Origin of the sequence: Achromobacter piechaudii NBRC 102461 (genome assembly GCF_001571245.1) — a bacterium.
In the GTDB taxonomy this organism is placed as follows: domain Bacteria; phylum Pseudomonadota; class Gammaproteobacteria; order Burkholderiales; family Burkholderiaceae_B; genus Achromobacter; species Achromobacter piechaudii.
On the sequence record NZ_BCTK01000013.1, the window covers coordinates 56490 to 112577 of the forward strand.

A 56088-nucleotide genomic window follows, 5' to 3' on the forward strand; every position below is an offset into this window, starting at 1 on the left:
GGGATGTCGGCAAGCGTCGCCGCGATCAGCCCCGCCGTGCAGGATTCGGCGGTCACCAGCTTCAGATCGTTGTCCTGCATGAATGTCGCAACTCGTTCGATAGCGTTCATCAGTGCACTCCAGGATGTGGCGATGGCTCAAACAATGTACGGATCAGTGGCGAATTTGCAGACTGGGTCGCACGCCCCAAGCAACTGCCGTTCCCGTTTCAGACGCGGGCACGGCAGTTGCTCCGTTGTCGGCATCCCGGGGCGCTTGCCCCGACAACTCCAGGAGCTTGCCATGAGCACCCCCTCGACTCCCCAGCAGAATCCGACCTCTCCACAGCCCGGCCAAGGGCTGCCCGATCAATCTCCGGCTGAGAACCCCGATCGCCGCGCGCCGGGACAGGAACGCGACAAGGATGGGCGTTGGCCGCCTGACGCGCTGCCCAATCCGATGCCGGACGTGGACCCGCAGCAGACGCCGGGCATTGACCGCCTGGGCGATGCCAACGCCGCTGACCAGCATTGGCTGCGCAGCACGCGCGGCCTGTAAGGGCTCAAAGGTCCTGGGACAGCCGCAAAGGCGCCCCAGGATCCATCCCCCGGCAAGGTCAGGCGGGCGCAGCCGCTGGCGCGTCCCCCATTGGATTTCGCCCTCGCGCGTCTGGCGCCGGCGCCGCGTCCCGAGGCATATGCAGGATCTGCTCCGGCAGCGCCAGCGCGATATCCGCCGCTTGCAGTTGCCGCATGATGCCCAGGTTGATGGCCTGTTGGATATCCATGTAGTGGTTGTAATCGGCCGTCAACACGTAGTAGACCGCCTCGAACTCCAGCGCACCCTCGCCGAAGCGGGCCAGGTGCGCGCGGTCAAAGCGCGTGTCGGTCTGGCTTTCGATCTGCGAACGGATGATGCCGGGCACGGCCGCCACTTTCTCCACGTCGGTCTTGTAAGTGATGCGAACCGCAAACACGATGCGCCGTTGTTGCATGCGTTTGTAGTTTTGGATGGTCTGCTTGAGCAGTTCGGTATTCGAGCAGACGATCTGCTCGCCGCCCAGGCTGCGGATGCGCGTGGTCTTCAGGCCCACATGCTCGATGCTGCCCGCCACCGATCCGAACACGATGAAGTCGCCGGCTTCGAAGGGCTTGTCCAGCCCGATGGAAATCGAGGCGAACAGGTCGCTCAGGATGGTTTGGACGGCCAAGGCGACCGCCACGCCGCCAATTCCCAGGCTGGCCACCAGCGCCGTGATGTTCACGCCCAGGTTGTCCAGCATCGCCAGCAGGGCGATCACCCACACCAGCGCGCGCAGCAGGAAACTGAGCAACGTGGCGGTGACCGTGGCGCGGTGCGACAGGGCGCGGCTCAAACCGACGTCCACCGCGCGATCCAGCCACAGCGCCAGTTGCAGCGCGATCAGCACAAACCACAGGTGCTGCGCGCCGCCCTCGCTGAAGGGGAAGGGCGCGCCCGCCACGTCGACGCCGATCATCAACGTGAAGATGGCCAGCAGAAACCAGCTGGTGCGCTGCATGACGCGGATCGCGCCTGCCGCCATGCCGTGGCCAGGCAGCGCGGCGCGGCGTTCCAGGCGCGCGCGCACGACGCGGAACGCGAAGATCAGCATCAGGTAGAGGGTGGCCGCGACCGCTGCGGCGATCAGCCATAACGCGACGGGGTGGTCCGCAAGCGCGTTCGTGCCGGAAATCCACTGACTCAACATACCGCCTCCGCAAGTTTGGACCTGCGCAGCGCAGCAAATGTTGTGCCGCACCCAAAGCGGCGTGGGGCTATTGGCTGAACCCGGACAGCAGCATGGCGTTGAGCCTGGCCTGGTTGAAGGGCTTTTCGCAACGCGGAAAGCCACGATAGGCCGGGTCCAGCGCCTCGACGCCAAAACCGGTCAGCAGGACCACGTGCACGCCCTGCGCGACCAGCGCATCGATCAGCGGATAAGACAGCGTGCCATGCAAATTGATGTCCACCACCGCGCAATTGAATTGCCCTGCGTTGGCGCTTGCAAATCGCATTGCCTCGTCCAGCCACCCGATCATGCCGACGATCGTTGCGCCGTCTTCGCGCAACGCTTCCGCCAGGGTTTCGGCGATGACGTATTCGTCTTCCACGACCAGCAGACGGCACGCCGCCAAGGGCGTAGCGTCAGCCATGGTGGGCCTTTTGCTGCGAGGCCGTCGCAAGGCTGCCCGATGAACGCAGCGGAACCTCGATACGGCAACGCAGCCCGTCCGCCTGGAAGTCCAGCGATGTCTGCGCTTGCAGCGTGAAGGTCAGCGCTTGTTCGATAAGCTCGCGTCCATAGCCCTTGCGGCTGGTGTCGGGCGGCGTCGGCAGGCCCGATTCCTGCCAATCAACCACCAGGATCTGTCCGTCTTCCCGCGTCAGGGTGTGCCATTGCACTTGCAGTTTGCCGTTGTCGTGCTTCAAGGCGCCATGTTTGAGCGCATTGGTGCCCAGTTCGTGCAGCGCCAAGGCCAGCGACTGGCTGCATTCCGCGCTGACGAACGTCTGCTCGCCGTGCACCGACACGTGCTGCCCATGCCCGACGGCGTCCAGTTCGCGGCGAACGATCTCGCCAAAATCCACGGCTTCGTGCGACACGTCGCTCAACAGGCCCTGCACCCGGCTCAAAGCCGACAATCGGCTGTCCAGGCGCTCGAAGGGCTCGCCGCGCCCCAGCGTCCGATACGCGATGCTCTGCACCAGCGCCAGCAGATTGCGCGTGCGGTGTTGCAGTTCGGCGATCAGGATGCGATGGCGTTGCTCGGCCTGCGTGATCTGGGTGATGTCGATGAAAGTGACGACGACGCCGTCCACGCGGTTGTTCGCGTCGCGGTATGGCGCCAGCCGCAGCAGGTAGTGATTCGCGTCGCCTTCGCCTTCGATGCGGCGTTCGATCACTTCCCGGTCTCGGAAGACCTGCTTGATGTCTTGCGCGAAGGACGGCAGCGGGATGCGGCTCGCCAGATCGGTGATGGGCCGGCCGCGATCGCTGGGCAGGATCCGGAACACGTCGCACACCGGCGGCGTGAAGCTGCGGATCACCAGATTGCCATCCAGGAACAGCGTCGCGAACGCGGTGCTGGCGAACAGGTTGTGCAGGTCGCTGTTGCTGCGATCCAGCTCATCCACCTTGCCTTGCAGCTCGGCGTTGACGGTGTGCAGTTCTTCGTTGAGCGAGACCAGCTCTTCCTTGGAGGCCTCAAGCTCTTCATTGGACGACTGCAATTCTTCGTTGACCGATACAAGCTCTTCGTTGGAGGACTTCAATTCCTCAAGCGCCGTCTCGTATTCCTCGATGGTCGATTGCAGCCGGTCGCGCGTTTCGCGCAGCTCGCTTTCAATCTGTTCGGCGGCGCCGATATGCGAGGCGTGCAGATAGGCATTGGCCTCTTCGCGGCTGACGGGCGGGCCATCGTCGGCGAACAGCACCAGAAACAGCGGCTCGCCTTCGTGGTTTTCCAGCAGCGGGTCGACGGTCAGGCGCAGCAGTTGCACGCGGCCATCGTCGCCTTCGATGGCGACGTTATGCCGCGTGGCCGACGCGCCGGTGGACATGGCGTCATTGAGCAGGGCGCGCAGGTCCAGGCGCAAGTCCTTGCGCGCCAGGGCCAGGATCTGGCGAGTCGGCACGCCCGCCGCCGCTTCCAGGTACTTGCCCGTGCGCGCCGAGTAATACACCACGTCGCCGTCCTTGTTGACGAGCACGTGCGGCGGCGCATGCTGGAGCAGCACCTGCGTATCGATCGATTGGCGCAAGCCCGTACCGCTGGCTGGCAGTCGGCGTTGCAGGAAGTCCTGCGGACCTTCCCTGCCGGGCGGCGGCAGGTTGAAGTGCGGGCGCGGACGCACCGCGATGTCGCTGCGGCGCTGGAAAATGCGGTGCTGTTTGTCCAGGGCGCCGAACATGTCGGAGAACTGCGTGGTGTTTTCCGACATGCCCAGGAACAGATAGCCGCCATTGCGCAGCGCGTAATGGAACGTCGGGAACACCTGCTTCTGTATGTCGCCGCCAAAATAGATCAGCAGGTTGCGGCAGGACACCAGATCGATGCGCGAAAAGGGCGGATCGCGCAAGACGCTATGCGGCGAAAAGATGCACAGTTCGCGGATCTGCTTGCTGACCAGATAGCTTTCGCCGTCGGCGATGAAGAAGCGCTCGCGCCGTTCCGGGCTGACGCTGTCGAGCAAGGTGCCGGGGTAGCGCGCCGTGCGCGCAATGTTCAGGGCTCGCTCGTCGATGTCGGTGGCGAACAGCTGCACGCGCGGCGGCATTTCCATTTTGTCCATCTGTTCGCGCAGCAGGATCGCCAGCGAGTAGACCTCTTCGCCGGTGGCGCAGCCAGGCACCCAGACCCGGACCGTATCGCCCACGCTGCGCCCCTCCAGCAGCTTGGGCACGACCAATTGAGCAAGCGCTTCAAAGGCGTCCGGGTCGCGGAAGAAGTCGGTGACGCTGATCAACAGGTCGCGGAACAGCGCGCCGGCTTCCTGAGGCGTGTCGCGCAGGAACGCTAGATAGGCTGGCAGTGTTTCGGTCTGGTTCACCTTCATGCGGCGATGCACGCGGCGCAGGAAGGTCTTGCTTTTGTAGCCGCTGAAGTCGTGGCCGGTGCGCGTCAGCAGCAGGCCGTAGATTTCCGACTTGGTCTGTTCGATTTCCGCCGGCAGGTCCTGGGCATCGTCGTCGGCGGTCAGCAGGTCCAGCGGAGAAGGGGGCGCCGCGTCCAGCAAATGCAGGCGCGTGCCCATTTCAGCGACGGGCAACGCAAAGTCGATGATGCCCGCGCTGATGGCGCTTCGGGGCATTTCGGTATAGGCCGGGCCATTGCCGTTGGGCGCCTGGGCCATGGTGATGCCGCCATATTCCTTGATGGCTTTCAAGCCCAGGGTGCCGTCGGTGTCGCTGCCCGACAGCACGATTCCGACCGCGCGCTGGCCATAGTCTTTGGCCAGCGAGGTCAGGAACTGATCGATCGGCCGGCGGCCATGGCGCTGGCCGGACGTCGCGGCCAGCTTGATGTGGCCCTGGCTGACGGAGACGTCCGCGTCGGAGGCCAGCACGTAGATCTGGTTAGTCTCGATCGGCATGTCGTCTTGCACCGCGTGCACGGGCAGCGAGGTATGGCGGCCGATGACGTCGGGCAGGTGGCTTTCGCGGCCGGGGCCCAGATGCGTCACGACGATGAACGACATGTCCGGATTTTTGGGTATCCCGGCAAAAAATCCTTCCAGGGCCTCCACGCCGCCGGCGGATGCACCGATACCTACAACAAAAGCGGCGCTGGACAGGGCCATGTCGTTCCAAAAAGGGGGAAAGCAGGATGATATTCGACGACGGTAGCACGGGGGATCATCGAGTGTCCCGTTTGGAAATCTCTCCATACCTATGAGCCGTGAATCGACGGGTTTGGCGTCGTCTCGCCCACGCGCGTTTCAGGCATGCAGCTTGCTGCCCCGATCAAGCCACACTTTCAAAAGGAGTGCGCGATGAAGCCCAAAGACAGCAAGCCCAACCCCTCGGACGACGACACGCCGCGCGAAGCGCAAGCCAGCCACCGCGACACGCAGAACCGCAGCAAGAAGGAAGGCCACGTTTCGCAGATCGGCACCGGGCAAGACCAACAGAGCCAGCGCAATCGTGGCGCGGGCGCGCGCAGCAAACCCTGAGCGGAGGTCGCCATGACACACACACGGCACGCTTTGCATGGAGCATGCAGGCCGCTTCTGGCCGTCGCCCTGGTCGCTGGCCTGGCCTGGACCCCGCTGACCGTCGCCCAGTCGGCGGGTGGCCCGGCCGGTCCGGCGGGCCAGGGCGGGCCGCCGCCAGCCGGCACCCCGGCGCCTGCGGGGTCCGCGCCCGATGGCGGCGCGCCGGCTCCGTCCAGGGGCGACCCTTCCCGTCCCCCGCCCACCATTCCGCAGGCCGCGCCCGGCGAGACCCCGTCCCAGCCCATTCAGGGCCAGGGCACCGTCAAGGGCTCGTCGGCCAATCCCGCGCCCGATGGCCGCATTCCCGGAGGCAAGGCCGGTTCAGGCGGGCACAAGACCAACGAATACGGCCGCTAGGCCGCGTCGGGGCGCTCATCATGCAGAACCGGGACATAGTCGTGGTTGCGGTCTCCACGGGCGGGCTGACCGCCCTGGAGGTACTGCTGGGCGATCTGCCTCCCGCTTTGCACGCGTCGATCTTCGTTGCGATGCACGTGGACGGTTATCGCAGCGTCCTGCCGACCCTGCTTCAGTCCCGCACCCGCTGGCGCGTGCAGCACGCGCGCGATGCGGAGCCGTTCGCGCCGGGCGTCGTCTACATCGCGCCGCCCGACCGGCACCTGATTCTTCAGCATGACGCGACCGTGCTGACGCGAGGCCCCAAGGAAAACTTCACGCGGCCGGCGGCCGACCCGTTGTTCCGCTCCGCAGCCGTGCACTACGGGCCGCGCGTCGTCGGCATCGTACTGACCGGCCGGCTGGATGACGGGGCGGCCGGGCTGAAAGCGGTGCAGGCCTGCGGCGGTTTCGCCATCGTGCAGGATCCAGGCGATAGCGTGGCCCGGGACATGCCGGCCAACGCGCTCGCGGCCGTGCCGACGGCCATGGTGCTGCCGTTGCGGCAGATCGGCATGGCGATGGCGGCTGCGGTAAATACTGCGGTGACGCCGCGCGCGCCCGGCGCTGCGCCGTCGGAAATGCTGCGCACCGAATCTCGCATGACGGAAACCGGTCAGTCATCGGCAGCGGTGCTGGAGCGCATTGGACGGCCGGTCGGGCTGACGTGCCCGGATTGCGGCGGGGCGATCTGGCGCGTCGATACGGGCGCGCCGGTTCGATATCGTTGCCATACCGGCCACGCCTTTTCCTGCGCATCGCTGCATGCGGTGCACGCCGAGCGCGTCGACAAGGCCATCTGGTCGGCGGCGCGCCTGCTGCGCGAGCGCATCCTGTTGGCGGGCGAGGAAATCGCCATCGGCGGCGGGTCGGCCGAAGCGACCGGGCGGCTGCGCGCGGCAGTCAGCCAGTGGGAGTCCGCGTACCAGCAGTTGCGCAGCCTGGCCGCGATGCCGGACGGCCCGCTGGGCGAGTCCGGCGTGGAGTAGCGTCGGGCTCAGGCGGGTATGGCAATTGCTGCCCTTGCAGGCCCATCCCGGGACTACCGCAAGGAGATCAGCGATGACCGCCGTGAACAACGAAATGGAAGCCTGCATCGACAATTGCCTGGCCTGCTATCGGCGCTGCCTTCAGACAGCGGCCAACCATTGCCTGGAAGCGGGCGGCGAACATGTCGAGCCCGAGCACTTCCGCCTGATGATGGCCTGCTCCGAAATCTGCCGGACCAGCGCCCACACCATGCTGATCGGTATCGAGCAGCATGCCAGCGTGTGCGGCGCCTGCGCGCAGATCTGCGCCGCTTGCGCGGACAGCTGCGATGCAATCGGCGGCATGCAGGACTGTGCGGCCGCATGCCGGCGCTGCGCCGAAAGCTGCCAGAAGATGGCGGGCTGAGGGCTGCGCGCGATCTAGGTGATGCGTGACGGGGGCGGGCCTGCGGGCTACGCCGGAACGTATGGCGAACGCCGAACCGGCGTCATGCTCCATGCGCCAAAGGCCGCCCGCGTGCGGCCCCTTCGAGCCGCACGCCCGGCAGCCGTTCGCTACGCCAGCGTCTGCGACGCCAGCCACAGGGTCAGCAGCAGCGACCCCGCCACCGCCCAGAAGACGATGGCCAGCAGAATGCCGAGCGACAGCCGGAATTCGAAGATCGGGCGGGGAAGCGGCAGGGGTGCAGCACCGCTCATCGCCATGCCGGCGGCGTTCAGCGGCATGGCGGTCGTGGTGGCGTTCAAAGGCATGACGGATGCGCCACGCAGCGGCCGGTTGGCGGCTTGCGGGAGCGGCGACAAGGTGGGGGAGTCCATGATTGATCCTGTATCCAAGGACGTGTGTTGAAGATCCCGCCCACGCCGTGCGGGTCTGATAGCTACTGCGGCGCAGGCCGCGGACCCATACAGCAAGTGCCGTGCCCAAATCCGCCAGCCCATGCCAAGGCCAGCCTTTGCGATCGGCGGCAGCCTTCCGCGACTTGCCCCGGCCCTGCACGGATACGCCCGAAAGGTGCGCCAGCGTCCCGTCTACACGGCGCCGCCCGGGGCGGGGGCGATCCATGCCGAACAGCCCCCTGGCGCGCTGGCGCCGCTGACATACATCGCGCCCGAGCCGAACAGCGCCAATAAGGTAGTCGGCGGCGCATCCGCCAATACTCACACCGCGCCGGAAGCATCGGACCACACGACGCGCGCGGCCGTGCCGTCCAGCGCTGTCAACAGCCCGGCCGGGCCAGCGCCGGGGCGCAGCACCACGACGGAGGTGTCCTGGGCCGGGCGGGATACGGGGTACAGGTTCAGCGCCGCCGCCGTGGTGACGACGACGGCCAGGACGGCGGTCAGCGCCCCGCCGCCCGTAGCGGGCGGGGGTGGACCCGGGCGGCGTAACAGCCATCCCGCCAGTAGCGGCACTACCCCGAAGAGCCCCAGCCACGCCAGTTCCCAGGGCAGGGGGTCCGCCACGTCCATGCGCAGCCGGTGCAGGCCAACCAGCCAGTGCGACAGCACGGCATCGGTCACATGCCACGCGCCGAATCCCAGCAGGAAAGCGGCCAGCAGCAGCTTGCGGGGCGGCACGGCCGAACCACGCGACCGGTAAAGACCCCAGAGGCCCACCCCGGCCACGACATACATAAGGGCATGAAAGGCACCGTCGGCGACCACCTGGACGCGCAGGTCGGCCAGGGCAGGCGCGGTCAAACCGGAAAGAAGGTGATGCCATTGCAAAATCTGATGCAGCAGGATGCCGTCGAAAAAGCCGCCCATGCCGAGCCCAAGCAGAAAACCTGCCCAGGGACGGCGGCGCGGCAGGGCGGTGATCATCGTGAGTCGGGCCCCGAGCGCTTGGGCAGGACCGACGGCGTGTCGTCCGCTGGCTTGAAGACGCCGCCTTCGGTGTCGGGTTCGGGCGTCGGGTTGCCATCCAGGGGCTGGCCGCCCGTCGCGCGCGAGGGGGCGTCTGCCTTGCTTTTGGCGTTGGCCTTCTGAATGCCTTCCTGCACGCGGTTGGCAATGTCCACCTGATCTTCCGTGGAGGGTTCCACCGCGCCGCTGTCGGCGGTGGGCGGCTTGCTGACCTTGTCGATGGGGGAGGGTGTCATGGGTGGCTCCTGGGTTTCGGATTCAACGATGGATACCGCGTCGTCCGGGTAAGCGTTGCGGGCCGCGTCCACGGCGGCCTCGCAGGTGGGGTAGGCGCGCGGGTCCTGCTGCACGCCCAACAGGGCGATGCCGCGAAAGCTCCACATGCCATCCGGCCGTTGAAAGGCTTCGACGATCATTCTTCAGACTCCTCGGGAGGGCTGCCGCATGGCGATGCTCCTGAGCTGGGGTTCGATGGTCCTGCGACCAAGCAATTGGCGTGCCCACGCCGCCCGCGCGCGGGCTCCGGCTGCCTGCCTTTTCGGCACGCCAATTGCGGCACTCCAACCGCTTATTCAAAGCCTTATTCCTTCCTTGGAGTTTCCCCATGAGCAGCACTGTCGACTTTCGTGCCGGCGACGAGCCGGCGGGCGCACGCGCCTACCCTGACGATGCCCTGCCGGGCAACTGCTGGTTGGCGCGCGACACCCCCGCGATCCTTTGCTTTTCCCATCTGCGCTGGAACTTCGTGTTTCAGCGCCCGCAACATCTGATGACGCGCTTCGCGCGCTCGCAGGCGGTGTACTACGTCGAAGAGCCCGTCTGGGTGGACGGCGCGCGACATGGCTGGCTGGATGAAAACCGCTGCGACGGCGTCACGGTGCTGACGCCGCATCTTGCGCGCGAGAACTGGATGGAAAGCCATCGCCGGCTGTTGCAGGAAAAGCTGCGGGCCGATGGCGTGACGCGTCCCGTGCTTTGGTACTACACCCCTATGAGCCTGCCCTGGTCGGAACAGATCGAGGCCAGCCTGGTGGTCTACGACTGCATGGATGAGCTGTCGGCGTTTCGTGGCGCGCCGGCTGAATTGGTGCATCTGGAAAGACGCCTGCTGGCGCGTGCCGATGTGGTGTTCTGCGGCGGGCACAGTCTGTATGAATCCAAGCGGAGGTTGCACCCGAACGTGCATGCCTTTCCCAGCAGCGTCGACTGCGCCCATTTCGGGCAGGCGCGCTTTCTCCAGGACACGCCGCAAGACCAGCAGGAGATCCCGCGTCCCCGCCTGGGCTTTCACGGCGTGCTGGACGAACGCTTCGACACGCGCCTGGTGGCCGAGGCCGCGGCGTTGGCGCCGGACTGGCATTTCGTATTCATCGGCCCCGTCGTCAAGATCGACCCGTCCGAACTGCCGCAAGCCCCCAACATCCACTATCTGGGGCCTCGCGCTTACGACCGGCTGCCCGCTTATCTGGCAGGCTGGGACGTCGCCTTGATGCCCTTCGCGTTGAACGAGTCCACACGCTACATCAGCCCGACGAAGACGCCGGAGTACCTGGCGGCGGGGCGGCCGGTGGTGTCCACGCCTATTGCCGACGTGGTGCGCGCGTATGGCGGGTCCGACGCGGTGTTCATCGCGCAGGACGCGCCCGCATTCGTCGACGCCATCGCCGCCGCCTTGCAGGCCGCGCAGTCGCCGGACAGCCTGTTGGCCAAGGCCGACCTCGCGCTGCGGGGGATGTCGTGGGACACCAGTTGGGACGGCATGTGCCGCGTGATGAATCGTGCCTATGCAAGCAGCGCGGCGCGCCGTGCGGCCACGCCGGAACCGCCGCGCACCGCCCGCCCGGCGGTTTCCGTGCGGCATTACGACTACCTGATCGTAGGCGCCGGCTTCGCGGGCAGCGTGCTGGCGGAGCGCCTGGCGCGCGGCAGCGGCAAGCGCGTCATGGTGATCGACAAACGCCCGCACGTAGGCGGCAATGCCTACGACTATTTCAACGACGCGGGCCTGCTGCTGCATCGCTATGGTCCGCACATCTTTCACACCAATTCGGCCAAGGTGCTGCAATACCTGTCGCGCTTCACCGCCTGGCGCAACTATGAACACCGGGTGCTGGCGGAAACCCCGCGCGGCCGGGTGCCGATGCCGATCAACCTGACCACGCTTGAACGGCTGTACGGCCGGCCTTTTTCGGCCGAAGAGGCCGAGCGGTATTTGAAGTCCGTCGCCGAGCCGCTAGTCCACGTGGAGACGTCGGAAGACTTCGTGCTGTCGCAGGTGGGCCGCGAGCTGTACGAGACCTTCTTTCGCGGCTACACGCGCAAGCAGTGGGGCCTGGATCCGTCGCAGCTGGACCGCTCGGTCGCCGCGCGCGTGCCCACGCGCCTGTCCACCGACGATCGCTATTTCACCGACCGCCATCAATGCATGCCGTTGCATGGCTACACGCGCATGTTCCAACGCATGCTCGATCACCCCAATATCTCGCTGGCGCTGGGCCTGGACTTCCAGGATGCGCGCGACGCGTTCTCCTACGATGGCCTGATCTACACCGGGCCCATCGACGAATACTTCGGCTACCGCTTCGGCGCCTTGCCTTATCGTTCGCTGAAGTTCCGCCACGAAACGCTGGACGAAGAGTGGCACCAGCCGGTGGGCGTGGTGAACTATCCGTCGCAGGACGTGCCGCATACGCGCATCACCGAATACAAGCACCTGACGGGCCAGCGGCACGCGCGCACGGCGATCAGCTATGAATATCCATCGGCCCAGGGCGACCCGTACTACCCGATACCGCGACCCGAGAACGCCGCGTTGTTCCAGCAGTACCAGGCGCTCGCGGACGCGACGCCCGGCGTGCATTTCGTGGGCCGGCTGGCGACCTATCGCTACTACAACATGGACCAGGTGGTGGCGCAGGCGCTGGCGACCTACGAGTCCATCGCCGCGAAGAATGCCGAGGTGCACACCGCGCTTGTCGCCTGAGCCTGGGGGCGACCGATGCATTTTCAAAGTTTCTTCCTGGCGGGTTTCGAATGTTCATGCCACCGCTTTCCCGACGGACGCCAGCTGGATCTGCTGGCGTCCACCGGTCATGCCGAGTGGACCCGGTCGGACTACGCGGCCGCGATGGCGCTGGGCCTGCGCACTGCGCGCGATGGCGTGCGCTGGCACCTGACCCACCCCGCGCCGTACGCCTACGACTGGTCCAGTGTGCTGCCCATGTTGCGGGCCGCCCGCGAGACCGGCATGCAGGTCATCTGGGATCTATGCCACTTTGGCTGGCCGCCCTGGATCGACATCTGGTCCAGCCGTTTTCCCGAGGCGTTTGCGCGCCATGCCGCTGCCGTGGCTCGATTGGTGGCGGCGGAATCGGAATTGCCGGCGATGTATTGCCCCATCAACGAGATCTCGTACTGGAGCTGGGCAGGGGGCGACATGGCGCATTTCAGTCCGAACGCCACCGGGCGGGGAGGGGAACTGAAACGGCAACTGGTGCGGGCCTTCGTGCATGCCGCGGACGCGATCCTTGAAGTCGATCCCGGCGCGCGCTTCCTGTCCGCCGAACCGATGATCGCGGTGCATCCATGGCTATTGGATGACGAGGGGCCGTCGGCCGAGGCCAACGCCTCGCAGTTCGAAGCCGTGGACATGATCACCGGCCGCGTTCAGCCGGAGCTGGGGGGCGCCGAGCGCTATCTGGATATCGTGGGTGTCAATTACTACCCGCATAACCAGTGGCTGCATTGCGGCCCGCAACTGCGGCACGACGACGCACGCTACGCGCCACTGAGCGATCTTCTGCAAGCGCAGGGTCAGCGCTATGGTCGCCCGATACTGATCGCGGAGACCGGCGCGGAAGGCGCGGCGCGCGCGCCCTGGCTGCGCTACGTGGCGGACCAGGCAATGCGGGCGCGGACGGCCGGCGTGAACATGGCCGGCATCTGCCTGTATCCGGTCACCGATTACCCCGGTTGGGAAGATGGCCGCTACTGTTCGACCGGCCTGTTCAGCGCGCCCTCGGACACGGGCCAACGCGCGCTCTACGCGCCCCTGGCGGTTGAGCTGCGGCATCAGGCGTCGCGGTTTGGCGATGGTCCGGCCGGCCTGCTGAACGCGCCGTCCGTGCTGGCGATAGAGGGCTGAACCATGTCATCCGACCCACAAGGCTTGCCTGCCCGGCCGCTCGCGTTCGTCTGGCGTTACGTCGCGCAGCGGCGGCTGGCGTTCGGCCTGCTGGCTACTGTGGTGGTGCTGGCCGGCGCCTGTTCCGTCGCGGTGCAATACGCGATGAAGCTGATCGTCGACGCGATGGCGGCGGGGCAGGTCGAGACGGACAAGGTGTGGTGGCCGCTGGGCGTGTTCCTGGCGTTGATCGCGATAGAAGCGGCGCTGTGGCGAGCAGGCGGCTGGCTGGGATGCCGCAACATCGTCGCGGCCTGCGCGGCGTTGCGGGTGGAATTGTTCGAGTACCTGAGCCATCACTCCACCCGTTACTTCCGCCAGCATCATTCGGGCGCGCTGGCCAATCGCATCACGGCCACCGCCACGGCCGCCGGCGCGATCTATGGCGCGGCGGTATGGAGCATCATTCCGCCTTGCGTGGACTTCATCGGCGCCATCGTGGTGCTGTCCACGGTGGACTGGCGCATGGCGTCCGGCCTGCTGTGCTTCGTGATCGTGCTGGGGGCGGTCATCATTGCGTTCGGCGCGCGCGGGCGCGGCCTGCACCAGCAGTACGGCGAGCAGGCCGCCCACGTGGGCGGAGAAATCGTCGACGCCATCTCGAACATCTGGGCCGTGCAGGCGTTCGCGGCGCAGGCGCGGGAACGTGCGCGGCTGGAACGCGCGCTGGGCGAGGAAGCGCGCGCGCAGCGCCGCAGCTGGATGTACGTGGAAAAAGCGCGCGTGATCCACGACGCCTGCCTGTGGCTGGCGGCCAGCGCAATGCTGCTGTGGGTGCTGCATTCCTGGCAACAGGGGCAGGCCACCCCCGGCGATGTGGTGGTGGTCAGCGCGTTGACCTTTCGCATCCTGCACGGCTCGCGCGACCTGGCCCTGGCGCTGGTGGGCACCGCCCAGCAGTTTGGTGTGATCGGCGAAATGCTGCGCGTGATGGCGCGCCCGGCCGCGGTGCCGGACCTGCCGGCCGCGAGGCCGCTGCGGCGCGTATCCGCATCCCTCGAATTCGACAACGTGCACTACTGCTATCCCGGCGGCAATCGCGCGCTGCGCGGCGTGACGCTGTCGATACCGGCCGGGCAGAAGGTCGGTCTGGTCGGCGCGTCGGGCGCCGGAAAATCCACGCTGCTGTCGCTGCTGCAACACGCCGACGAACCGGATAGCGGCCGCATCCTGATCGGCGGCCAGCCCATCCGGCACGCCACGCTGCAAAGCCTGAGAGCCGCCATATCCGTGGTGCCGCAAGACATCAGCCTGTTTCGCCGCAGCGTCATGGAGAACATCCGCTATGGCCGCCCGGAAGCGACGGAACAAGAGGTGTTGCAAGCCGCCGCCCAGGCGCATTGCGCGGAGTTTATCGCCAAGATGCCGCAGGGCTACGACACCGTGGTGGGCGAGCGCGGCGCGATGCTGTCGGGCGGCGAGCGCCAGCGCATCGGGATCGCGCGCGCGTTCCTGAAAGACGCGCCCGTGCTGCTGCTGGACGAGGCCACGTCCGCGTTGGACAGCCATTCCGAAATGCTCATTCAGCGCGCGCTGGCCGACCTGATGCAGAGCCGCACGGTGGTGGCCGCCGCGCATCGCCTGTCTTCGTTGGCGCGTTACGACCGCATCGTGGTGCTGGAAAACGGCGCGGTCGTGGAAGACGGCACGCTGGAAGAACTGTTGCAGGCGCGGGGACCATTTCGCGCGCTGTGGGACTTGCAGGCAGGCGGCAAGGGAGCGATGCCGGACGAGAACGCGCAAGCGCCCGCGCGGGACGGCCCGCGCGCTGCGCACGACCGCGAACTCAAGCAGGCTTAAACGTTTTCGGCATGGCGGTTGCGGCGGTCAAGCCAGCCGGGCCAATAGGGGAACGGCGCAATCGGAGATCACCATGTTTGCTCACAACAAACGCCTGCAATACACCGTGCGAGTCGCGCAGACCAATCCGGGCCTGGCCAACCTGCTGCTGGAGCAGTTCGGCGGACCACAAGGAGAATTGGCGGCGGCGTGTAGATATTTCACTCAGGCCCTGGCCGAAGATGATCCGGGCCGCAAGGACATGCTGCTGGACATTGCTACGGAAGAACTAAGCCATCTGGAAGTGATCGGCACGCTGGTGGCCATGTTGAACAAGGGCGCCAAGGGCGCGCTGGCCGAAGCCACCGAATCCGAAGCCGAAATCTACCGCCGGCTGAACGGGCCGGGCAATGATTCGCACGTGACCCAAGTGCTTTATGGCGGCGGGCCGGCACTGATCAATTCGGGTGGACAGCTGTGGAACGCGGGCTATATCGACACCATCGGCGATCCGTCGGCGGACCTGCGCTCGAACATCGCCGCCGAGGCCCGCGCCAAGATCATCTACGAACGGCTGATCAACGCCACCGATGACCCCGGCGTGCAGGAAGCCTTGGGGTTCCTGATGACGCGCGAGGTTTCGCATCAGCGGTCCTTTGAAAAGGCGCTGTATTCCATGGAGCCCAACTTCCCGCCCGGAAAGCTGCCCGGCGATCCGCGCTTTGCCAACGTGTACTTCAACATGTCGCAAGGCGATGGCGATATGCGCGGCTCGTGGAACAGCGACGAGAACTTCACCTACGTCACGGCTGGACAAGAGCAGCGCGCCATCGACGGCGACGGCAGGGCCAGCGTGGGGCTCACCGAAGACGAGACGCTTGCGCTGCAAGCCATGGTCTCGCGCACGGCATCCGACCCTTCGGCTGACCCCGCCACCGGCGCGGAGCTGGGCGAAGGGCGCGCGATGGGGGACGAGTTGGCGTAATGGCCAAAATGGATGAGGTCGCCAGACGACCCGGGCGGTGGGCACGATTTTTGCTCTACGCCCATATCCCGTCCCGGGTTGTCTACACCATTGAGAGCCAAACCATGCTTCCCATTCGCAAAGCGGTATTCCCCGTTGCCGGTCTGGGCACGCGTTTTCTGCCGGCCACCAAGGCCATGCCCAAGGAAATGCTACCTATCGTTGATCGACCCTTGATCCAATACGCCGTCGAAGAAGCCGTTGCGGCGGGCATCACGGAGCTTATCTTCATCACCGGGCGGAACAAGCGGGCTATCGAAGACCACTTCGACCGCATGCCGGAATTGGAACGCGACCTGGAATTGAAGAACAAGGTGGCGTTGCTGGACAGCGTGCGCAACGTGATCCCGGACTCGGTCAAGTGCGTGTACACCCGGCAGCCGGCCGCATTGGGGTTGGGCCATGCCGTGTTGTGCGCCTCGGCCCTGGTGGGCGATGAGCCCTTCGCCGTGCTGCTGGCCGACGATCTGATCGACGCCGATGCGCCGGTCATCGGCGAGATGACCAAAGTGGCCCGCGAATTCGAAGGCAGCGTGCTGGCCGTGCAACATGTGCCGCGCAACCAGACCAACCAGTACGGCATCGTGTCCGGCGAGTCCGTGTCGCAAGGGGTCGTGCAGGTGTCGGGGATGGTGGAAAAGCCGCATCCCGACGTCGCGCCCAGCGACCTGGCCGTGGTGGGACGCTACATTCTTGAACCCGGGATTTTCGATGCGCTTCGGGCGACGCAGCCCGGCGTGGGTGGCGAAATCCAGCTGACCGACGCCATCGCCTCGCTGTTGAAGCAACGCAAGGTGTTCGGCTACGAGTACGACGGCGTGCGCTATGACTGCGGCAGCAAGGAAGGCTTCTACCGCGCGACGATGGAGATCGGCCGCAAGTACCACGGCATGGAATAAATCGGGTGCAGCGGGTGCAACGCAGCCCGGACAGCGCCGGGCTGGATGCCGCCATCTATTCGAACTGCCCGCCCGGGCCGCTGTAGGCGTCAGCGTCGTTGGCGCTGGCCTCGGGCGGCGTGGCGGGCGGCTGGCGCTTGTGCGCCGTGGCGTCATATTGCTTGAGCACCGTCTGCCGCGCGCCATCGGGCACGGAGCGCCCTTCCAGAAAATCGTCGATCTCGTCGTAGGAGACGCCCAGCGCCTGCTCGTCGGGCAAGCCGGGCCGCAGCGATTCCAGATCCGCGGTAGGCAACTTGGTGATCAGGCGCGCGGGAGCGCCCAGGACCACGCCCAGCGCGCGCACGCGGCGCTTGGTCAGACCGCGCAGCGGCAGCAGGTCGGCCGCGCCGTCGCCGTGTTTGGTGAAAAATCCCATCAATGCCTCGGCCGCCTGATCGGTGCCGATCACCAGGCAATCCATCGCGCCGGCAATCGCGTACTGAGCCACCATGCGTTGGCGCGCCTTGATGTTGCCCACCACGAAGTCCTCGGCGGACTTATCGGAAAACAGCAGTCCGGCAGCTTCCAGCGCGTCGCGCTGCGCGTCCACGGCGGGTTGGATATCGACCTGCATGACGTGGTCGGCCTGAATGAAATCCAGCGCTCGGGCGGCATCGGCCTCGTCATGCTGCTGGCCATAAGGCAGCCGCACGGCGACGAAAAATGCGCGCTTGCCGGCCAGGCGCAAGCGCTCGGCGGCCAGTTGCGCCATGCGCGCCGCCACCGTCGAATCAACGCCGCCGCTGATGCCCAGCACGTAGCCGGCCTTGCCGGATGCAACCAGATAATCCGCCAGGAACGTTACCCGGCTTTCGACTTCGAGCGCGGCGTCAAAGCCTTCTGCTACACCAAGTTCTTTTGCAATTGAGGTTTGCCGATCTTGCGTGTCAGGGGCGGTGATGTGTAAAGCCATAATCAGATCTCCCTCTACGGTTCGCGGCTGCGGCGAACGGGTGTTCGCCCTGCACTTTGGGTAGTGCGTAGCAATTTCCGGACCTGGCTTGCAGGGAGTCTGTCGGTGAAGCAGCGTGGAAGCCCACGCGGGTCAATGCAAAACGTGTACGTCCTGGTCGCTGGCGGGCGGATGGCACCGACCCAGCCAACTCTCGACTTCAGTCTTCCAGCCGGCTTCCCAGGCGGCGACTTTGGCACGCCATAGGCCGATGGGCTCGCCGGTGTGGCCCGGCATCTGTTGCGCCCTAAGGTAAGGGCAATCGAACAGGCTCCATCCGTTCCGGGCGGCCTGTGCGCCCTGGTCATGGATGTCTTTATCCATTTCGAACCCCTGATCTGTATGAGCGCCGAGTATGGGCGCAGACCCGTAAGCCTGCAATAGTGTGCCAGCACTAGACGGCATAGCGTGGCGAGACCTTCGGCCGGTTGGCTTGGGCACGCTACGTGCTGTAAGAGGGCGTCAGGCATCCCCGCCCCGTCGGCGGATCGGAGCTGAAATGAACACCCCTGATCCATCCCAACCGTCTTCGGACGAAGCCCGGGCCAACGCTGCGCGCCTGTCCACTACCGGCCGTGGCCCGTGGCGGCAGTTCGCAAGCTTCATCGGAGCACTCGTGGCGATTTTGCTAGTGGTGTGGGCAGTAGCTATCTGGCTGCGGTAGCGGCCGACTCTTACGTGAGGTGGACGTATGGAAGTGACCGACGAGTGGTTGCTGCGATGGCAGACCGCGGGCGGCGGCTATAACCAGAAACAGCTGGCGCTGCTGGGCGTGCCCTGGCCGCCCAAGTGCGGCTGGAAGCGCGAGGTATTGTCCAAGGAAATTCCAGACGATGTGGCTCGCGCATTCCAGGTGCTGGCGGGTCACCGGCAGGAGGAATGAGCGAACGGCCGGTCGCGCGGCCGTTCGCTCGCCGTCACGCAGTGGTGCGCAGCCGGCGCACGACGTCCAGCAGATTGTCCAGCGATACCGGCTTGCTGATGTGCGCCGAATAGCCGGCTTGCAGGGCCTCGTTCATGTCTTCCTTCGACCCGAAGCCCGTCAGCGCGATCGCCGGCATGGCGCTGTCCGGATATTTTTCCCGTATGGCTCGGATCAGCTCATAGCCGTCCATGTCGGCCATGCCGATATCGGACAGCAGCAGGTCGAAGCTTGCCGTCTCGAACGCTTGCAGCGCGTCTTGTCCGCTGCCCACCGCCGTGACGGATGCCTCTTCCATTTCCAGCAACTCGCGCATGATGTGCAGGATGTCTTCGGAGTCGTCCACGATCAGCACCTTGAGACCCTTGAGCGGACTTTCGCCGGGCAGGGGCAAGCTGCTTTCTTCTTGATGCGCGCTGGCCAGCGGCATGCGCACCGTAAAGCGCGCGCCCCGGCCGTGGCCGTCCGAATGCGCCTGGATGGTGCCGCCATGCGCCTTGACCAGCTCGCTGGCCACGGCCAGGCCGATACCCAGCCCCGGGCTGGCAAGATTGCGTTGGCGCAGGTCGGCCTGGCTGAACATGTCGAATACCTTGCCCAGAAATTGCGCGTCGATGCCTTGGCCCGTGTCCACGACGTCAAGGCGCAGCCGCGCATCTTCCACCTCCAGGCGCAGCGTCACGATGCCGCCTGGCGGCGTGAACTTGATGCCGTTGTTCAGCAGGTTCCAGATGATCTGCTCGACCCGCAGCGGGTCGGCATTCAGGTGGATGGCGCGGCCCGCATCGAACTCGCTGCGCAGCGTCAGGCCGGCCGCGCGGGCCACCGGATCAAGCACTTCGAGGATGTTCGTGGCGATGGCGGTGATGTCGAATATGGATTGATTCAGCGCCAGCTTGCCCGTGCGTACGCGTGACAGATCCAGCAGGTCGTCGATGATGCGCGCCTGCCCCTTGACCGAGCGCTGGATCAGGTCGGCAGAGCGCGCGGCGCCCGGCGAATTGCGCACGGCCGGCGTGCGAGCCAGCAGTTCCGCATTCAGCTGGATCAGGTTCAGCGGATGCTTCAGCTCATGCGACACCATGGCGAAGAATTCGTCCTTCAGCACGTTGTCGGCGCGCGCGCGGTCCAGGCGTGACTCCTGTTCCGCATCGCGCAGCTTCAGGTCGGTCACGTCGCGCACGATCTTGGCGAAACCCTGATAGTCCGGATCGTCCATGCGGTTGACGCCGCCCGTGCAGAAGATCAGGCCGCCGTCCTTGCGCCGATGCCAGCGTTCGTCGGGCGCGTAGCCGATCTGCCGGGCGCGCTCCAGCTCTTTTTCAGGCCGGCCAGCTTCGATGTCGGCATCCGTGAAGATGATCGCAAACGATTTGCCGATGGCTTCCGTGCGGTTGTAGCCGAACATGGTTTCGGCGCCCACGTTCCAGTTGGTGATGATGCCTTCGCTGTCCAGCGTCAAGATGCCGAAGTCGCGCGCGCTTTCCGTCATCAGCTTCAGATGCGCTTCGCCCAGGCGCACCTGGTCTTCGGCCTGGCGCCGGTCGGTGATGTCGATGAAGGTCAGCACCGCGCCTTCGATGCGGTGCTCGGCGCTGCGGTAGGGCAGCAGCCGCGCCAGATACCAACGGCCGGCATCGCTGCGCACTTCGCGTTCAACGGCCCGCAAGGATTCGAAAACGCCCGCCGCGTCGCGCGCCATGTCGGGGTAATCCAGCCGGTGCGTGATGTCCAGCAGCGAGCGGCCCGCGTCGCTCGTGATGACGTTGAAGACGTCGGTGGCGCGCGGCGTGAACCATTGGATGTGCATCTTGCGGTCGACGAAGACCGTGGCGATGTCTGTGGACGCGATCAGGTTCTGCAAGTCGTCATTGATCTTGGCCGTCTCGTCCACCTTGGACTTGAGTTCGGCGTTGACGGTAATGAGTTCTTCGTTGACCGACTGCAATTCTTCCTTGCCCGTTTCGAGTTCTTCGGTGGCCGAGCGCAGTTCTTCGTTGATGGCCTGCAATTCTTCGTTGGACGCCTTGAGTTCTTCGGTGGACGTCTCGGATTGTTCGATGGTCGCCTGCAACTGTTCCTTCGTGCCTTGCAGTTCGGCCTCCAGCTGCGTCAGCACGGCCGATGCGCCGACGGTCGGCGCGACGCCCTCGGGGCTCATCACGTCTTCCACTTCGTCGAACAGCACCAGCATGTAGTCGTTGGCCGTTTCTTCATGGCGGAACGGCCGAACGACCATGTTCACGTAGGTCTGGCGGTCGCCGATCTTCATCTTCACGCGGCGCGCCTCGACGCTCTTGCGCGTGTGCAGCGCCTGGAACATCGCCGTGCGCAGTTCGGTGCGCAGCTCGGGGTAGACCAGCGAGGGCAGGTTGCGCGACGGCTCGCCGCCGCCATGGCGCAGGTAGCGGCCCGCGCGTTCGGACATGTGCACGATATCGCTTTCCGCATCCACGATGACGCTGGGCGGCGCGTACATTTCCAGCGCGCGCTGGTGGACTTCGGCGTAGGACACCTTGTTGTGGCGGTTGCGCACCAAGGGCGTGGGGGTGGCGCTGGGGCGCTCGAACGCGTGGGCGGCGGGCAGCGCGGGCACGTTGCGCAACTGCGCCGGCGTTTCCTTGGCCACATAGATGCGGTTGCGCTTGTCCACCACCTGGAACAGGCGCGGGCAGGCGTCGGCGGACTCCGAGCTGCCCAGGAACAGATAGCCACCCGGCTTGAGCGCGAAATGGAACATGCGCAGCACGTCCTGCTGCACCTCGCGGTCCAGGTAGATCAGCAGGTTGCGGCAACTGACAAGATCAAGCTTGGAGAAGGGCGGATCGCGCAGCACGTTGTGCACGGCGAAAAGCACGCGTTCGCGGACCTCTTTCTTGACGCGGTATTCGTTTTCCTGCCGCGAGAAATAGCCTTGCAGCAAGGCGGGCGGCACGTCGGCCTCGATGGCCGTGGGGTACGCGCCGCCCCGGCCGGTCGCCAGCGCCGCTTCGTCGATATCGGTGGCGAACAGTTGGATCTTCTGGCTGTACTTCAGCGTATCGGCACGGGCACTGAGCAGGATGGCCAGCGTATAGGCTTCCTCGCCCGTCGAGCAGCCAGCAACCCACGCGCGCATGGGGCTGCCCGGGTTCTTCTGATGCCGTTCAAACAGCTTGGCCAACACGAAATTGTCCAGCGACGTAAAGGCTTCCTTGTCACGGAAAAACTGCGTCACGCCGATCAGCATGTCCGACAGCAACAGCGGCGTTTCTTCCACGCGATCCTGCAACAGCTTGCCGTAGGCCTTCAGGCTGGACACGCCTGTGATCTGCATGCGCCGTTCAATGCGGCGCAGCACCGTGGCAGGCTTGTAATGGCGAAAGTCGTGCGCGGTGCGGGCGCGCAGCAGCGTCAGGATGTCGCGCAGGGCGTTGCGGTCTTCTTTGTCGGGGTCCGCGTCCGAGCCGCCGGCGTCCGCGCTGTCGGCATCGAGCTTGGGCAGGTGCATGGACGCCATGTTGTCGGCGATCTGCTTGAGCCGCGTGGGCATGGCGGCCACCGGCAGGATGATGTCGACCATGCCGGTGGCGATGGCATTGCGCGGCATGGCGTCGTGCTCGGCGTCCTCGGGTTGCTGCGCGAAGGTAATGCCGCCTTGTTCCTTGATGCGCGCCAGGCCGACCGAGCCGTCCGACCCGCCGCCCGTCAGCACAATGCCGACCGCGCGGGTGGTATGCACATCGGCCAGCGTGCGGAAGAATTCGTCGATGGCCACGCGGTTGCCATGCGCCTGGGTGGCGGCCGACACGCTGAGATAGCCGTCATTCATGGACAGTATCGACGCTGGCGGAATGACGTAGACGTGGTTGCACTGGACGCGTTGCGCATGGGTGACTTGAACGACCGGCATCGTGGTCGCGCCTTGCAGGATCTTGTGCAGCACGCTTTCGTGATTGGGCGACAGGTGCACGATCACCACGAACGCCATGTTCGGCGTGTCGGGCATATGGGAGAAAAAATCCTGGAGCGCGTCGATGCCGCCCGCCGAAGCACCAAGGCCGACGACTGGAAAGTGTAAATCGCTGATGGCAATACCCGGTTTGTTGTTGGGCACGGAGGGGGCGTTGGACATGGAAGAAAGAGGCTCGGCGACAGGCTGCGTTGCCCACGATGATACAGCCGTACAACGGGGTCCGGAGCAGGCGGTTTCGGGTACGTCACTTGCTGCTTGGCCTGCTGTCCTTCATCTTGTCAGACGCTTCCCATGCCAGACGCTTTTGCTTTCGCCCGCGCCCCCCGCGACCGCCTGAACGCCGGTGGATCCCTGGTGGTGATTTCCCCCCACCTGGACGATGCGGTGTTCAGTTGCGGCAGCCTGCTAGCGCGGCGGCCCGGCAGCACCGTCGTCACCGTATTTACTGGCGTGCCCGAAGACGCGAGCGTGCTGACCCAATGGGACCGGGATTGCGGCTTTACCAGCGCCGGGCAGGCAATGCAGGAACGCATGGAGGAAAACCGGCGCGCGTTGGCGGCTCTGCGCGCCGAAGACCGCGCGCTGGGCCTGCTCGACTGCCAGTACCTGGAATGTCCAGACGCCGCCATGCCACAGTTGACCGAGGCCTTGTTGAGCACCTTGCAGGATCTGTCGCCGGATGCGGTCGCGCTTCCGTTGGGCCTGTTCCACGGCGATCACATCCGGGTCAGCGACGCGGCCCTGCTGATCTGGGAGACGTGGCCCCAGATGGCCTGGTTTCTTTACGAAGATGCCCCATATCGCGCGCAGCCGGGCGCGGTGCAGCAGCGTCTGGTGCAGCTGCACGCGCGCGGACTGGTGCTGACGCCCGCCAACTTTCTGGGCGATCCCGCCGCCAAGGCCGAGGCCATCGCCGCTTACCCCACGCAGATCAAGGGTTTCAATGGCCTGCTCGGAGACCTTGCTGGACCGGAACGCTATTGGCGGCTGTCCAGCGGCGAAGAAGGCGCGTGAACGGCAAGCGCGTGCGCCGGGGTGTGCAATCAGGGGATTGTTGATGCGTATCGCCGTGGGCAGGGAACGGCCGGACGCGCCTGCATCTAACGAAGGCGGTCCGGACACATCCCTCGTCTAGCTGGGTTTCTTGGCGGGTTCTACCGGCCGCCCGTAAGCGTCCTTGCCTTCCTGCGTTTGCGCGCCGCCGGCGGGATAGCCGGAATTGGAATTCGGATCGGTATTGACCTCGCCCTGCGGGGGACCATCGGCCACGGGTTGGCCGGTGGCGCCGGCTTCGGCGCGGTCCACGTGCGGAGAGGGCGGCGGGTTGGGGGCGGGGGCGGGCTTGGAATCGGTCATGATCGCGGTCCTTGCTGGAATGCCTTGCGGGATGCGCGGCGTCGCCCGGCGTTGAGCAACTCCCATTCCTGAAGGAACCGCCGTGTTTCACGTGCCGGCAGGGCGCGGGTCCGGATCACGCCTGCGGCAGGTGGCAGACGGCTTCCACGTTGTGGCCGTCCGGGGCCAGCACGAACGCGGCGTAGTAATTGGGGTGGTAGTGCGGCCGCGGGCCCGGTGGGCCATTGTCTTTGGCGCCGGCCGCAAGGGCAGCCTGATAGAACGCGTCGACGTCGGCGCGCGTGGCCGCCGTGATGGCGATGTGCAGCGGGGGCGACACCGCGCGGGTGGCGTAGAGCCACATCGACGGCTTGCCCGCGCGCCCCAGACCGATGCTGTCGGGGCCTTGCATGGCAAGGCTGACGCCTAAAGGGGCCAGCGCTTGTAAAAAGAACGCTCGACTCTGATTGATGTCGCTGACGCCAAACCCGATGTGATCGAACATGCCCGCCCTTTATTTGCGCGGCGTCGCGCCCTTGCCGCCAGGCGCGGTTAGCCGCTGTTAAGCCACTGTTATGGCTTTATAGCGCCATCAGCCCGCGCTTGCAGTGCCGCGCACCCGGCTTAGGCTTGGATCACCCCGGGTACACCCGGATGCCGGGTATGACAATTGCTGCCGTCCATGGGTATCGGGGATAGAAAGGCGAAACCCATGCTACAGGATGACTTGCTTGTAAAAATGATCATGCAGACCGCGCCCAGCAGTCGTTTCGAGGACTGGGCGGAAGTGTTGGCCGAGTTTGCCGACTGCCTCTCGCAAATCAGCCCGCGTCTTACCCGGGCCGAATGCGAGAGGTTGCTCAATGTCGGCGCGTCGTTCTACCGCACCCTAGCTCGTGCGGAGGACTACCGGCGCAGTTCGGTGCATGGCGACTAGCTGATGCGCGCGCACGCGGGCTGGCGACGGACGGCTGCGCATCTGCATGCGCCAACCGGCCTCCCAGGCCCGCACCTTTTCGCTCCACAGGGCGATGGACTCGCCGGTGTGACCGGGCATTTCGACGGCGCGATAGTAGGGGCAATCCCACAAGGTCAAGCCTTCACGGGCCGCCTTCGCGCCGAGCTTCTGGATGTCATCGCAACGCATTGCTGAACCCTCCAAAAGTAGGATGATGGGAGGCCAGTATCGTGCCGTTCAGAGGCGATTTGCAATAGTGTGGCAGTACCAGACGGGGGGAGCAGATTGGCTCGCCCCCCGCGGCTCACCGCAAGCCGATAGCGCTGAGTGAACCGCGTGGCGGGCGCGTCAATACTTCCAGGTCATGTGCAGCGCGCCCGCGTTTTCACGGTTGCCGCCACCGAATTGGCCACTGTAGGTAAGGCCGATGGTGGCGTTGCGCGTGATCGCCGTTTGCACGCCCAGTTCAGCCAGCGCCGCGTTGCGCGCGATGGGCGCGCCGGCCACGGTGAAGGCCTGGCCGCCATCGAACGACATGGTCGTCTGCGGCAACACGTCGCCAAACGCGTGGCGCCAGCCCAGGCTTGCCTGCAAGCGGCCTTCGGCGCGTCCCAGAGTGAAGTCGGTCAGCGTGCGCAGACCGAGCGTGCTGCTGGTTTGGGTGTTGCTGTCGCTATGTCCGCGCAGGGCCGCCGAGCCGCCCGATTCGGAGAAGCCGCGCGTGCGCGTATCGCTCCAGGCCAGGCCGACATAGGGCTCGACGCTGAACCCGGCCGCGACCGGCAAGGTGTAGCCCGCCTCGCCGAACAGCTGCGTGGTGCTGGCGCCGTAATCGGCCTTCAGCTTCTGCGACGCGCCCGCCACATTGGCGTAGCGCTCGGTCGAGATGTCGTGCCACGTATAGGACGTACCGACCATCAGGTTCAGCTTGCCCGAGCCCACATCGAAGATCTTGCCGCCGAACAGCGCAGCGCTGTAGCCGGCCACGTCGGCTTTCGATGAACGGTCGTCCACTTGCGTCTTGCCGTCGGTGATGCCCAGCGCGCCGCCCAGGCGCCAACCGCCGCCCAGCGCATGATCGACGCCCGCGAAGACGCCGCCAGTTTCCTGGCGCACTTTCGCAGAATCGCCATTGCCCTTCATGGTCTGCCAGTTGCCGATCACTTCGGCCCAGGCAGGCTGCGCGTTCGACGACGGCAGCGCCAGCGCGGAGGGCGAACCGCCTGCCTGCGCGGTGGGCGCGCCGGGCCGCATGCCCGCGCCCAGATTGGCGCGCAGGTAGGCCAGCGGCACGGTGCGCACCGTGTTGTTCAGGCCCGTCAGGCTGGACGTGACGCTGGCGTGCGCTTCGCCGGACAGGCTGTTGAAGGCCGCCGTCGCCGCGCCTTCGGGCAAGGTCAGGATGTAGTCGTGCAAGGCGTTGCCCTGGGGCAGGCTGTCCAGCGCATTGGCCACCGCGCGTTGGTTGCCGGTCTGCGCCGCGTCCGCGAAGGCGATGGGACGCGTAGGCGTCTCGGGATTACCGGGATTGCCGGGAGTGACAGGGTCCACTGGCACCTGCTTGCGCCCCAGTTGCAGCGTGACGTTCTGCGCGTCGTAGCTCAGGGCGGGGTCCAGGAAGGCATAGTTGGATGTCACGCTGTCGAAGCGCCCGTTGATCGCGCCGGCCGTCAGGACGGTGTAGGTGCGCTGGGTTTGAAAGCCGTTGTCCGGACCGATGTGAACGACGGACCCGGCCAGGTTCGCCGTGCCGGTAACGTCCACGCGCGAGCTGGCGGATGACTGCGAATCGGCCATCACGTGATAGATCGAGCCTGGCGAAAACGTCAGGTCGCCCGTCACGCGCAACGCGCCGCCCGTCTGGCCTGGAGCCAGCGTAGCGCCGCTTTGCAGGACGGTGTTGCCGACCTGGCCGGTGCCTTGCAGGGTGGCGCCGCTGGCGATGGTCAGCGATCCGCCCAGCGAGCCATTGACAGCCAGCGCGCCGCCAAGCACGTTGGTCTGACCGCTGAAGCCGCTGGAGTCCCCGGTCAGGGTGGTGTTGCCGGCCAGCATATTGATCGTGCCCTGGCCGGGCGAGAGCGAACTCATCGCCGGCGCAAAGACGTAGTTGGTGCTGGTGTGATTGAAGACGAGCGTGCCCGCGCCATTACCAAAACGCAGGCCCATCGCTGCATCAATCGAGCCGGGCGCGGCGGGCGCAGCGCCCGCTTGCGCGCCGATGTTCAGCGTGCCCGTTGAACCGGCCACGTCCGCGATCCGCACGCGGTTGACGGTCTGGATGCCGGCGCCGTCGGACAGCGTCGTGACGCCGTCGCCCATATAACCCACGAGGAAAGCGCCGGACGGTTTCAGGCGCGTCTGGTCGCCGGTGGCGGTGATGACGCCCTGGCTGCCCGGTTCCAGGCCGCTGATGATCTGGAACGCTTCGACCACCGCGCCATCGCTGACCGTCATCGTGCCCTGGGACCCATCGGACGTGCCCACGGAAACATAGTCGACCAATGAGGTCAGCCGGCTGCCCGCGCCCGACAGGTTCAGGGTGCCCGTGCTGCCGTCCATCAAGCCCACGTAGGTGCGTCCGCCCGAGCTGGCCGTTGCGCCGCCGCTGATGTCCAGGGTGCCGTTGCCGTTCGAGCCGATCGTCAGGCCGCCGGTGGACTGTAGCGAAGTGCCCGTGCCGACCAGTTGCACCGTGCCCACCGAGCCCGTGTTGGCCGCGACCAGCAAGCCGGTGGTCTGCACGCTGGCGCGATCGGAAACCGTGACGGTGCCCGTGCCGGCGCTGCCCACGGTCAGTTGTCCGGTCTGCCAGCGGCTGTTCAGCCCCGAAACATCCAGTGTGCCTCGCGCGCCCGCGATCCCGCCCAGCGTCGTGGTGCCGGTCGACAGCGCCTGGCCGCCCCCCGCCACCGTCATCGTGCCGGTGCCGATGAAGCCGATGCTGAACGAGGCGGCCGTCCATTGCGAATTCGCGCCCAGGATCGACGCCGTGCCCGACTCCAGTTCAGAGACGCCGGGCGTCAGGCCGTTGCTCGAGTTGCTCACGAACACGGCGTCGCTGGTCAGTTGGCCGGCGTTTTGCAGCTTGAGCGTTGCGCCGGAGGTGGCGCCGATGAACAGGATGCCGGTCTGCGCGACGCTGTTGTCGATGATGGGCGAGTTGGGCGTCGCGGTGGTGATGAAGGTGTAGTTGCCCAAGGTCGGCAGCACATTCGGCGACCAGTTCAGCGTGTCTTGCCAGTCGCTGCTTTGCGAGCCATTCCAGATAAAGCCCGGCGCGGCAGCGGCCGGCATTGCGGCCAGCAGGCTCAGTACATAGGCGCTGCTCAGGCCAATAGCGCGCAATGTGAATAAAGGCAGCTGTTTCTTGAGTTCGTAGGAAGGCATTTTCGCTTTTCAACAATGTAGAGGGCGGCGAGGTGGCGCGGTCTTTGGCCGGTCAACGCGACGAAGCACATAAATCGAGCAAGACGGCATGTCGCGGGCAGGCCCGCACATGCACGGATGGCGGCACGCTTACCTGGAACCCATTCCTCAGAGCTGAGGGATGCGCCGTGCCGTTGTGAAAGCGGCGATCGATCCTGTCAATCGCATTTGATGAAACGCGCAATCGTGGTGCGCGGGACCGATCTTACGGCTAGCTGACAGCTTCAAACGCCCGAAGACGGCGCGATTGACGGCCTATTTCCCCGCCGTCGACACGATTGTTGCCCCGGGGGCAACACCGTGGTCCCTCGCGCAGGGCTACTGCCGTTTGCATGGCAGACCTACGATCTGGGCGTTGTTCAAGCATCCAGCGCCGCCCGCCGCAAGCCTGCCGGGACCGGCGCATACCTTCAGCGGAGTCATCATGAGTCAACGTCTTAACGCTTTTGCGCAATCGCCCGCGCTCTTCAAGAAATTCGTCGAATTCGGGATGTTGTTGAAGTCCGGATCGATCGAGCCTTCGATCCTGGCCCTGATCGAGATCCGCGCATCGCAGATCAACGGCTGCGGCTTCTGCCTGGACATGCACATCAAAGAGGCCAAGATCCAGGGCGAACGCGAACTGCGCCTGCATCATGTGGCGATCTGGCGCGAGTCCACGGAATTCTCTGCACGCGAACGGGCCTGCCTGGCCTGGACCGAGGCCCTGACCACGTTGGGTGCGCACGGCGTGTCCGATGAGATCTACGAGCGCGTTCGCGGCGAGCTGTCCGAAAAGGAAATCTCGGACCTGAGTTTCGCGGTCATGGCCATCAACGGCTGGAACCGGCTGAACGTGGGCTTTCGCACCGTGCCCGGCTCGGCCGACAAGGCCTACGGGCTGGACAAGGCCAACTTCAACTGAGGACGCGCCATGAAAATCCTGGTTATCGGCGGCACCGGCCTGATCGGCGCAAAGCTAGTCAAACGCCTGGTCGAACGGGGCCATGACGCAATTGCCGCCTCGCCCGCTACCGGCGTCAACACCGTGACCGGCGAGGGGCTGGACAAGGCGCTGGCCGGCGTGCACACGGTGGTCGACGTCGCCAATTCACCGTCGTTTGAAGACGGGGCCGTGCTGGCCTTCTTCCAGGCATCGGGGCGCAACCTGCTGGCGGCCGAAGCGCGAGCGGGCGTGCGGCATCACGTCGCCTTGTCGGTGGTGGGCACGCAGCGCCTGGCCGAAAGCGGCTACTTTCGCGGCAAGATCGTGCAGGAAGCGCTGATCGAGGCGGCCGGCATTCCCTACACCATCGTGCACAGCACGCAGTTCTTCGAGTTCCTGGGCGGCATCGTGCAGGCGGGCGCGCAGGGCGACGCCGTGCGGCTGTCTCCCGCCTATATCCAGCCGATTGCGTCCGACGACGTGGCCCTGGCGATGGCGGATGCCACGCTGGGCAAGCCGGTGAACGGCATCGTCGAAATCGCCGGCCCGCAGCGCATGCGTCTGGCCGAGCTGGCGCAACGCTATATGGACAAGGTGGGCGATATGCGCCGCGTGCAGGCCGATCGCGGCGCGCGCTACTTTGGCGCGTTGCTGGATGACGCGACGCTGCTGCCGACGTCCCTGTCCACCGCGCGCCTGGGTGAGATCGACTTCAATACCTGGTTCAACGTATCGGGCGCGCGCGCATGATTGCCTCGGCGGCCTGGCTCCGGAATGTTCAAGCCGCCTCGTGCAGGGGGCTTTCCAGAATCTGCGGGGTTTGCGCGCGGATGTGTTCGGTCATGTAGTCGATGAACACGCGCATGCGCGCCGGCAGGTGCTGGCGGCTCAGGAAGCACAGGTAATGGCCCCGGTCGTCGGGCGCATACTGCGGCAGGCACGCGACCAGCGTGCCGGCGCGCAGATGTTCGCCAACCTGATAGCCGGCCATCTGCGCCATGCCATGGCCGTCCAGCACCGCTTGCAGCACCAGGTCCGCGTCGTTGAAGCTCAACATCGCGGGCGGGGCCACCTTGCGCAGCGTGCCCGCCACCTTGAATTCCCATTCGTATATGCGCCCCGACGCCAGCCGGAAGTTCACGCAGCGGTGCCGGGCGATGTCGTCTACGCAGGCGGGCAGGCCGTGCGCGGCGGCATAAGCGGGCGAGGCGCATAGCAGCATCTGCATCGGGATGATCTTCTTGGCGATCACCTGGCTGTCTTCCATGCGGCCATTGCGAAACGATACGTCGACGCGCTCGGCCGCGAAGTCGGTGGGCGCATCGTCCAGCCACAGTTCCACGGCGATGCCCGGGTGTTCGCGGCAAAAGCCTTGCAGCAAGGGCGCGACGACCTTGCGGCCAAAGCCGACGGTCGAGCACACGCGCAATAGGCCCGATGGCGGCCCCTCCCGCAATTCGCGCATGTTGTCCAGGGCCTGCACGATGCGCGCGACGCCCGGATGGCACTGTTCATAGAATTGCCTGCCTTCGGCGGTCAGCGAGGTGGTGCGCGTGGTGCGCACGAACAGCCGGGTGCCCAGCTGGTCTTCCAGTTTCTGGACGCTGCGGCTGACGGCCGAGCGGCCGATGCCCAGGCGGTCGCCCGCCTTGGCGAAGTTGCCTTCGACGGCGACCGCGATGAACGCGACCACGCCGGAATACGAGGTGGCGAAGCTGTCAGCCAGGGAGTCCGCGCCGGGGGCGGACGGGGAAATCGAGGGAGCGAACAGGGAAGTCGTCATGGTGGCGGCGCCGCGATCTGGTGGGTCTTATTGCTAAGACGGCGCGGCGGGCCATTCTGTGACGCGGCATTGAAAAAAAACTTTCGAAGCAGCTCCTGGCGGGGCGGCCTCGTGGGCGATGCCGCCTATTTGATCGGGATCAGCGCGGGCGCACCCTGTTTCTTGATCAGCACCACCACGAACTTCGCGGGTTCGGTCTGGCTGGCGTTGCGTCCTACGGTATGGATGTCGTCCGGACCTTCGTAGTAGGTCTGCCCCGGCGTCAAGGTGACTTCCTTGCCGCCTTTGACCTGCATGACGATGCTGCCTTGCAGCACGTAGATAAAGCTGTAGGCGTCGTGGCGATGGATCGGGTCGGCCGCGCCGGGCGGGTAATCGACCGTGATCATCAGCGCGTCCTTGCCCGGAATGTCCGGCAGCGGCCGGCTCATGAGCTCGGTGACGACAGGTTCGGCCGGGGCGGCGTGGGCCGTGCCCAGCAGCGCGCCGGCGGCAAAGAGGGGCAGGGTGAATTTCAAGAGTGTCGACATGCGCTTTCCCAGATGGCGTAGTGAAGCCTCATCGTAGAAGCGCACTTCGCGCGGCGGTAGATCCGCTGCGGGGATCACCATGTTGCCTGAGAGGCAACACCATGCGCGGTGCGGCCCGCGTTCAGCCTTGCGCCAACGCAGCGGCGATGCGCGCCAGCTTGTCCGGGTTGCGTTGCACCAGCACCCGCGTCAGGCGTTCACCGTCCGTCTCGTAGGACTGCACGGATTCCAGTTGGCCATCGATGAAACGCAGCAGCGTCCATTGCCCATTGACCTGCACCACCTCGGCGCGCAGGCCCGTGCCGAAGCGGCGCTTGCCGGCGTAGAACAGCTGCGCCAGCCGTTTGCCGCCCACCAGCCGGGCAAAGCTTGAAACCTTGCCGCCGCCGTCGCCGATGAGTTCGGCGTCGTCGCTCAACAGGGCGTGCAAGCCGTGAAAGTCGCTGCGCTGCATGGCGTCGGCAAAGGCCAGCAACAGGCGATGCAGCGCAGCGCGCGAGACGGCTGCGCGCGGCTCGCCCTGGCGCAATTGCAGCCGGGCGCGACGCACCAGCTGGCGGCACGCGGCCTGGGTCTTGCCCAAGGTGTCGGCAATGTCTTCGTAGTCGGCGTCGAACACGTCGCGCATCAGGAACGCCGCCCGCGCGTCCGGCGTAAGGCGTTCGAGCATGAACAAGAAAGCCACCGATACGTCGTCCGCGAATTCGTGGATCTGTTCGGGCGTGGAGGGCGCGGCCATCAGCATGGGTTCGGGCAGCCAGACGCCCGTGTAATGGGCGCGCTCGGCCTTGGCGGCGCGCAGCCGGTCGATGGACAGGCGCGTGGTGGCCGTGACCAGCCAGGCTTCGGCGTTCTCGATGGCGTCGCGGTCCGCGCCATGCCAACGCAGCCAGGCTTCCTGCACCACATCCTCGGCTTCGGCGACCGCGCCCAGCATGCGGTACGCGATCGCGTACAGGCGAGGGCGGTGTCGCTGAAAGACAAGCAGGGGGTCGGACATGAGCAAAGCCAACGCCAGGAGGACAGGGGCGGGTAGCCGCGTATTTTGCCGCAGCAAGGAGGGGTTCACAAGAACGCTGCGGCCAACCCGCCATATGCCTGGCATTGGTGCGCCACTCACAACATGGCGCTTCACGCTTCGGGTCTACCGGCTCTTGCCGGCCACGCCTACGATGCCTTCACTGTCTGACCCCTTAGGAGATTTCGTCATGTTCCGTACCGATACCCCCTTGCATCCCGGCGTCGCCGGCCCCGTGGATCTGGTTCCGTCCCGCTACGCGCTGCGTATCGGAGAGATCGACGCGATGGTCGTGAGCGATGGCGTGCTGCCCTTGCCCACCTCGACGATGGCCACCAACGTCGAGCCGGCCGATCTGGCCGCCTGGCTGGACCATATGTTCATGCCGCCCGATGCGTTCGACTGGCCGTTGAACGTCATGGTGGCCCGCAGCGGCGACCAGACCATACTGATCGACGCGGGCCTGGGCGGGCAGTTTCCCGGATTTCCGCGCGCCGGCATGTTTCCGCAGCGTCTGGCGTCCGCGGGCGTTGCGCTGGAGAGCGTGACGGATGTGATCATCACCCACATGCACATGGACCACGTGGGCGGCCTGCTGGTGCCGGACGTGCAGAAGCGCCTGCGTCCGGATGTGCGCATCCACGTGGCGGCGGCCGAAGTGGCGTTCTGGACGTCGCCGGACTTTACGCAGACGGTGATGCCCAAGCCGGTGCCGGACGTGCTGCGGACCACCGCCACGCGCTTCTACAACGAATACCGCGACCGGCTGCACATCTTTGCAGACACGCACACGGTCGCGCCCGGCGTGACGGTACGCGTCACGGGCGGGCATACGCCGGGCCACGCCGTGGTCGATCTGGTGTCGGGCGGCGAGCGCCTGACCTTCGCCGGTGACGCGCTGTTCCCGGTGGCCTTTGACCATCCCGAATGGCACAACGGCTTCGAGCACGACCCCGAGGTATCAGCCAAGGTTCGCATCGGGCTGTTGCGCGAACTGGCTGAGAATCGTGGACTGCTGGTGGCCGCGCACCTGCCGTTTCCGTCCGTGGGACGGATCGCGCGGGCGGGCGAGGCGTTTCGTTGGGTCCCCGTCATCTGGGACTTCTGAGCACCCGCCGCGCCCGGCGATTGCCTGCGTCAATAGTTGATCGACGCCGACAGCATGTACGTGCGGCCCGCCGCGTTCGTCACGAACGAACCGGACGCCAGCCAGTACTTCTTGTCGGCGACGTTTTCCACGTTGGCGCGGAACACGACGTCCTTGCCCGCGATCTGCGTGGCGTAGCGCGCGCCCAGGTCAAAGCGCGTGTAGCCGGGCAGGCGCAGCGTGTTGGTGTTGTTCAGGTACACCGACGAGGTCCGGATGGCGCGGCCGTTCAGGCTCAGGCCCTGCACCCATGGCGTGTCCCAATCCAGCCCCAGGTTGTAGGTGCTGGCGGGCACGCCGGCCGGGCGGTTGCCCTGGCTGACGCCGCCGGGGGTCTTGGTCAGTTCGCTGTCGATGAACGCCGCGCTGGCCATCAGGCGCAGGCCGCGCGTCAGCTCGCCGTAGCCGGTCAGCTCCAGGCCCCGGTTGCGTTGCTCGCCGAAATAGCCGTAGACGTTGTTGTCGTCGGCCTGGCCCGACGGGCGCGCAATCTGGAACAGCGACAGCGTGGTGATGATGTTGCCGTCCCAGTCCACCTTCACACCGGTTTCGTACTGCTTGGACTTGTACGGCGCCAGCACCGCGCCCCGGTTTTCATAGGTGTCGCCCACGATCGTGCCGCGCGTCAGGCCTTCGGCGAAGTTGGCGTAGACCGAGACGTTTTGCAGCGGCTTGACGACGATGCCGCCGATGGGCGAGTTGGCGCTGGCGCGGTAGCCGCTGGTGCGGGCGCCGGTGGTGGTGTTGTAGCTGTCTACGTCCACGACCTGGTGGCGGATGCCGGCAGTCAACAGGATGCGGTCCTGCGCGAACGACAGCGTATCGGCCAGCGCGAAGCTGGTCAGCGTGGTGTCGGACGCCTTTTGCGGCGTCAGGCGCACGGCCGGGCCGTCGGGGATGGGCGTGGGGTCGTAGATGTTCGAGGCCACGATGGCCGAGCCCGTCGAATACGCGTTGCCCAGTTCCTGGTTCATGTAGGTGGCGCCCAGCGACACGCGGTGGTTGACGCCGCCCGTGCTGAAACGCGCGGTCAGGCCGGCGTCGCCGCTGCGCGTCTTCGAATACGAGTCGTAGTACGTCGTCATGACGTTGAAGTTGCCGTCCTGGTCCACCGACTGGCGCGCGCCCGCCATGTTGACGGTGACCGGGAAGATCTGCCGAACCTTGCCGTCGCGATAGCCCGCCGCGATGTGGCCGGTAATGTGGTCGGTGAAGTCATATTCCAGGCGCGACATGATCGTGCTGTCGCGTTGCGACAGGCGCGTGCCGGGATAGAAGTTGATGTCGCCATCGGGCGGCGAGGGCAATTCCGTGACGTTGGCCTGCCAGCCGATCTGCGAACGGAAGTTCTCGATCACGTCTTCCTGGTGGATGGCGTCGGCCGACCAGCGCAGTCGCGCGCTGCGATAGTCGATGCCCAGCGCGCCCATGTCCAGGCCCTGCTTGCCGTCGCGCAAGGTCGATTCGCCGCCGCGCTTGACGCCGTTAAAGCGCAGGCCCCAGGCATTGTCTTCGCCAAAGCGGCGGGCCAGGTCCAGCTGGCCGGTGAAGTTCGCCTTGCTGGCGTAGCCCAGCGTGGCGCGCGCCAGCGGTTCGTCGTCGGCGCGCTTGGTCACCACGTTGATCGCGCCGCCGATGCTGCCGTTGGGCGGAATGCCGCGCATGAAGGCGCCGGGTCCCTTGAGCACTTCCACGCGTTCCAGGATCTGCACCGGCACGCGGCTGGAAGACACCAGGCCATACAGGCCATTGACGCTGACGTCTCCGCTGCCCACGGCAAAGCCGCGGATCTGGAAGTCTTCGCCAAAGCCGCCGCTGGAGGTCAGCGTGCGCACCGAGGCGTCGTTGACGACCACGTCGGCCAGCGTGCGTGCCTGCTGGTCGTACAGCAGTTCAGAGGTGTAGTTGACCGTGCTGAACGGGGAATCCATCACGTCTTCGGAACCCAGGATGCCCAGGCTGCCGCCGGTGGCGATCTGCCCTCCGGTAAAGGGCGGGGCCAGGTCGCCCAGCACGCCGGCCGTGACCGTCACCGCTTCCAGCTGCACCGTGCCGCCCGCCGCACCGGGGCGCGACAGCGTGACGTTGTTGCCGTTGCGGGTGTAGTCGATGCCGGTGCCTTGCAGCAACTGACGCAGCGCGGCCTCGGGGGCCAGGTTGCCCGAAATGGCGCGCCCCTGCTGGCCGGCCAGAACGTCCTGCGAGTAGAAGATTTGCAGGGAGGTCTGCGAGCCCAGCTGCAACAGCGCGTCGCCCAGCGGCTGCGCGGCAATGTTGACGCTGACGGGCGCTTCCTGCGCGTGTGCGGCCGGCGCCATGCCGAAGGCAAGCGATAACGAGAACGCAAGCGCGCTGAGAACCACGCGCGATGGCACGCGCAGAGCAGGTCGGGCAGATACGGTAGTCAAGATCGGTAGCTCGGTGGAAGGCACGCCCGCAAGGCGCGCCGGTTTCGACGGAAGGTGGGCGGCGATGCCCTGGGGCAAGTCGGCCCCTTCCTATCTAGACGCACGAGCCCGGCCGAAACCGGAATAAGAATCGATATTATTTTGTAACGGTTTTGTTACAAATACCACCCCTTAGCGCGCCGATCAGCGCGCCACGACGCGGACGGCGCCGTCCGGCTGGCGGTCCAGCGCAACGGGGGCAATGGCGGGCAGGGCGTCGATCATGGCCTGCGGGTCGTCCACGCTGAAGATGCCCGATACGCGGTGCTGGCCAATGTCGGGGGCGTCCAGGCTCGCGGGCCGGGGCAGGTAGCGGTTCATCTCGCTGATGACGGTGGCCAGCGGCACGTTGTTGAAGATGATCTTGCCGCGCTGCCACGCCGTCAGATTCTGCACGTTCACCTGGGCGACCTCGCTCAATGCGTTGCCAGGGTAGGCGATGGCCTGCTGACCGGCGACAAGGCGGCGTTCGCGCGGCCACCACCATGAACCGGACTGCAAGCGCACGGAGCCCGATTCCACGCTGACCTGCAAGCTTGCGCTGTCGCGGCGCACGTTGAACCGGGTGCCCGTCACGGTGACCTGTCCCAAACCGCCCGCCACGACGAAGGGCCGCGACGCGTCATGCTGCACGTCGAAGAAGGCCTCGCCCTGTTCCAGCTCCACGCGTCGTTCGTCCGCGCTGAAGCGGGCGGCGAGGCGGGTGTCGCCGTTCAGGTGCAGCGTGGATCCGTCCGGCAAGGTGACGTCACGCCGTTCGCCCTTGCGGGTGGCGTAGTTCAGGCGCTGGTCCTCGTCGTCGAACACGAAAGGGGCCGCCATCAAGCCCACGGCAATCGGCAGCGCACAGGCCGTCGCCACGCCCAGCCCGAAACGGCGGCGGGACATGGGCGGCGGGGGCGTGGCGGTCAGCGCCGGGTCCATCAAGCTGCGCAGACGGGCAGGGGACACCGAGCGCATCGCGTCCCATTGCCGCATCAACTGGCGATAGTCGCGCGCGTTCTCGGGGCGCGCGTCGCGCCACGCTGCGAATGCCTGCTCGTCTTCAGGGGTGGTTTCGCCGGAGTGCATGCGCGCAAACCAATGGGCCGCATCGCCCGGATGGGCAAGCGCATCGTCGCCGTCCGGGGGCGAGGGCTGGGCCGGTCGGCCGGAATCAGAAAGGGGCATGGTGTTGCAGCCGATCGTTGATGTGACGCACTGAGCGCGTCATGTATTTTTCCACCATGCTGCGTGACAGGCCCATTTCCTGCGCGATTTCGGTGTGCGTCCAGCCTTCGAGCCGGCATCGCAGATAGACGTGCCGGCACTTGGGCGGCAGGTCTTGCAGCGCGCGCGTCAATTCGTCGGCCAGTTGCTGAAAGCGCACGCCATCGTCGGCGGGCGGCGTGGCGGGGTGCTCGCCCCCGGGCATATCGTCCAGCGAGGTGATGTCCAGCGTGTTGACGTGCCGGTGCTTGCTGACCAGCCGGTTGGAGGTGCCCCGCGACAGATACGCGCGTGGGTCATAGATGGCCGCGACGTCGCCTTCCAGCATGCCGACCACCGTATCGTGCATGGCGTCCTCGCCATCTTCGTGTCCCCGTCCGCGCCATTTGCCGATCAGCTCCGCGTAATGGGCGAGCCAGTCTTTCCTGGCCTTGGGAGGGTGGGACATGAGAAAACGCTTGGGCGAAATAAAAAGTTATTGATTCTAATACGCATTAGCGTCTTTCGGTGAGTTTGCTGTCTATGCGGCCAGAGGAAGGCCGTGTGGTGGGCTGTCAGTCGATGCAGGGCAACTGCGGCTCGTTCCACCCGCCGGGACCATCGGCGGCGAGTGTCTGCTCGCGGAAGCGGCATAGTGGCGCATCGCATTCCTCGGCCAGCACGTCGGCTTCCTTCAAGAGCAGGATCGACCGGGGCTTGGCGCCCGAGATCTCGACCATATCGTCCACCGCGCGATATCCGCCGTGGCCCGACATGACGCAGATCACGGAGTAAGCGCGGATCGAGCGCCGCTGGCCTTGCAGGAACGTCCGCATGGGCGCGGCCAGCGCGCGCATCCATACCGGCGCGATCAGGACCACATGGTCGAACTCGCCCAGCGGGGGGCCGCCGTAATGAATCGGGGCGCTGCGTTTGAGCAGGCTGTCGAGCACGCAGCGCAGGTCACCCATCAATCCGAAGCGCGGCGACGTGTCCCGGATTTCATGACAGGGCCAGCCCGTAATGGACGCCAGGCGGTGTGCGACGGTACGCCCGGTGCCCGTGCGCGAATAAAAGACGATGCCGATGTTTGCCATGGTCATTCCCCCTGCTGGCGGTGGAATTTCCATGTTGATCTTCTGCGCGGCGGCGATGTTGATCTGGGTCAACAAACGGGGCGTGACCGGGCGGTCAGCGTGGGGTAGCCCCGCCGTCTGCGACGGGCATTTCGTGCAAGGCGACGATTTCCGCATTGCCCCGCCTCAGCGCGGGATAACGCGTGCGCACCAGCGGATCGTGGCCCGGCACGATGTGCTCGGGCGATTCGGCGAATTTGATCAGCGTTTCGTAGCCCGCCAGCATGTCCGCCACGTTCAGCACGATCGGGAACGGCGCGTTCAGGCCCAGGTTGTCGTAGTAGTGGCTGGCGTCCGACGCCAGCACGACCCAGCCGCGCGCCGTGTGAACGCGCACCGCTTGCAGGCCCTGCGTGTGGCCGCCGATGTGCAGCAGTTGCAGCCCCGGCGCAAGTTCATCGTGCCCATGATAGAAGTCCACCCGCTTGTCATAGACCCCGCGCACCACATCGACCACGTCTTCCACGGCGTAGGCGTGGCGCAGTATGTCAAAGCGCATGTTGCAGCCGCAGGCGTAGTGCAGTTCGCTTTCTTGCAGGTGCAGCCGCGCGCGCGGCAGCTTGCGCAGGTTGCCGGCATGGTCGTAGTGCAGGTGCGTGACGATCACGTCCTGCACCTCGTCGGGCGCGATGCCCAGGTCCTTGAGGGCTTCGATGGGGCAGCGCAGGAATTCGCGCCCGCGCGTCTGGGCGGCGGCCTCGTTGAAGCCGGTATCGACCAGCCACACTCGCGCGTCGTGGCGGATGACCCAGACGAAATAATCCATGGGCATCGGGCCGTCGTGCGGGTCGGGCGGCGTAATGAAATTCTGGCCCCGCTGGCGCGCCACGGTGGCGTAGCGCAAGGCATAGACTTCGTGGTTCGGCAATGTCATGCGATTCCCCTGGCGCTGCGGATGTGCGCGAGTTCTGGCTTGAGGTAGTCCATCAGGCGCTGGGGGTTCTCCACCATGGGGAAGTGTCCCAGCTCCGGCATCTCGGTAAAGCGCGCACCGGGGATCAGCGCGGCTACGCGGCGGCTGTCGGCCGGGCTGGCGGAATAGTCATAGGCCCCGGTCAGCAGCGACACGCCAAAGCGGCGGCTGTCCAGCCCGTTCAGGTGGGCGGCGGCGTCGAAGTCTTCGCTGTAGAAACAAAGGTCGTTGGCGTAGACCCCGTAGCCGCCTTGCGCGTAGATCCACGCGGCGTCGCGGCGCGCGGCAAGCGTGGCCGCCGGCCCCATCAGTCCGCGCACATAGGCGGGGTTGTGCGCCGCCTGATTGATCTGGGGATGGCACAGCATGGGCGTGCGCCGGCCGGCCGCCTTGTACGGTGCTTCCAGCGCCACCACGCCGGCCACGTCGTCCGGGCTGCGGGCGGCGGCCACCAACGCCATCGCCGCGCCCATCGAGCAGCCCAGCAGCACGGCCGGCGCGCGCGCCACCTGGCGGATAACGGCCACGCAGGTTTGCAGATAGGCCTCACGCGTCAGGCCGCCTTCCGTCCAGGCGCGGCCGGGCAGCGGCATGCTGCGGCCGTGGCTGGGCATGTCGAAGGCGATCATGCGCCATTGGTTTTGCAGGTCGGCGTCCGCCATCAGCGCGTGGAACTGGCGCGAATCCGCGCCCGCGGTGTGCAGCATCAGCAGCGGCGGACCGTCCGCCAGCCCGCTGGTTTCGTAATAGAGAGAGGCGGTCGTCGCGCCCAGTTGAAGATTGGCGTAATGACCCGAGATGGCGCTGCGGTCCAGCAGCTCGGGCGTGGCCTCGCACTGGCCCCGCAGGATCTCGAAAAGGCGTTCCAGCGGATGCAAAGCCTGGGCGATGGCCAGCGCGTCGCCTTTTACGCGCAGGCCCTGGGCCTGGCGCTGCGCGGCGGTGAACGAGTGGTAGCCCGGGGGTGGGGCGGGGTCCAGCAGCTTGCGCCAGGTATCCGGCGGGGCGCTGATGACAAGACACTGCGAAGGGGCGGCGGGCTGGCCCGCCCAGGCAAGCACCCGCTCTTGCGGGTCCGTGCCGGCTTGCAGCCAGATGGCGCAGGGCAGGCCCCTGGCGCCCGCGATGAATTCGCTATCCTGCTGCGCCAGAGCCGCCGCGGCTCTCAATTCCTGGACGATCGCCTTCACTTGTGGATGTCTCCTCTTGTTGGCGCCTCAGCACATCCAGCGCGGTGCGTTCCGCGTTCACGATGTGCTGTTGTGCGGCCGTTTGGGCGCCTTGTGGATCCCGAGCCTGGATGCGCTCGAAGATGTGGTCGATTTCGGCCATGCTTTCCGGCAGCCGTTCCGGGCGCGCGAACGACGTGGCGCGCAGTAGGTTGATGCGCGACAGCAGGCCGGGCAGCATGTCCTTGATCAGATCGTTGTCGCAGGCAGACAGCAGCACGTCGTAGAAGTCGCGCTTGGCGGCCAGCAAGGCCGATTTGTTGCTGCCCTTGGCCTGGCGATGCAGCGCATCCACGGCCTTGCGCAGCCGTTCGACGTCGGCGTCGCTGGCCAGCCGCGCGAATTCATGCGCGGCGAAACCTTCCAACAGGGCGCGCAGCGCATACAGATCGCGCGCAGCCTTCTCGGTAATGCGCACGACCGTCGGGCCGCGATGCGGCTCGATCGAAATCAGGCGTTCGGCTTCCAGGGTGCGCAGCGCCTCGCGCAGCGTGCTGCGGCTGATGTTCAGCTGTTCGCACAATTCGGCTTCGCGCAGGCGCTCGCCGCCTTTGATGCGTCCGTCCATGATGGAGGCACGCAGGAATTCCTCGACGCGGGTGCGCAAGGTGGTCGGTTTTTCAAATACTGCGCCGGTGGGGGGCATGGCTGTCTCTCGCTTAGCGTAGCGGGGCACGCGCGCGGCAAGGGCTTGTGGCCCGTCCACGGCGAACCGCCGGTGAAACGTAAAGACGCAATATATCCCGCCGCCCGGCCATCGCTATAGCCCGAGGTAGGCGGTGCGCACGCGGCTGTCTTCCAGCAGCGCATCGCTGGGGCCGGACAGCACCATCGATCCCGATTGCAGCACGTAGGCGGTTTGCGCCACCGACAGCGCCAGCCGGGTGTTCTGCTCGACCAGCAGGATCGTCAGGCCGCTGCGATGGATGTCGATCATCGCCTGGTGCATTTCCTCGACGATCTTGGGCGCCAGCCCATGGCTGGGTTCGTCCAGCAGCAGCAGGCGAGGCTCCAGCATCAGCGCGCGCCCGAAGGCCACCATCTGCTGTTCGCCCCCGGACAGCGTGCCCGCATGCTGGCGACGCCGTTCGCGCAGCCGGGGAAACAGCGCATAGATGCGCTCGCACATGCGCTTCAGGCCGGCCGCGTCGTGGCGCCGGGTGTAGCCGCCCAGGTACAGGTTTTCTTCGACCGTCATGTCGGGGAAAACGTGGCGGCCTTCGGGTACGTGCGCGATGCCCAGTTCCGGAATGCGGTGCGCGGGCAGGCGCAGGATGTCCTGGCCATCGAAGACGATGCGGCCGCTGACCTTGTCCAGCAGCCCCGAGATGCAGCGCAGCAGCGTGCTCTTGCCCGCCGTGTTGGCGCCCACCACCGCGATGAAGCCGCCGTCCGGCACGTCCAGCGACACCTCGTGCAGCACGGGGCTGCGGTCATACGAGGCCGTCAGCCCCTGGATCTGCAACAGGCTCATGCGGCCACCTCCGACTCTTCCATGGATTTGCCCAGGTAGACCTCGATCACCGTGGGATCGGACGCGATGGCGGCGGGGCTGCCTTCGGCAATCTTCTGGCCGAAGGACAGCACCAGGATGCGGTTGCACAGGCGCATGATGGCGCGCATGTGATGTTCAACCACGATGAAGGTGATGCCGGCCTCGTCGCGCAAGGTGCGGATCAGGTCCAGCAGCGCGTCCATTTCGGTTTCGTTCAGCGCCGCCATCACCTCGTCCAGCAGGAAGACCTTGGGATCGGTGCACAGCGCGCGGGCCAGTTCCACGCGCGCCTGTTCGGGAAATGAGAGTTCGCCGGCCGGCTTGGCGGCAATGGCCGACAGGCCGACTCGGTCCAGGTTATCGCGGGCAAGCTGGCGCGCGCGCGGCACGTCATGGCGCAAGAGCCCGCCCACCAGCACGTTGTCCAGCACCGTCATCTCGGGAAACAGCGCCACGTTCTGGAAGGTCTTGGTCATGCCGCGCGCCGCGATCTGGTGGGGGCGCAGGCCGCTCACGTCCTCGCCGTCCAGTTCGATGCGCCCGCCCTGGCTGGCGTACAGCCCGACCAGCAGGTTGAACAAGGTGGTCTTGCCCGCGCCGTTCGGGCCGATCAGGCCCAGGATGTCGCCGCGCGCCACGCTGAACGATACGTTGTCCACTGCCTTGAGCCCGCCGAAGCGGCGCTGCACGTTCGATACCTTCAGGATGTCAGGCATGCTGGCCTCGCGTCAGGTTGCGCAGCCGCGTCCACAACGCCGACAGGCCGCGCGGTTCGATCAGGATGATGGCGATCAGGATCAGCCCGAACGCCAGTTGCGACACGCCCGCCGTGTGGCCTGACAGCCAATCGTTGAACACTTCTTCCAGCGGGATGATGACCAGCGCGCCGATCAGCGGGCCGGCCACCGTGCCCACGCCGCCGATGATGCAGATCAGCGCGACGCGCACCGAAATGCCCACCAGCGAGAACACCGTGTCGGGGTCGAAGAAGTAGATGAACTGCGCATACAGCGTGCCGCAGGCGCCCATCAACGCGGCCGATATCACGGCGGCCAGAATGCGCGTGCGCGCCGTGTTCACGCCGATCACTTCCGCCGCCTGCGGATTGGCCTTGACCGCGCGCAGCCGGTAACCCAGGCGCGAATGGCTGATCAGCGCGAAGACCACCGAGGTGATCAGCGCGGCCCCCAGCATCAGGTAGTAGTACGGGATGCTGGACTTGAACTGCATCTGCGCAAAACCTTCCGAGTAGGGGATGGACAGCCCGACCGGCCCGCGCGTCACCGACGCCCAGGTGTTGGCGATGGCGCGCAGCACCTCGCCGAAGGCCAGCGTGGCCAACGCGAAATAGTGGCCGCGCAAGCGCATGGTAGGCAGACTGAGCAGCGCGCCGGCCACCGCCGCCACCGCCATCGCCGCCACGATGCCCAGCCACGGCGAAATGCCGTAGCGCATCAGCAGCAGGGTAGAGGTATAGGCGCCCAGGCCGAAGAACGCCGCGTGCCCCAGGGAAATCTGGTTGGCCAGGCCGCCCACGATGTTCCAGGACTGGCCCATCGCGGCAAACAGCAGCACCAGCGTCAGGACGCGGATGCCGTAGCCCTGGTCTTCCATCAACCACGGCGCGGCCAGCGCAATGGCCAGCAGCGCGGCCCAGGGCAGGGATTGTCGAGTCATGGCCATCATGCAGCCCTTTTCAAAAGACCTTCCGGGCGCACGGCCAGGACGAGAATGAAGATCGCGAACAGCACCAGGTTCTGCAATTGCATGGGCAGCACCAACGAGGACAGCGACTGGATCACGCCGACCGCGATGCCGCCCACCACTGCGCCCATCACGCTGCCCAGGCCGCCCAGCACCACGGCCGTGAACATCAGCACGCTGAACTGCGCGCCGACGGTGGTGGAGGCGGTCAGGTAGGGCAGGATGATGCCGCCGCCCAGCGCGGTCAGCCCCACGCCCAGCCCGAAGGCCAACTGATGCACGCGATGGGTGGAGATGCCTGACAGCCGCGCGGCCATCGGGTCCTGGGCGGTGGCGCGCACCGCCATGCCCCACCAGGTTTTCTTCAGCACCCACCACAGCGTCAGCCCGGCCACCGAGGCCACCGTGAAGGCCAGCAGATACGGCGCGCTAAAGAGAATCGGGCCGAGCGCCAGCGCCGTCATCTGATAGGACGTCTGCACCGAGCGGAACTCGGACCCGAACAGGATCAGCGCCAGGTTCTCCATGACGATGAGCAGGCCCACCGTCAGGAAAATCTGCGCCACCGCAGGCGCCTTGAGCACCCGGTTGATCAGGAATTTCTGAGTCAGCACGCCCAGCACGAAAGCCACCGCGAAGGACAGCAAGGATCCGATCAGCGGATCCAGCCCCAGCAGTTTCCACGCGAAGTACGCGACGAACATGCCCACCATCAGAAACTCGGCCTGGGCGAAGTTGACGATGGACACCACCCCGAAAACGAGCGTGAGCCCGATCGAGATGACCGCGTAAACGCCGCCCAGCAAAATGCCGTCCACCAGCGCCTGCAAGAATTGCATGACAGTCCTCCGAGATGCGCTGCGCGTTCAGCTGGCGGTGATGACGCGGCCCTTGGCCAGCGCCTGCGGCCACACCGAGACCAGCTCGTTGTTCTGCCACTGGACCATGATGGGTTGCGCCAGCGTGTTCAGGCCGCTGGCGTCGAAATGCACGCCGCCGCCCGACATTACGCCGGCCCAGCCCTGGTCATACTTCTTGGCGCGCAGCGCCTGCGAGACCGCTTCGGGCTTGTCGGATGCCGCCACTTCCAGAGCCTGCGCCAGCACGCCGACGCACACCGCGTGTTCCAGCGCCTCGTGCGGCATGAAGGTGCCGAAGCGCTTGCGATAGCGCTCGGTGTATTCGGGCGCCTGGTCGTAATTGGCGGGCGCGATCGACAGCACGGCCTGGGAATATTGGCCCAGCGCCTTGGCGAAGTCGGGAATCACATAGCCCGCCGCGCCGCCTACGATGGGCACCGTCAGCCGCTGTTGGCGCATCACGCGGATGATCAGCAGGCTGTCGTTCAGATAGGAAATCGGGAACACGATCTGGGCGTCCGACGCGCGCAGCTTGCTGATCAGCGGCGTGACGTCGGTGATGCCCAGCGGGTAGGCCTCATCCAGCGCAATCTGCGCGCCGGCGGCCTTGGCCGCGTTGCGCACGCCCACGGCTTGCGAGGTGCCATAGGCCGTGTCTTCGTACAGCAGCGCGATCTTCTTGATGTCGGACGCGCCCGCCACGACCGAAGCCGCATAGTCGTACTGCGCCCGGCCCAGCACCGAGCCCTTGGAGACGACCTGGAAGATGTGTTTGAAGCCGCGCTCGGTCAGCACGTCCGAGAACGACATCGTCAACAGCGGGATGCCGCGGCGCTCGGTGACTTCGGACACCGCCAGCGTCAGCGACGAGGCGTACGCGCCGATCAGCGCCACGCAGCGGTTCTGCGTGATGAGGCGCTGCGCGACGGTGGCGGCGGTGGTGGGCTGCGACGTGGCGTCCGCGATGATGAGCTTGAGCTTGGCCCCGCCCAGCGACTTGATGCCGCCCGCCGCGTTGATCTCGTCGGCGGCCAGCTCCAGCCCTTGCCGCGAATTGATGCCGAACTGCGCGTTGGCGCCCGACAGCGGCAGGATCACGCCGACATTGATTTCGGCCGGGGCGGCCAGCGCCGGCCTGGGCAGGGCGGCCGCCAGCGCCACCGCGCCCAGTCCAGCGACAAATTCCCGGCGCCCTGGGCGCACGGCCTGTTTGGGGTTGCTTTTCATTGCTTGTCTCCTGGCTTTTGTGGGTTGAGGCGCACGGCAGCCAGCCCGGCGCTTTGCCGCATTATTGTGCTCATTTTTTAAGCAGTCAAGAAGATTGTCCGACAATCTGACTATTGACGTTCCGACAAAAATTGGCTGACAATCGCTCAAACCAGATCGAGCAGACGCCCGGTTTGAAGCCCGTCACCATCACCAACGAGGAATCCATGGCAGACACCAAATCCGAAACCCAGGCCCTGTTCGACGAAGGCCTGAAGCTGCGCCGCGAAGTGCTGGGCGCTGAGTACGTGGACGGTTCGCTGGCCCGCGCCAACGACTTCATGATGGCGTTCCAGCACATCACGACCGAATGGTGCTGGGGCTACGCCTGGGGCCGCCCGGGCCTGGAAAAGAAGACGCGCAGCATGCTGAACCTGGCCATGCTGACGGCGCTGAACCGTCCGGCCGAAATCAAGCTGCACGTCAAAGGCGCGCTGAACAATGGCGTGACCGTTGAAGAGATCAAGGAAATCCTGCTGCAAGCGACCGTGTACTGCGGTATCCCGGCCGGCCTGGACGCCTTCAAGGTCGCCAACCAGGTGCTGGAAGAAGAGGGCGCCTTCAAGGCGCAGCAAGCATGAGCGCGGCGCAAGAACGCGTTGGCCTGATCGGCATCGGCAGCATGGGCTGGCCGATGGCGGCGCGGCTGGTGCAGGCGGGCTATGCGGTGACGGTGTACGACGCCGTGCCCGGCCAGGCCGACAAGTTTGCCCGCGAGGTCGGCGGCCAGGCCGCCGCCACCTGCGCCGCGCTGGCCGCGCAATCGGACATCGTCTTCACCATGTTGCCCACCAGCGCCATCGTGGAACAGGTGTTGAGCGGCGAGCAGGGCGTGCTGGCCGGCTTGAAGCCGGGCAGCGTGGTGGTGGAAATGAGTTCGGGCGTGCCGGCGCACACGCAGCGGCTGGCGCAGGCCGTGGCTGCCGCGGGCAGCCAGATGGTGGACGCGCCCGTCTCGGGCGGCGTGCCGCGCGCGCGCACCGGTGAACTGGCGATCATGTTCGGCGGTCCCGCCGCCACGCTGGATCGCGTGCGGCCCGCGCTGTCCGCGATGGGCACGTCGATTACCGCTGTCGGCGACGTGGGCAGCGCCCACGCCATGAAGGCGCTGAACAACCTGGTGTCGGCGGGCGGCTTCTTGATCGGCGTCGAAGCGATGCTGATCGGCCAGCAGTTCGGCCTGGATCCCAATGTGATCGTGGATGTGTTGAACGCGTCCACCGGCATGAACAATTCCACGCAGAAGAAGTTCAAGCAGTTCGTGCTGTCGCGTGAATTCAATTCCGGCTTCGGGCTGGACCTGATGGTCAAGGATCTGGGCATCGCGCTGGGCATCGCCACGGATACCGGCACGCCGACGCCGTTCGCCTCGCTGTGCCGCGAGCTGTGGGCCTCGGCCGGCAAGACGCTGGGCAAGGGTCAGGACCATACCGCCGTTGCGCGCCTGTCCGAGCAATTGGCCGGCGTGGAGCTGGCCGGCAAGAAAAGCTAGTCCCCTTCCTGACGGCGCGGCACCGGCCGCGCCGCCTTTTCAACCTGCATCACAAAAACCGCCAAGACAAGGCGGAGGGCCGGTTGTTGCCGGCCGAAACAGCGAGGAGCAAACCATGAAGAAGACTGTACTGGCGGCTTTGGGCGCCGGCTTGATTGCGCTTGGCGCCAACGCCTCGGCGCAGGACTACCCCACGCGCGCCATTTCGATGGTGGTGCCGTATGCGGCGGGCGGGTCCACCGACGGCCTGGCCCGCATCGTGGCGCAGGCCATGGGCGAGAACCTGGGGCAGACCGTCGTGGTGGAAAACATGGGCGGCGGCGGCACGATGATCGGCAACCAACGCGTGATCCGCGCCGCGCCCGATGGCTACACCATCACGTTCGGCAATATGGGTTCGCTGGCGATTGCGCCATCGCTCTATCCCAAGAGCAAGTTCGACCCGCGCCGCGACCTGCGCGCCATCGGCCTGGTGGCGACGGTGCCGATGGTGTTGTCCGTCAGCAAGAAAAGCGGCATCACCACGCTGCCCGACTTCGTGGCGCGCTTGAAGAAGAACGGCGCGGACGTGAACTTCGGAAACGCGGGCTCGGGATCCACCAGCCACATTGCCGCCGCCTATTTCATGCACGTGACCCACACGCAGGGCATGCAGATTCCGTACCGGGGGGCAGGCCCGGCCATCGCCGACCTGATGGCCGGCACGGTGGACGCGGTGATCGACCAGACCGTCACGATGATTCCCATCCATGAAGGCAAGCGGGTCACGGCGCTTGCCGTGGCCTCTGCCTCCCGGCTGCCGCAGATTCCCGACGTGCCGACCTTTGCGGAAGCGGGGGTGCCCGACTTCAACATGAGCGTGTGGAACGGTATCGCCGCGCCGGCCGGCACGCCGCCCGCCGTGATTGCGCGCCTGGAGCAGGCCCTGGCCGCCGCGTTGAAAAGCCCTGGCGTGCGCGAGTCGCTGGACAAGCTGGCGGCGCAGGCGCCCGACGGCCCGCAGCAGGGCGCGGACGCATTCCAGGCGCTGATCGCCCGCGATGTGCCGCGCTTTGCGCAGCTGATCAAAGACGCGAGCATCACGGTGAACTGACGTTGTGCTCTATGCGGCCCGGCCGATTCGTTTATGGGCCGGGCTGCATTGCCTGCGCCGAGTCCGCCTCGCCCCGGACTCGGTTGTTCAGCATCCAGGCACCCGCTGCCGCCGCCGCGATGGCGCTCAACACCAGGAAGGCGGATCCATACCCATAGCGCTGCGCGACCCAGCCTGCCACGGCCGGACTGAGGGCCGCGCCGATTCCCTGGATGGCCATGATGGCGCCCAGCCCGGCGTTGACGTGGCCGGTGCCGCGCAGCAGCAAGGCCACCAGGCCGGGCAGCGCCACGCCAAGCAGGCCGGCCGCGATGCCGTCCATGACCTGCACCGGAATCAAGGCCCAGGGTGAAGGCCAGGCGGCCGCCAGCAGGCCGCGCAAGGGCAGCACGCCGCACGCCAGCGCGACCAGCCGCCAATAGCCATGCTGCTTGGCGTAGCGCCCGGACAGCAGCGCCACGGGCACCATCACCAACTGCGCCACGATGATGGTCAGCGCGGTATAGGCGCTGGGGTCCGCCTGCCCGCGCGCGATGGTGGCCTGACCCAGCAAGGGCAGCATCGCGGCGTTGCCCAGGTGGAACAGCAACATGGTGAGCGCGACCAGACGCAGTTCGCGCGAGCCCGCCAGCACCCGCCACATCGACGGCGGGGGCGCGGCGGCGCCTTCCGATGCAATGGCCGGCTCCAGGCCGCGCGCGACGTCGTGATCGATGTCCTGCGACCGGATCCGATACAGGCAGACGAATGCGCCCAGCGGCATCAACACCATCAACACGAACACGGCGGACAGCCCCCAGCGGTAGCCGGCCAGCCCGGCCAGCGCGGCGGCCACCACATTGCCCGCGTGGTTCCAGGCTTCATTCAGGCCTAGTTGCCGGGGCAGCCCGCGCGGCCCGGCGATGCCCAGCGTCAGCCCCATGATGGCGGGGCCGAACAGCGCGCCGACGATAGCGGCGAGGATCTGCGTGCTGGCGGCCACGCTTGCCACGGGCCAGGCCCACAAGGCCAGGTTGCTGGCGATGAGGACGATGGTTGCGCCGGCCAGCAGGCCGCGCTTGCGCCGCGACGCGTCCACCCATGCGCCCATCGGCGTCGTGGCCAGCATGCCCGCCAGCCCGGCCGCGGTCATCAGGTAGCCGATGTCGTCGGCGCGCCAGCCGTGGCTCAACAGGAACACGCCCAGGAAGGGGCCGAGCCCGTCGCGCACGTCAGCCAGAAAGAAGTTGACGCCCGACAGCCATTGCAGCGAACGCGCTTGCGTGTGCGAGGGCGTCATCATTGACTCCTAGTTCAAGGGGCCCTTGAAGACGAAGAACGCCCCCAGGCCGATGAAGCCAAAGCCCACCAGATGATTGAGCGTCAGCCGTTCATCCAGATAGAAAACCGAGAACACCGCAAACACCGTCAGCGTGATGACTTCCTGCATGGTCTTGAGTTCGGCCGCGTTATAGACGCTGTGGCCGATACGGTTGGCCGGCACGGCGAAGCAATACTCGGCCAGCGCGATCAGCCAGCTGACCAGGATGACCAGGGGCAGCGGCCGGTCGCCGAACTTCAGGTGGCCATACCAGGCAAAGGTCATGAACACGTTGGAGCAAAGCAGCAGGAGGATGGGCAGGATCTTGGGCGACATGTCGACGGCGGTTCGAGAGGGGAAGGAGCGGACCGCCGCCTTTTTTTGTGTCAAAGGGGGCGGCCCGGGCCGGGCGCGGCGGGTGGAAAGCTCAGGGCGCGCGGTTGTACAGCGGTTGCAGCGCAGACAGCGTCGTGCCCATGCTGACGGCCTCAAGCGAGGTGCCCAGCGCGTTCTGCGTGCCCAAGCCTTCTGCTGCGAACGGCGCGCCGGGTTGCACCGGCTGGCGCAGGCTGTCGGGCGCGAAGCGGACGATGCTGCCGTCGGTCAGGATGACGCCGTTGGTTTCACCGCGCGGACCGGTCAGCACCGCATCGACCTGGCCTTCGACCTTCTGCGGATGCAGGGCCTGCGCCTTCAGGTGCGGCGGCAGCGGCCGGCCCGCGCCCGGCGTCGGCGGCGTGTCATACAGGGTCTGCCCGTTCGAGGTGTTGACGATGGCGTCGGCCTTGACGCTGCCGGGCGTCTGCGCGCGACCGATGACGCGGATGCTGTCTCCCGGCTTGACGGCGGCGGTCAGCGCATCGGACATGTGCGGCGGAAACTGCACCAGCGTGCCGTCGGCCAGACGCAAGCCATCGACCTCGCCGTAGGGGTTCATCAGCAGCCGCTGGACTTGCCCTTGGGCTACCGACGGCGCGGCCGGGTCCGCCAGTGCCGGGGCGGGCGGCGGTGGAGCGCCGGGAGCCGGTTGGGCGGGCACGGCGTGCGCCACGCCGGTGGACAGAGCAATCGCAAGAATGGAAAGCGTGAATCGGGACATGATGGAACTCCTTGCACGACGGGGGATGACATCTACGGTGGATGCAAATGCCGTGCCAGGACAAAATTCCATTCAGATCAAGGGTTTGGGAATTTTCGCGGTTCCAGGTGTCCGATGCGGCGACACCAGGGTGTCACCGCAGCGGACACTTTCATTGAAGGCCGTGTTCGGCCAGCTTGCGGTAAAGCTGCTGGCGCGACAGCCCCAGGCGGCGCGCGGCTTCGGCGCGATTGCCCTGGGCGGCGTCCAACGCGCGCCGGATCATGGTGCGTTCAAGCGCCGCCACCGCCTCGGCCAGCGTGCCGTCCAGCGCAAGCCCCGTCGCCACGTCGGGGGCAAGTTCCCCCACCCCCCGCGCCGCGTCCTGCATGTGAAGGCCGATGTGTTCGGGCTCGATGGCCACGCCATGGCACAGCACCGCCGCGCGTTCCATGGCGTTGCGCAGCTCGCGCACGTTGCCGGGCCAGGAGTGGGCCAGCAGCCGCTGCGCGGCGGCGGTGGTCAGGCGGCGTGCCACCCCATCGCCGATGCGGCGCAGGAAATGTTCGGCCAGGGCCAGCACGTCGCCCGGCCGCTCGCGCAGGGGCGGCAGCGCAATCGGCACGACCTGCAAGCGGTACCAGAGATCCGCGCGGAACGCGCCAGCCGCGACGGCGGCGGGCAGGTCGCGGTGCGTCGCGGCGACGATGCGCACGTTCACCGGCACCACCCGCGCGCCGCCCACGGGCGTGATCTCGCGTTCCTGCAACACGCGCAGGATCTTGGCCTGCGTCGATAGCGGCATGTCGCCGATCTCATCGAGAAACAGCGTGCCGCCCTCGGCCTCCCGAAACCGTCCCGCGCGGTCGCTGGTCGCGCCCGTGTACGCGCCTTTGACGTGGCCGAACAATTCGCTTTCCATCAGCTCGGCCGGGATGGCGGCGCAATTGACGGCCACGAACGGCTTGGCCGCGCGCGCGCTGTTGCGATGCAGGGCGCGCGCCACCAGTTCCTTGCCGGTTCCGGTTTCGCCCAGCACCAGCACGGTTGCATCGCTGCGCGCCGCCATGCCGATGCGCTTGAAGACGTCGCGCATGGCCTCGCTGCCGCTGACCAGTTCGACATCGTCGTCGTCGGGGGCATCGGCCTCTGGCGCGTTCGCCGCGCCGCGCGCGCTTTGCAAGGCGCGCTCCAGCGCCTGCACCAGCGCGGTCCGCGCGATGGGTTTGGCCAGGTGATCGAACGCGCCCAGGCGCATGGCCTCGATGGTGTTGTCGCCGCTGGCGTAGGCGGTGAGCATGATGCAGGGCACCGGCCCGAGCAGCGCCGCCTTGCGCAGGAAAACCAGGCCGTCCTCGCCCGGCATGCGCAGGTCGACAATGGCCACGTCCACCGCCTCGGTGCGCAGCCGGTTCAGGCCGGCGCTGGTCGATGACGCCTGGAGCACGTCGTGGCCCAGGTCATGCAAGGTTTCGGACAAGCTGTCTCGAAACGCGGTGTCGTCATCGACGATCAGGACGCGGGCCATGGCAACTCCATCTCGATACGCGCGCCGCGCGCGGTCTCGGCCAGCCTGACCTGGCCGCCGTGCGCCTGCACGATCTCTCGCACCAGCGCGAGGCCCAGGCCCGAGCCACCGGTACGCGCCGTGGCGAAAGGTTCAAACAAGGTGTCGCGCAGTTCGCCGGGCACGCCGGAGCCGTCATCGGCCACCCACAACAGCAGGTCGCCGCGCGCACTGCGCGCCGCGCCCAATTCAATCGCGCCTCCCGCGCCGGTGTGCGCCAGGGCGTTGAGCAACAGGTTGTCGAACACCCGCGCCATCTGCTCCGGGTCGAACCAGGCGCGGACGGCTGCAAGATCGGGCTCCGTCGCGACGGGCAGGGTCAGGCGCTGACCGCCTTGCTGCGCGGCCGCCGCGTGCGCATGGCGGCGTTCCTCCAGGAACGCGGGCAGATCCAGCGGCCGGCGGTCGACGCGGAAAGGCTGCGTCAAGGCCAGCAGGCTGGACACCAGCGATTCCAGCCGCTCGGTCTGCGCCAGCACCGTCTGCAAGGCGCCGGCCACGCGCGCTTCGCGCACCGGTTCGGGCGCGGCCAACGCGTTTTCGACTTTCATGCGCATGGTGCCCAGCGGGTTGCGGATCTCGTGCGCCAGGCCCGCCGACATGCGGCCCAGCGTGGCCAGCCGCTCGGCCTGCTGCAATTGCTGCTGCAACTGGCCGGACTGACGGCGCCAGCGGGCAAAGGTGCGGTCAAGCCAGATGCCGGACACCACCACCATGCTCAACAGCAGGCTGACCGCCAGGATCAGCGAGTTGATGACGTCCGAACCGATGAGCGGCACGCGGGTCAGCGTCCAGGCGGCCAGCGCGTCCGGCTGGCTCTCGGCCGGGCAGGCGGCAAAGACCACGGCTTCGCGCAACCCGGGCCGCACGTCGGTGACCAGGCCCGCCGAATCCAGCGCGCGCTGCGCCGTCGCACCGATGCGTTCAAGCTCCGCGCTGGGCGGATCGCGCTTGATGCCGGTGCCGTCATAAGTCGGAAATGCGTAGGCGACAACGCCCGCACCCGCCTGCCAGAATCCGCCTTCCATGCCGGCCCGATCGCGCAGCGCCAGATCCAGGATGGCTTGTGCGCCAGGCAGGGGATGCGGGGCAGGCGGCGCACCGGCCGGCCCCGGCGTGGCGGGGACGGTCAGATGCAGCCGTCCGGAACCCGCGCGCAGCGCTTCGCAGGTGATCGAGGCGAGATTGCGCGCGCGTTCGATCTGCGGACCCGCGCCCTGGCGCACCAGCACGACGAGCAGGCTGGCCAGCAGCATCGCCACAAGGGTGATCCACAGCCAGAGGATCCAGAGATCGCGGCGTATCGATTTTTGCTGTGACAGGAAGGTGCTCCCAGGGGCGGACTCGCCAAGAATACTGCGAGCCGGGCCGGCGTGAACTGGTCCGCGTCGGCCTTATTTCGTCCTGTCCATCGACAAGGGCACGCCCCAGACCGGATCTTCCATGCCGCGCTTGCCCAGCGGCGTGATCTGCATGGGTTGCAAGGTCGACAGCAATTGCCGGTGCGCATCGCTCAGGTTGGTGCGTTGCGCGATCAGCTTGCGGGTGAAGTCCATCGGCGCCGGCCAGGTGTAGACGGTGAAGTCTTCCAGCGGGCATTCGATCATCTTGGGATCCACCGCGCGGCACGCCGACTGCTTGTACTTGTAGCTGGGCGTCTTCATGTGCAGCCGCTGACTGAGCACCAACTGCCCGCCCTTGAGCGTAAAGCTGGCCAGCGCCAGCTTGGGCGGCACGCGCGACTGCACCTTGATGGCGGGAATGTCGCGCGAGTCCGTATCTTCGTAATAGCCCGCGCGGCTGCCTTGCGAGGTCTCGGTGTACTGCTGTTCGCCCCAGCTGACGCAGGCGCCCGTGCCGCGATGCACCGCCGTGCAGACCGTGCGCGTCTTGAGCTGGGTGCTGGTGCTGCCTTCGTGCCAGTTGGTCTCTTTGTAGAACTCGCGATACAGCTCCGGCGACAGATAGGCCGTGCCATTGGCGCCCCGACCCGAACCGACCGGGCCGCTGCGCGCGCCCACCTGATCCAGCAAGGCGTTCAGCTTGTAATCGTCGCCCCCGGTCAACAGGTATTTGCCGGGAGGCAGGATGTGCACCTCGAACGACTTGAACAGATAGGTGGCCGACTTGTCCCGTTGCAGCGAGTTGTTCTGGAATTTGCGGCCGAAGGTGATTTTCGGCATCTGCTCGTGCATCCAGATCGTGTTGCCCGTCCACTTGGTCATCGATTCGACCTGGTTCAGCGTGGCGTGCGGCATCAGGTCGGCCACCAGCACCACGGCCATGTCCGCCTTGAGCGCCTCGTCGATCAGGTCCAGCAACTGCGCATAACGCGGATCGTCCATCGTGCCCTCGCCGCTGGAATAGGGCTGGGTCACACATCCCGACAGGGCCAGCGCAAGGGTCAGGGCGGAGAAGGCGATACGCGGTCGCGGCAGCGTCATGGGTTCGGTCCTTGGTATGACGGAAGTCGAATGATTGAGCGCGCATGCTACCCGCCAGAAAACGCGGCGCAATAGACAAATCGCCGGTGAAACATTGCGCGGCTGCGGCACTGCCGAGCCTGCGCGACAGCCCGCGGTGTATCGGTTCGCGCGGGCAGCCCGTTGTTATGCTGGCGCGACGCGCGTGTCGGACCGGGTGCGGCAACGCGTCCGGTCACAGCCCGTCATTCGGGTTCGACGGCGCATCGGTCCACGGGGCGTAAATTATTGTTGCGTTTGTTTCGCATTGGATGTCACCAAACGCGCAACGGATGCGAGACTGCGCTGCATCCCCCGGCACAAACCTAGCTATGACCGTTCGACGGATTTTCTTCGGCCTTGCCGCATTGGCGCTGTCACCCGCCCTCGTCGCTCAGACGACGCCCGCTGCGCCCGCGTGGTCCCCGCCCGGCGCGACGTCGTGCGCCTTTTCGGCCTGGACCACGAACGACAAGCCCGCGATTCAGGTGCGCGCGGCCCCGTCTGCCACAGCCCAGGTCGTCGGCAGCCTGCCCACGACCCGCGGCGACCATCCCAATCCGCTTGCCGACGTGTACAGCGTGACGTTCGATGTGATCGAGGCGCGTGACGGCTGGCTCAAGATCCGCAACGCCAGCGACGAGATGAGCACCGGCGACGCCAACTTGCCCCGGCCCGTGTATCAGGGAGCAGGCTGGATCGAAGCCGGCGATGCGCAGGTCGGCATACAGTCGGCCCGGGGCTACGCGCGGCCGGATGCCGGCAGCGAGCGGCTGCTGGACCTGCGTGACGACTGGCTCACCGAGCGCGCCACGTTGCGCGGCATCGCGGCCTGCGACGGCGAGTGGCTGCTGCTGGACTACGAGATGCGCAACAGCGACAAGTGGGAGCCTCTGGCCGAGCAGGACCGCACGCGCGGTCGGGCGTGGTTTCGTGGCGTCTGCGCATCGGCCGAGACGACGTGCGACATGCGCTCGGTGGATCGATGACAAATGGGCGCGCGGGATA

Annotated in this window: 54 protein-coding genes and 1 pseudogene (1 of these 55 cut by a window edge); 20 read left to right on the forward strand and 35 right to left on the reverse strand. The window is 66.4% G+C overall.

The genetic code is table 11. The features are described 5' to 3' along the window. Positions 1-110, reverse strand: partial view of a CinA family protein gene (locus API01S_RS23305; RefSeq protein ID WP_061306236.1) — the 5' portion only. Its footprint begins 424 nt before the window's first position; 110 of the gene's 534 nt are visible here — the first part of the coding sequence; the start codon lies at positions 108-110; its stop codon lies off the left edge, out of view. A gap of 172 nt (positions 111-282) precedes the next feature. Here API01S_RS23305 and API01S_RS23310 point away from each other — a divergent pair, with 172 nt between their 5' ends. Then, the gene (locus API01S_RS23310) at positions 283-537 is read left to right on the forward strand and encodes a hypothetical protein (RefSeq protein WP_050730651.1); all 255 of its coding nucleotides are present in this window, start codon (positions 283-285) and stop codon (positions 535-537) included. A 58-nt stretch (positions 538-595) separates the two neighbouring features. Here the strand turns inward: API01S_RS23310 and API01S_RS23315 are convergent, their stop codons facing one another. The 3 genes from API01S_RS23315 to API01S_RS23325 all read right to left on the reverse strand — a co-directional run bounded on the left by API01S_RS23315 (position 596) and on the right by API01S_RS23325 (position 5301). Next, on the reverse strand, positions 596-1708 hold the full coding sequence (locus API01S_RS23315; RefSeq protein ID WP_061306237.1) for a mechanosensitive ion channel family protein: 1113 nt from the start codon (positions 1706-1708) through the stop codon (positions 596-598). 67 nt (positions 1709-1775) lie between these two features. Then, a complete protein-coding gene (locus API01S_RS23320) occupies positions 1776-2153 on the reverse strand; it encodes a response regulator (protein WP_061306238.1) in 378 nt (125 codons plus the stop codon). After that, complete coding sequence (locus tag API01S_RS23325; protein ID WP_061306239.1) at positions 2146-5301, reverse strand: CheR family methyltransferase; 3156 nt, start codon at positions 5299-5301, stop codon at positions 2146-2148. The genes API01S_RS23320 and API01S_RS23325 overlap by 8 nt, the downstream gene beginning before the upstream one ends. 192 nt (positions 5302-5493) lie before the next feature. Between API01S_RS23325 and API01S_RS23330 the strand changes: the two genes are divergently transcribed. The 4 genes from API01S_RS23330 to API01S_RS23345 all read left to right on the forward strand — a co-directional run bounded on the left by API01S_RS23330 (position 5494) and on the right by API01S_RS23345 (position 7506). Further along, entirely contained in the window at positions 5494-5673 is a 180-nt protein-coding gene (locus API01S_RS23330) for a hypothetical protein (protein ID WP_061306240.1), read from the forward strand. Between the two features lie 12 nt (positions 5674-5685). Continuing rightward, positions 5686-6072 carry a hypothetical protein gene (locus tag API01S_RS23335; protein ID WP_156329976.1) on the forward strand — a complete coding sequence of 129 codons (387 nt, stop codon included), beginning with the start codon at positions 5686-5688 and terminating at the stop codon, positions 6070-6072. Positions 6073-6092: 20 nt separating this feature from the next. Then, complete coding sequence (locus tag API01S_RS23340; protein WP_061306241.1) at positions 6093-7100, forward strand: chemotaxis protein CheB; 1008 nt, start codon at positions 6093-6095, stop codon at positions 7098-7100. A gap of 73 nt (positions 7101-7173) precedes the next feature. Next, positions 7174-7506, forward strand: coding sequence for a four-helix bundle copper-binding protein (locus API01S_RS23345; protein ID WP_061306242.1), 333 nt, complete (start codon positions 7174-7176; stop codon positions 7504-7506). A 149-nt stretch (positions 7507-7655) separates the two neighbouring features. On the opposite strand, the gene API01S_RS23350 is transcribed toward API01S_RS23345, so the two are convergent. From API01S_RS23350 to API01S_RS29550, 3 genes are all read right to left on the reverse strand, one after another. After that, a complete protein-coding gene (locus tag API01S_RS23350) occupies positions 7656-7919 on the reverse strand; it encodes a hypothetical protein (RefSeq protein ID WP_061306243.1) in 264 nt (87 codons plus the stop codon). Positions 7920-8261: 342 nt separating this feature from the next. Then, complete coding sequence (locus API01S_RS23355; protein WP_254598626.1) at positions 8262-8927, reverse strand: DUF2243 domain-containing protein; 666 nt, start codon at positions 8925-8927, stop codon at positions 8262-8264. Next, positions 8924-9385: a hypothetical protein gene (locus API01S_RS29550; RefSeq protein WP_061306244.1), complete on the reverse strand. Its 462-nt coding sequence runs from the start codon at positions 9383-9385 to the stop codon at positions 8924-8926. The genes API01S_RS23355 and API01S_RS29550 overlap by 4 nt, the downstream gene beginning before the upstream one ends. A gap of 188 nt (positions 9386-9573) precedes the next feature. Between API01S_RS29550 and glf the strand changes: the two genes are divergently transcribed. From glf to galU, 5 genes are all read left to right on the forward strand, one after another. Next, positions 9574-11952 (forward strand): UDP-galactopyranose mutase, encoded by a 2379-nt coding sequence (gene glf / locus API01S_RS29610; protein ID WP_061306245.1) that lies wholly within the window; start codon positions 9574-9576, stop codon positions 11950-11952. 15 nt (positions 11953-11967) lie between these two features. Beyond that, positions 11968-13113, forward strand: coding sequence for a hypothetical protein (locus API01S_RS23370; protein WP_061306246.1), 1146 nt, complete (start codon positions 11968-11970; stop codon positions 13111-13113). Between the two features lie 3 nt (positions 13114-13116). Next, a complete protein-coding gene (locus tag API01S_RS23375) occupies positions 13117-14952 on the forward strand; it encodes an ABC transporter ATP-binding protein (protein ID WP_061306247.1) in 1836 nt (611 codons plus the stop codon). 73 nt (positions 14953-15025) lie between these two features. Further along, on the forward strand, positions 15026-15916 hold the full coding sequence (locus tag API01S_RS23380) for a manganese catalase family protein (protein WP_006220897.1): 891 nt from the start codon (positions 15026-15028) through the stop codon (positions 15914-15916). Positions 15917-16020: 104 nt separating this feature from the next. After that, positions 16021-16854: a UTP--glucose-1-phosphate uridylyltransferase GalU gene (galU, locus tag API01S_RS23385; RefSeq protein ID WP_006220896.1), complete on the forward strand. Its 834-nt coding sequence runs from the start codon at positions 16021-16023 to the stop codon at positions 16852-16854. A gap of 55 nt (positions 16855-16909) precedes the next feature. Here the strand turns inward: galU and nadE are convergent, their stop codons facing one another. Further along, positions 16910-17797, reverse strand: a complete 888-nt coding sequence (nadE, locus tag API01S_RS23390; RefSeq protein ID WP_061306413.1) for an ammonia-dependent NAD(+) synthetase — start codon at positions 17795-17797, stop codon at positions 16910-16912. A gap of 144 nt (positions 17798-17941) precedes the next feature. After that, positions 17942-18172: a CrpP-related protein gene (locus tag API01S_RS23395; RefSeq protein ID WP_061306414.1), complete on the reverse strand. Its 231-nt coding sequence runs from the start codon at positions 18170-18172 to the stop codon at positions 17942-17944. A gap of 367 nt (positions 18173-18539) precedes the next feature. Between API01S_RS23395 and API01S_RS23400 the strand changes: the two genes are divergently transcribed. Further along, positions 18540-18731, forward strand: a complete 192-nt coding sequence (locus API01S_RS23400; RefSeq protein WP_006220893.1) for a hypothetical protein — start codon at positions 18540-18542, stop codon at positions 18729-18731. A gap of 34 nt (positions 18732-18765) precedes the next feature. Here API01S_RS23400 and API01S_RS23405 read toward each other — a convergent pair whose 3' ends face one another. Next, entirely contained in the window at positions 18766-22884 is a 4119-nt protein-coding gene (locus API01S_RS23405; RefSeq protein ID WP_061306248.1) for a CheR family methyltransferase, read from the reverse strand. Between the two features lie 132 nt (positions 22885-23016). Between API01S_RS23405 and API01S_RS23410 the strand changes: the two genes are divergently transcribed. Next, positions 23017-23739 carry a PIG-L deacetylase family protein gene (locus tag API01S_RS23410; protein ID WP_061306249.1) on the forward strand — a complete coding sequence of 241 codons (723 nt, stop codon included), beginning with the start codon at positions 23017-23019 and terminating at the stop codon, positions 23737-23739. Between the two features lie 117 nt (positions 23740-23856). On the opposite strand, the gene API01S_RS23415 is transcribed toward API01S_RS23410, so the two are convergent. Both API01S_RS23415 and API01S_RS23420 read right to left on the reverse strand, forming a co-directional pair. Continuing rightward, entirely contained in the window at positions 23857-24081 is a 225-nt protein-coding gene (locus API01S_RS23415) for a hypothetical protein (protein WP_061306250.1), read from the reverse strand. A 115-nt stretch (positions 24082-24196) separates the two neighbouring features. Next, positions 24197-24565, reverse strand: a complete 369-nt coding sequence (locus tag API01S_RS23420; protein WP_061306251.1) for a VOC family protein — start codon at positions 24563-24565, stop codon at positions 24197-24199. Between the two features lie 207 nt (positions 24566-24772). Here API01S_RS23420 and API01S_RS23425 point away from each other — a divergent pair, with 207 nt between their 5' ends. After that, positions 24773-24997 carry a hypothetical protein gene (locus API01S_RS23425; RefSeq protein WP_061306252.1) on the forward strand — a complete coding sequence of 75 codons (225 nt, stop codon included), beginning with the start codon at positions 24773-24775 and terminating at the stop codon, positions 24995-24997. On the opposite strand, the gene API01S_RS29595 is transcribed toward API01S_RS23425, so the two are convergent. Together API01S_RS29595 and API01S_RS23430 are read right to left on the reverse strand one after the other, a co-directional pair. After that, positions 24950-25207 carry a CrpP-related protein gene (locus tag API01S_RS29595; RefSeq protein WP_084802486.1) on the reverse strand — a complete coding sequence of 86 codons (258 nt, stop codon included), beginning with the start codon at positions 25205-25207 and terminating at the stop codon, positions 24950-24952. The two genes, API01S_RS23425 and API01S_RS29595, sit on opposite strands and share 48 nt — an antisense overlap. 159 nt (positions 25208-25366) lie before the next feature. Further along, positions 25367-28408, reverse strand: coding sequence for an autotransporter family protein (locus API01S_RS23430; protein ID WP_061306253.1), 3042 nt, complete (start codon positions 28406-28408; stop codon positions 25367-25369). A gap of 463 nt (positions 28409-28871) precedes the next feature. On the opposite strand from API01S_RS23430, the pseudogene API01S_RS29665 reads away from it, so the two are divergent. Together API01S_RS29665 and API01S_RS23440 are read left to right on the forward strand one after the other, a co-directional pair. Next, positions 28872-29141: pseudogene (locus API01S_RS29665) on the forward strand (carboxymuconolactone decarboxylase family protein); the annotation flags it as partial. 219 nt (positions 29142-29360) lie between these two features. Next, complete coding sequence (locus API01S_RS23440; protein WP_050730672.1) at positions 29361-30122, forward strand: SDR family oxidoreductase; 762 nt, start codon at positions 29361-29363, stop codon at positions 30120-30122. Positions 30123-30150: 28 nt separating this feature from the next. On the opposite strand, the gene API01S_RS23445 is transcribed toward API01S_RS23440, so the two are convergent. The 3 genes from API01S_RS23445 to API01S_RS23455 all read right to left on the reverse strand — a co-directional run bounded on the left by API01S_RS23445 (position 30151) and on the right by API01S_RS23455 (position 32685). Further along, complete coding sequence (locus tag API01S_RS23445) at positions 30151-31155, reverse strand: LysR family transcriptional regulator (RefSeq protein ID WP_006220883.1); 1005 nt, start codon at positions 31153-31155, stop codon at positions 30151-30153. A gap of 125 nt (positions 31156-31280) precedes the next feature. Then, a complete protein-coding gene (locus API01S_RS23450) occupies positions 31281-31685 on the reverse strand; it encodes a cupin domain-containing protein (protein ID WP_006220882.1) in 405 nt (134 codons plus the stop codon). A 121-nt stretch (positions 31686-31806) separates the two neighbouring features. Beyond that, entirely contained in the window at positions 31807-32685 is an 879-nt protein-coding gene (locus tag API01S_RS23455) for an RNA polymerase sigma-70 factor (RefSeq protein ID WP_061306254.1), read from the reverse strand. 208 nt (positions 32686-32893) lie between these two features. Here API01S_RS23455 and API01S_RS23460 point away from each other — a divergent pair, with 208 nt between their 5' ends. After that, positions 32894-33811 carry an MBL fold metallo-hydrolase gene (locus API01S_RS23460; protein ID WP_061306255.1) on the forward strand — a complete coding sequence of 306 codons (918 nt, stop codon included), beginning with the start codon at positions 32894-32896 and terminating at the stop codon, positions 33809-33811. Positions 33812-33840: 29 nt separating this feature from the next. On the opposite strand, the gene API01S_RS23465 is transcribed toward API01S_RS23460, so the two are convergent. The 12 genes from API01S_RS23465 to API01S_RS23520 form a co-directional block, all read right to left on the reverse strand. After that, entirely contained in the window at positions 33841-36258 is a 2418-nt protein-coding gene (locus API01S_RS23465; RefSeq protein ID WP_254598625.1) for a TonB-dependent receptor, read from the reverse strand. Between the two features lie 183 nt (positions 36259-36441). Continuing rightward, positions 36442-37467: a FecR family protein gene (locus tag API01S_RS23470; protein WP_061306257.1), complete on the reverse strand. Its 1026-nt coding sequence runs from the start codon at positions 37465-37467 to the stop codon at positions 36442-36444. Further along, entirely contained in the window at positions 37454-37954 is a 501-nt protein-coding gene (locus API01S_RS23475) for an RNA polymerase sigma factor (protein WP_006220877.1), read from the reverse strand. Before API01S_RS23475 ends, API01S_RS23470 begins: the two co-directional genes overlap by 14 nt. A 106-nt stretch (positions 37955-38060) precedes the next feature. Continuing rightward, positions 38061-38654 (reverse strand): flavodoxin family protein, encoded by a 594-nt coding sequence (locus tag API01S_RS23480; protein ID WP_156487162.1) that lies wholly within the window; start codon positions 38652-38654, stop codon positions 38061-38063. Positions 38655-38676: 22 nt separating this feature from the next. Beyond that, entirely contained in the window at positions 38677-39495 is an 819-nt protein-coding gene (locus tag API01S_RS23485; protein ID WP_061306259.1) for an N-acyl homoserine lactonase family protein, read from the reverse strand. After that, complete coding sequence (locus API01S_RS23490; RefSeq protein ID WP_061306260.1) at positions 39492-40724, reverse strand: alpha/beta fold hydrolase; 1233 nt, start codon at positions 40722-40724, stop codon at positions 39492-39494. The genes API01S_RS23485 and API01S_RS23490 overlap by 4 nt, the downstream gene beginning before the upstream one ends. Continuing rightward, a complete protein-coding gene (locus API01S_RS23495; RefSeq protein ID WP_006220873.1) occupies positions 40669-41409 on the reverse strand; it encodes a GntR family transcriptional regulator in 741 nt (246 codons plus the stop codon). The genes API01S_RS23490 and API01S_RS23495 overlap by 56 nt, the downstream gene beginning before the upstream one ends. 114 nt (positions 41410-41523) lie before the next feature. Further along, positions 41524-42237: an ABC transporter ATP-binding protein gene (locus API01S_RS23500; protein WP_061306261.1), complete on the reverse strand. Its 714-nt coding sequence runs from the start codon at positions 42235-42237 to the stop codon at positions 41524-41526. Continuing rightward, positions 42234-42974, reverse strand: coding sequence for an ABC transporter ATP-binding protein (locus tag API01S_RS23505; protein ID WP_050730681.1), 741 nt, complete (start codon positions 42972-42974; stop codon positions 42234-42236). Before API01S_RS23505 ends, API01S_RS23500 begins: the two co-directional genes overlap by 4 nt. Beyond that, positions 42967-43935, reverse strand: a complete 969-nt coding sequence (locus API01S_RS23510; RefSeq protein ID WP_254598624.1) for a branched-chain amino acid ABC transporter permease — start codon at positions 43933-43935, stop codon at positions 42967-42969. Before API01S_RS23510 ends, API01S_RS23505 begins: the two co-directional genes overlap by 8 nt. A 5-nt stretch (positions 43936-43940) precedes the next feature. Beyond that, positions 43941-44801, reverse strand: coding sequence for a branched-chain amino acid ABC transporter permease (locus API01S_RS23515; RefSeq protein WP_006220869.1), 861 nt, complete (start codon positions 44799-44801; stop codon positions 43941-43943). Between the two features lie 27 nt (positions 44802-44828). Beyond that, positions 44829-46049, reverse strand: coding sequence for an ABC transporter substrate-binding protein (locus tag API01S_RS23520; RefSeq protein WP_050730682.1), 1221 nt, complete (start codon positions 46047-46049; stop codon positions 44829-44831). Between the two features lie 206 nt (positions 46050-46255). Between API01S_RS23520 and API01S_RS23525 the strand changes: the two genes are divergently transcribed. From API01S_RS23525 to API01S_RS23535, 3 genes are all read left to right on the forward strand, one after another. Continuing rightward, positions 46256-46669 carry a carboxymuconolactone decarboxylase family protein gene (locus API01S_RS23525; protein ID WP_061306416.1) on the forward strand — a complete coding sequence of 138 codons (414 nt, stop codon included), beginning with the start codon at positions 46256-46258 and terminating at the stop codon, positions 46667-46669. Next, a complete protein-coding gene (locus tag API01S_RS23530) occupies positions 46666-47580 on the forward strand; it encodes an NAD(P)-dependent oxidoreductase (protein WP_006220866.1) in 915 nt (304 codons plus the stop codon). Before API01S_RS23525 ends, API01S_RS23530 begins: the two co-directional genes overlap by 4 nt. A gap of 115 nt (positions 47581-47695) precedes the next feature. After that, positions 47696-48673: a Bug family tripartite tricarboxylate transporter substrate binding protein gene (locus API01S_RS23535; protein ID WP_061306262.1), complete on the forward strand. Its 978-nt coding sequence runs from the start codon at positions 47696-47698 to the stop codon at positions 48671-48673. Between the two features lie 31 nt (positions 48674-48704). On the opposite strand, the gene API01S_RS23540 is transcribed toward API01S_RS23535, so the two are convergent. The 6 genes from API01S_RS23540 to API01S_RS23565 all read right to left on the reverse strand — a co-directional run bounded on the left by API01S_RS23540 (position 48705) and on the right by API01S_RS23565 (position 55062). Further along, complete coding sequence (locus API01S_RS23540) at positions 48705-49952, reverse strand: MFS transporter (RefSeq protein WP_061306263.1); 1248 nt, start codon at positions 49950-49952, stop codon at positions 48705-48707. 9 nt (positions 49953-49961) lie between these two features. Next, positions 49962-50309, reverse strand: a complete 348-nt coding sequence (locus API01S_RS23545; RefSeq protein ID WP_050730686.1) for a DMT family protein — start codon at positions 50307-50309, stop codon at positions 49962-49964. Between the two features lie 91 nt (positions 50310-50400). Then, the gene (locus API01S_RS23550; RefSeq protein ID WP_061306264.1) at positions 50401-51072 is read right to left on the reverse strand and encodes a hypothetical protein; all 672 of its coding nucleotides are present in this window, start codon (positions 51070-51072) and stop codon (positions 50401-50403) included. Positions 51073-51223: 151 nt separating this feature from the next. After that, positions 51224-52579, reverse strand: coding sequence for a sigma-54-dependent transcriptional regulator (locus API01S_RS23555; RefSeq protein WP_061306265.1), 1356 nt, complete (start codon positions 52577-52579; stop codon positions 51224-51226). Continuing rightward, positions 52564-53874: a sensor histidine kinase gene (locus API01S_RS23560; protein ID WP_061306266.1), complete on the reverse strand. Its 1311-nt coding sequence runs from the start codon at positions 53872-53874 to the stop codon at positions 52564-52566. Before API01S_RS23560 ends, API01S_RS23555 begins: the two co-directional genes overlap by 16 nt. 138 nt (positions 53875-54012) lie before the next feature. Continuing rightward, positions 54013-55062, reverse strand: a complete 1050-nt coding sequence (locus API01S_RS23565; RefSeq protein ID WP_061306267.1) for a hypothetical protein — start codon at positions 55060-55062, stop codon at positions 54013-54015. Between the two features lie 350 nt (positions 55063-55412). Here API01S_RS23565 and API01S_RS23570 point away from each other — a divergent pair, with 350 nt between their 5' ends. Further along, positions 55413-56069, forward strand: a complete 657-nt coding sequence (locus API01S_RS23570; protein ID WP_061306268.1) for a hypothetical protein — start codon at positions 55413-55415, stop codon at positions 56067-56069. The last annotated feature ends 19 nt before the right edge of the window (positions 56070-56088 follow it).

Coding starts and splice junctions, on each gene's coding strand:
- API01S_RS23420 (WP_061306251.1), bottom strand. CDS start 24,565: ATGTTCGATCACATCGGGTTTGGCGTCAGCGACATCAATCAGAGTCGA.
- API01S_RS23460 (WP_061306255.1), top strand. CDS start 32,894: ATGTTCCGTACCGATACCCCCTTGCATCCCGGCGTCGCCGGCCCCGTG.
- API01S_RS29595 (WP_084802486.1), bottom strand. CDS start 25,207: ATGCGTTGCGATGACATCCAGAAGCTCGGCGCGAAGGCGGCCCGTGAA.
- API01S_RS23450 (WP_006220882.1), bottom strand. CDS start 31,685: ATGTCGACACTCTTGAAATTCACCCTGCCCCTCTTTGCCGCCGGCGCG.
- glf (WP_061306245.1), top strand. CDS start 9,574: ATGAGCAGCACTGTCGACTTTCGTGCCGGCGACGAGCCGGCGGGCGCA.
- API01S_RS23350 (WP_061306243.1), bottom strand. CDS start 7,919: ATGGACTCCCCCACCTTGTCGCCGCTCCCGCAAGCCGCCAACCGGCCG.
- API01S_RS23345 (WP_061306242.1), top strand. CDS start 7,174: ATGACCGCCGTGAACAACGAAATGGAAGCCTGCATCGACAATTGCCTG.
- API01S_RS23395 (WP_061306414.1), bottom strand. CDS start 18,172: ATGGATAAAGACATCCATGACCAGGGCGCACAGGCCGCCCGGAACGGA.
- API01S_RS23550 (WP_061306264.1), bottom strand. CDS start 51,072: ATGTCCCGATTCACGCTTTCCATTCTTGCGATTGCTCTGTCCACCGGC.
- API01S_RS23355 (WP_254598626.1), bottom strand. CDS start 8,927: ATGATCACCGCCCTGCCGCGCCGCCGTCCCTGGGCAGGTTTTCTGCTT.
- API01S_RS23485 (WP_061306259.1), bottom strand. CDS start 39,495: ATGACATTGCCGAACCACGAAGTCTATGCCTTGCGCTACGCCACCGTG.
- API01S_RS23555 (WP_061306265.1), bottom strand. CDS start 52,579: ATGGCCCGCGTCCTGATCGTCGATGACGACACCGCGTTTCGAGACAGC.
- API01S_RS23430 (WP_061306253.1), bottom strand. CDS start 28,408: ATGCCTTCCTACGAACTCAAGAAACAGCTGCCTTTATTCACATTGCGC.
- API01S_RS23570 (WP_061306268.1), top strand. CDS start 55,413: ATGACCGTTCGACGGATTTTCTTCGGCCTTGCCGCATTGGCGCTGTCA.
- API01S_RS23525 (WP_061306416.1), top strand. CDS start 46,256: ATGGCAGACACCAAATCCGAAACCCAGGCCCTGTTCGACGAAGGCCTG.
- API01S_RS23370 (WP_061306246.1), top strand. CDS start 11,968: ATGCATTTTCAAAGTTTCTTCCTGGCGGGTTTCGAATGTTCATGCCAC.
- API01S_RS23425 (WP_061306252.1), top strand. CDS start 24,773: ATGCTACAGGATGACTTGCTTGTAAAAATGATCATGCAGACCGCGCCC.
- API01S_RS23455 (WP_061306254.1), bottom strand. CDS start 32,685: ATGTCCGACCCCCTGCTTGTCTTTCAGCGACACCGCCCTCGCCTGTAC.
- API01S_RS23495 (WP_006220873.1), bottom strand. CDS start 41,409: ATGCCCCCCACCGGCGCAGTATTTGAAAAACCGACCACCTTGCGCACC.
- API01S_RS23565 (WP_061306267.1), bottom strand. CDS start 55,062: ATGACGCTGCCGCGACCGCGTATCGCCTTCTCCGCCCTGACCCTTGCG.
- API01S_RS23505 (WP_050730681.1), bottom strand. CDS start 42,974: ATGCCTGACATCCTGAAGGTATCGAACGTGCAGCGCCGCTTCGGCGGG.
- API01S_RS23335 (WP_156329976.1), top strand. CDS start 5,686: ATGACACACACACGGCACGCTTTGCATGGAGCATGCAGGCCGCTTCTG.
- API01S_RS23405 (WP_061306248.1), bottom strand. CDS start 22,884: ATGTCCAACGCCCCCTCCGTGCCCAACAACAAACCGGGTATTGCCATC.
- API01S_RS23560 (WP_061306266.1), bottom strand. CDS start 53,874: ATGCTGCTGGCCAGCCTGCTCGTCGTGCTGGTGCGCCAGGGCGCGGGT.
- API01S_RS23315 (WP_061306237.1), bottom strand. CDS start 1,708: ATGTTGAGTCAGTGGATTTCCGGCACGAACGCGCTTGCGGACCACCCC.
- API01S_RS23470 (WP_061306257.1), bottom strand. CDS start 37,467: ATGCCCCTTTCTGATTCCGGCCGACCGGCCCAGCCCTCGCCCCCGGAC.
- galU (WP_006220896.1), top strand. CDS start 16,021: ATGCTTCCCATTCGCAAAGCGGTATTCCCCGTTGCCGGTCTGGGCACG.
- API01S_RS23440 (WP_050730672.1), top strand. CDS start 29,361: ATGAAAATCCTGGTTATCGGCGGCACCGGCCTGATCGGCGCAAAGCTA.
- API01S_RS23475 (WP_006220877.1), bottom strand. CDS start 37,954: ATGTCCCACCCTCCCAAGGCCAGGAAAGACTGGCTCGCCCATTACGCG.
- API01S_RS23500 (WP_061306261.1), bottom strand. CDS start 42,237: ATGAGCCTGTTGCAGATCCAGGGGCTGACGGCCTCGTATGACCGCAGC.
- API01S_RS29550 (WP_061306244.1), bottom strand. CDS start 9,385: ATGATCGTCGAAGCCTTTCAACGGCCGGATGGCATGTGGAGCTTTCGC.
- API01S_RS23340 (WP_061306241.1), top strand. CDS start 6,093: ATGCAGAACCGGGACATAGTCGTGGTTGCGGTCTCCACGGGCGGGCTG.
- API01S_RS23520 (WP_050730682.1), bottom strand. CDS start 46,049: ATGAAAAGCAACCCCAAACAGGCCGTGCGCCCAGGGCGCCGGGAATTT.
- API01S_RS23510 (WP_254598624.1), bottom strand. CDS start 43,935: ATGACTCGACAATCCCTGCCCTGGGCCGCGCTGCTGGCCATTGCGCTG.
- API01S_RS23530 (WP_006220866.1), top strand. CDS start 46,666: ATGAGCGCGGCGCAAGAACGCGTTGGCCTGATCGGCATCGGCAGCATG.
- API01S_RS23515 (WP_006220869.1), bottom strand. CDS start 44,801: ATGCAATTCTTGCAGGCGCTGGTGGACGGCATTTTGCTGGGCGGCGTT.
- API01S_RS23400 (WP_006220893.1), top strand. CDS start 18,540: ATGGAAGTGACCGACGAGTGGTTGCTGCGATGGCAGACCGCGGGCGGC.
- API01S_RS23375 (WP_061306247.1), top strand. CDS start 13,117: ATGTCATCCGACCCACAAGGCTTGCCTGCCCGGCCGCTCGCGTTCGTC.
- API01S_RS23330 (WP_061306240.1), top strand. CDS start 5,494: ATGAAGCCCAAAGACAGCAAGCCCAACCCCTCGGACGACGACACGCCG.
- API01S_RS23320 (WP_061306238.1), bottom strand. CDS start 2,153: ATGGCTGACGCTACGCCCTTGGCGGCGTGCCGTCTGCTGGTCGTGGAA.
- API01S_RS23380 (WP_006220897.1), top strand. CDS start 15,026: ATGTTTGCTCACAACAAACGCCTGCAATACACCGTGCGAGTCGCGCAG.
- API01S_RS23545 (WP_050730686.1), bottom strand. CDS start 50,309: ATGTCGCCCAAGATCCTGCCCATCCTCCTGCTGCTTTGCTCCAACGTG.
- API01S_RS23325 (WP_061306239.1), bottom strand. CDS start 5,301: ATGGCCCTGTCCAGCGCCGCTTTTGTTGTAGGTATCGGTGCATCCGCC.
- API01S_RS23445 (WP_006220883.1), bottom strand. CDS start 31,155: ATGACGACTTCCCTGTTCGCTCCCTCGATTTCCCCGTCCGCCCCCGGC.
- API01S_RS23535 (WP_061306262.1), top strand. CDS start 47,696: ATGAAGAAGACTGTACTGGCGGCTTTGGGCGCCGGCTTGATTGCGCTT.
- API01S_RS23310 (WP_050730651.1), top strand. CDS start 283: ATGAGCACCCCCTCGACTCCCCAGCAGAATCCGACCTCTCCACAGCCC.
- API01S_RS23540 (WP_061306263.1), bottom strand. CDS start 49,952: ATGACGCCCTCGCACACGCAAGCGCGTTCGCTGCAATGGCTGTCGGGC.
- API01S_RS23415 (WP_061306250.1), bottom strand. CDS start 24,081: ATGACCGATTCCAAGCCCGCCCCCGCCCCCAACCCGCCGCCCTCTCCG.
- API01S_RS23410 (WP_061306249.1), top strand. CDS start 23,017: ATGCCAGACGCTTTTGCTTTCGCCCGCGCCCCCCGCGACCGCCTGAAC.